We start from the raw sequence: 57,671 nt of genomic DNA, 5'->3' as shown, positions 1-57,671 counted from the left end.
ATTCTCCTCGCCGGGCGGTCGCCCGGGGTGCGGCTCTACTTCACCGGGCCGGCGAAGAAGATGATGCTGTCAGTGCGATGACCACCTTATTCGCAGGGAAGTCCTTTTTGTCCAACCGTCCGGTCTCGCGGATCTTGAACGTGGCTGCGGGCCCGCGCGACCTGCCTGTTCGGTCCGGGCCGGTCCGTGCCGGGACCGGCCCCCCGACCCTCGTCAGGACTGGTACGGCTGCTGGCCGGGCTGCTGCTGCGGCTGCCCGTACCCCTGCCCCTGCCCCTGGGCCTGACCGCCCGTGCCCTGGGCCTGCAGCTGCTCCGCCTGCTCCTTGGTCACCCGCTGCTCCGCGCCGCAGAAGGTGCACTGCGTCGCATAGCTCGACGAGATCGGGAACAGCGGGATGAAGAAGAGTGTGAACTTGGTGACGCGCCGCCTGAGCGTGTGCGCGGCGGGGTTGCCGCAGTGCCCGCACACCAGCGTGAGTATCGCCAGCTGGTAGAGGTAGCCCCGGGTGCCAAAGACGATCATGCTGTTGGTCTCTCCCTCGTCAGTGCCTGCCGGCACAGGGCCAGCAGCTTCTCGTCCGTAAAGATGTCATGGCTGCCGTAGCCGCCGTCGATCGCGTTGTGACGTCGTACCGAGTTGAGCTCTTCGCGCAGAATGCGCTCGGCTCCGTCCGCCGTCGGCCGTGTCCGTTCCGTCAGGCACTGGGCGATCACGACCCGGGTGTTGGGCAGTTGCTCCCATGCCTTGAGCAGCACCGGCCATGCCCGCCCGGCATCGCCCGTCACCCGCCACAGCGCGATCGCCGCGTCCACCCGGGTCCACGGTTCCGCCGCGCGCAGCAGGTCACCCAGGGCCGGAGCGGCCTCCGCGCCCGCCGGGCCGAGCGCTCCGAGCGCCGTCGCCGCCGAGCGCCGTCCGCCGGAGTCCGTCTCGGACAGCGCGGCACACAGCACGGGCAGTACGGCCCCGGCGTCACCCTCGATCGCCCACAGCGCGCCCGCCGTTCTCGCCGCGAGTGACGCCGAGAAGCCGGAGCCGACGCCGACCGAGCGCAGCAGCGCCCGCAGGTCCGGTATCGCATCGGCGGCCTCGGGGCCGAACGCGGTCAGCGCCCGCAGTGCCGACTCGGCGACCCACTCCCTGCGGTAGTCGGGCGCGCCCCGCAGGACCCGCAGCACCTCGGGCGCCGCCTCGGCGGCCCGCAGTGCCGCCAGTCCGTACAGCAGCGGTCCGGCCCGGTCGTAGAGCCGCTCGTCCAGTTCGATCCCGCCGAGCCTGCGCCGCAGCGCCGGTGCCAGCGGTGCCGCGGCCGCGCCCAGATGGTCCAGGGCATGGCCCAGGTCGTGCGGCGGCTCGGGAAGATCCAGCGTCCGCGCCAGCACCGGCACCGAACGCCGGTCGCCCGCCCGGGCCAGCGCCACCAGCGCACTGCCGAGCGTGGGCGGCCCGCCCTGCCATTCGCGCACCCAGGCCCCGGGGTCGGCGGCCACCCGGTCGGCCAGCGCGTCGGCGGCAGGGGCGGCCAGGCAGAACAGCTCCCCGAGCGTGTCGGCGGCCGCGTCGGCCAGCCGTTTCTCCGGGTCGGCGAGCTGTTCCCCGATCAGGCCTACCAGCTCCCCGTACGCACCGCGCCAGGTCCGCAGCAGCCCGCTGCTCATCCGTACGGCATCGATCCGCTGCCCCCAGTCGGGGCTGCACAACTGGTCGGCGAGCAGCGCGATCCGGTCGTCCACGCGATCGCCGAGACCGGAGTGCAGCGTGCGCAGCAGATCAGCCGTCCAGGGGGCGCCGCGGCCCACCGTGTCCGCCTCGTGCGCCTCGCGCAGCCGCCCGAGCAGGGTGGGCGCGGGCGGCCGCTCGGGAACGGGCTCCGCGACAAAGGACGCGGCCACCGGCTCGGCGCGCAGCTCACGCAGCAGGCCCGTCACCCCCGGCACGACATCGGCGGGCAGCGCGTCCGGCGCGCAGCGGGCGAGCTGTGCGAGCGCGGCCAGCCGCAGCCCCGGGCCGCGCGGCACCCGGGTCAGGCCCAGGAGCCACTGCACCACTTCGGGCGCGAGCCGCCGGTGCCGCAGCGCTATCCGGCCTCCGGCCTCGACACAGGCGAAGCGCACCTCCGCGTCCGGCTCGGCGCCGAGGCGCTCCCGCAGCAGGGACAGCACCAGTTCGGGATCGCTGTGCAGGGTCGCGAGGGCGAGCGGCGCCGTGAGCCGCACCCCGCGGTCGTCGGCGTCGAGCAGCGCGAGGAAGACGTCAGCTCCGGCCGTCACGGCGGATGCGGCCATCGCGTAGTTCGCGGCGTACTCGAACTCCTCGTCCTCCGGGTCCAGTTCGTCGTCGTCCAGATCGATGCCGCCGATGCTGGTCAGCAACTCGACGATGCCGCCGCGGTCCTGGACCGCCGGATTCGCCACGAGTTCGAGGAGGAAGGGAATGCAGGCGAGCGTCGAGTCGTACACATCGCCCTGGTGATGCACCGCTCCGTACATCCCGTCGAGTGCTGTCTCACGGTCCTCCGGGTCCGCCGATGCAAGTCCGTACAGCATCTCCGGCACATCGTCCGCCGGACCGTAGGCGTGCCCCAGTGCTGCCCAGTCGACCTCGTGGATCCCCCCGAACACGCTTGCCCCCTCCCAAGAACCTTGCGCTCGGGAAGAGTGTGCACCACCGCTCCGGCATCGCGTGCTTATTGCCCCGAAGGCCCCGGGGCTGTTCCCATGGTCGGGGGGTGGTGGCATGACGGGACTTCGCGTCACACCGGCACGCAGGCAGGGCCGGGACCGGCTGTACGTCAGCCTCCCGGACGGCCGCAACGTCGCCTGGTACGACAGGGACAGCGGCCGGGTCAGCCTGGTCTCCGAGCGCCACCGTGCCGATGTGCTGGCGGCCCTGGCCCCCTATCTGACCGGCGATGTCAGCGTCGGACCGCCGCCCGTACCCACCTCCGCCGATCTCGCCAGGCTCTCCCTGCACCCGGACGACGACCTGGCCCCCAACCGCCCCGGCGAAGGACTCCTGGTGGAGCTCGACTCGCTCCCGGCGGGCGGCCGCCACTTCCGGCAGGACCCGCGCCGCGTCGAACTCGCCGCCCAGCAGCTGCTCGGCGATGCGCTCGACCAGCTGGAGGGCGCGGGCTGGCGGATCCTGCACTCGGTACCGCTGCCGGGTGCCGACCGCATCGACCATCTGGCCGTCGGTCCCGCCGGACTGCTCGCCGTGCACACCCTGGCGGCCCGACGGCAGCGGGTGCGCATCGCCGACCCGATGGTGCGGGCCGGGCGCGGCGGGCCGAGCCCGCTGCTGCGGCTGACCCGCCGCCGGGCCGAGCGCGCGACCCTCGCGCTGGCGGCGGCGGTACGCCCGGTCCTCGCCGTGGTCGGGGCGGCGCGGCTCGATGTGCTGCCCGTGCCGCCCGACATACGGATCATCCGCGACGACGAAGTCCCCGCGCTGGCCAGGCTCGGCGGCGTACTGAAGCCCGCGGACATCGAGGCGCTGTACGCGACGGCACGGGACCGCCGTACCTGGCTGCGCGCGTAACCGGGGCGGATCAGCTGAGGTTGTCGCCCCAGCCGCTCTGGATCATGGTCTGGAACGCCCACGCGCCGTCGCGCTTGATCAGGATGTCGGCGTACCGCAGCTGCTGCGTCTGCCCCTCCATCGTCATGGCCGAGTCCGTGAAGACGACGGCCATGGCGGGGGAGAGGAAGACCGGCGTACGCGTCGACTCGAAGGTGATGTCGTCGCTGCCGTCCCCCATCACCTGGCTCATCGTCTCGATGAACTGCCGCCGGTCCCACTGGGCCGACGCGCCGTTGCCCGCCGAGTCGTCGCTGACCAGGTTGAGCGGGAAGACGGCGAGGTCCGCCATGCGCTCGACTTCGCGCTTGGCACTGTGGGCGTCGTACGCGGCGAACCAGGCCTCGATGCTCGCGAGCTCTTCGGGGGTCGGGGTGTATCCGGTGCCGGGCAGAAAGGTCACACTGTCTCCTCAAACTTGACTACGTGAGGAGTTGTATCCCCTGTGGATGCACTGGTCAAACTTGATTAATCGTGGTCCTCGGGGAGCCGCAGCCGCAGCACGGTGGTCACCGTGTGCCGTGTCGTGCCTTGCTCCACCTCCGCCGTCAGGCCTGGCGCCACGGTTCTGTACTCGACCTCGCCCACGCCGACCGCCGTCGCGGTACCCGTGTTCGCGCTGGTCACCGTGGTGAGCACGGCCGCCGCCTGCGCCCGCAGCGCCGGGGCCAGCGGGCTGGACACGACGGGGGTGTCGTCGTCGGGCAGTACGAGGACGAGTGCGGCGGGTCGCGCCGTCGGCCCGGTGAAGCCGACGACCGCCGCGTCGCGCGCGTACGTGTGCCGAAGCTTCCACCACGCGCGCGTGCCGCTCCGGTACGTCTGGTCCAGCCGCTTGACCACCAGACCCTCGACACCGATCGCGGGCAGCGACTCGAACCAGGTCGCCGCCTCGTCCGCGTCCAGTGTCATCGGCACGGGCTGCAGCGGCGGCCCGAGCGGGCCGAGCAGCGCGACCAGCCGCGCGCGCCTCTTCTCGTACGCCGACAGCCGCAGATCCTCGCCGCCCTCCGCCAGCAGATCGAAGGCGGCGTACGAGGCGGGCAGCCGGCGCGCGAGGACGGGGGCGCGCCCCGCGGTGGCGGCGGCGCGCTTCTGTACGGAGGCGAAGTCGGTACGGCCCTCCGTCCACACGACCACCTCGCCGTCCAGCACCGTGCCGTCCGGCAACTGCTCTGCCGCGTCCGCGAGATCAGGAAATGCTGCCGTGATGATCCGCCCCGAACGTGCCTGCAGCAGCACCTTGCCGCCGACCCGGAAGATCACCATCCGGTGGCCGTCGAACTTCGGCTCGTACGCCAGGCCGTGCCCGCGCGGCAGCACGCTCACCGATTCGGCGAGTGCGACCTTCAGGGGTGGGCGCGGCACGCTCATGGCAGCGGCCTCGCGCGGTTGAGATTGATGAGCGGGCCGAGCAGGTCCCCGTACCGCTCCAGCCGTGGCGCGATGTCGCCGATCCGGAAGACGAGGTTCTGGTGCGCCTCGATCTCCTCCCAGGTGATGGGCGTGGACACGGTCGGCTCGGTGCGGGCGCGCAACGTGTAAGGGGTCGCGGTGGTCTTCTTGGCGGAGTTCTGGCTGTGGTCGACGAAGACCTTGCCGGGCCGCAGGGAGCGCGTCATCCGGTGCAGGATCAGCCCCGGCTGCTCGGCCTCGCCCTCGACGGCCAGGCTCTTCGCGTACGCCGAGACCTTCTCCGACGGGGTCGGCTCCAGCGGTACGAGGACGTGCAGGCCCTTGGAGCCCGAGGTCTTGGCGTACGCGTTCAGGCCGTCGGCCGCCAGCCGCTCACGCAGCCAGAGCGCCACGGCGCAGCACTCGACGATCGTCGCCGGGGCGCCCGGATCGAGGTCGAAGACCATACGGTCGGCGATCCCCGGCTCGTCCGCCTGCCACTGCGGCGTATGGAACTCGACCACCAGGTTCGCCGCCCACATCAGCGACGCCAGATCCTGGACGACGACCTGGTGCGCGTGCTTGTCCTCGGAGCGCGGCACCTCGACGGTCCGTACCCAGGACGGCGTACCGGGCGGCGGATTCTTGGTGAAGAACAGCTGCCCGTCCGGGCCGTCCGGATATCTGAGGAAGGACAGCGGCCGGTTGTGGAGATGGGCGAGGATCGCACCGGCCGTGGTGGCGTAGTAGTGCAGGATCTCGCCCTTGGTGGTCCCGGTGGCGGGGTGGAGGACCTTCTCCAGGTTGGTGAGCGACAGGCGCCGCCCCTCCACCTCCGTGATCGGCGTCATACGATGAGAATCCCACGAATCCTGGAATTTCGGATGAAAGGGATCAAACGTGCGATCCATATGGAACGGTGCGATCTCCTTCGGCCTGGTCAGCATCCCGATCAAGCTGGTCAACGCCACGGAGAACCACTCCATCTCCTTCCGCCAGATCCACACCACCGACGGCGGCCGGATCCGCTACCGCAAGGTCTGCGAGCTGGAGGAGAAGGAAGTGCCGGCCTCGGAGATCGGCAAGGGGTACGAGGACGCGGACGGATCGATCATCCCGATCACGGACGAGGACCTGGCGGCCCTCCCGCTCCCGACGGCGAAGACGATCGAGATCGTCGCGTTCGTGCCCGCGTCGTCGATCGACCCGCTCCAGATGGACGCGGCGTACTACCTGTCGGCGAACGGCGTCCCCGCCGTCAAGCCGTACACCCTGCTGCGCGAGGCGCTCAAGCGCAGCCAGAAGGTCGCCGTCGCGAAGTTCGCCCTGCGCGGGCGGGAGCGGCTCGGCATGCTGCGCGTCGTCGACGACGTGATCGCCATGCACGGACTGCTCTGGCCGGACGAGATCCGTATGCCGCAGGACGTGGCCCCGGAGGCCGATGTGACGGTCCGGGAGGCCGAACTCGACCTGGCCGACGCGTTGATGGACACGCTCGGCGAAGTCGACCTGGACTCGCTGCACGACGACTACCGGGCTGCGGTGGAGCAGCTGATCGCCGCGAAGGTGGAGGGCGGCGGCGTGCTCCCCGAGGCGGCCCCCGAGGAGCGCGGCGGCCAGGTCATCGACCTGATGGCGGCGCTGGAGGGCAGCGTACGAGCGGCGAAGGAGGCGAGGGGCGACGAAGTCGCCGAGGTGACGCCGATCAAGGGCCGCAAGCGGGCGACGGCGAGGACGTCGAGCGCGCCGAAGGCGTCGGGTGGGAAGAAGTCGACGTCGACGGCGGCGAAGAAGAAGACCGCCGCCGCGAAGTCGACGACAACCAAGTCGACGACTACGAAGTCGACAGCGGCGAAGAAGACGGCGTCGGCCAAGTCCACGGCCAAGAAGGCGTCCCCGAGGAAGCGGTCTTCGGCATGACCGCCGGGGCTCCGCCCCGGACCCCGCGCCTCAATCGCCGGCGGAGCTCAGTTGCCCCGGCGTCCTTCCGGGTCACCCCTCGGCGGTTCGCCCGCGAGACCACCCACCGGAGAGCTACCACCAACGCCCCCTGGCCCACGCTCACCCCGGCCCCCCACACAGCAGCATGTCCATCACCGACTCCAAGTACGCCCCCCGCTCCACCCCCACCGGCAATGCCTGCGGCACCGCATGGCTCAGTTGCGTGTGGCCCAGATAGCTCGTGTACGCGAGCAGCCCGCGCCGCCGCGCCTCCTCGGCCCCGAAGCCCAACTCCTCGAAGAGGTCCGCCACATAGCCGATCCGGCGCACCGTCACCCGCTCAAGCACGACAGCGACCTGCGGATGGCCGGCCGTGGCGAGCAGTGACACCTCAAGGGGATCCTCCGCGGCCGACGCCGTCACCGTCGCGAAGAGCCTGCGCAGCCGCCGCTCCGGGTCCGGCTCGGACTCCATCGCGGTAATGATCTGCTCGGTGCAGATCTCTTCCCACCGCCCGAGCGCGGCCTCGATCAGCGCGTCCCGGTTGGTGAAGTGCCAGTAGAAGCTGCCCTTGGTCGTCCCGAGCCGTGCGGCGAGCGGCTCCACGGCGACGCCGGCGAGCCCGCGCTCCCCGATGGCGGCGAGCGCCGCGTCGGCCCAGTCGCGTGCCGTGAGTCTCTTGCGTGCCTGCCCGGACTGCCCTGCCCGGCGGGCCCGTTCTGCTTGCGCCATGTCCATACGCTACCGTACGGTAAAACATACGCCACCGTATGGAGGTGCGTGATGCGCACAGTGCGGAACGTCCACGAACGACCGGTCGCAGCCCCGGCGGAGGTGGTCGGCGCCCTGCTCGACCGCGTCTCATCGCCCGACGACCCACTCAGCCCGAGCCCCGTCTGGCCCCCGATCCGCTTCGACCGGCCCCTCGGCGTGGGTGCGGACGGCGGTCACGGTTTCGTCCGCTACTCGGTCGGCGCATACGACCCCGGCCGCAGCATCCGCTTCGACTTCAGCCCGCCCTCCAACGGCTTTCACACCCTCGAGACAGAACCGACGGGCGCGGGCAGCTGCCGGGTCCGTCATGTCCTCGAACAAGAACAGGACCTCAAGTCCTGGCTGCTGTGGACCCTGGTGATCCGCCCGATGCACGACACGATGGTCGAAGAGATCCTCGACAACATCGAGCGCGCCGCGACCCCGGGCACCCTGACCAAGCCGCACCGGTGGTCGCGCCGGGCGCGGCTGATGCACCGCCTGGTCCGCGACCGGCCGAAGGCGGCACCCGTCCCGCCGGAGGCCGAACTCGCCCACCAGGCGTTCGCCGCCCCGGACTTCGCGGACGCCTGCGTCCTTCCCCTGGATCCGGGAATGCCCCGCGACCCCCATGCCTGGCGCGACGTCCTCCCGTTCGAGATACAGGCGACAGCCCCCAACGAGCTGCTGCTCGGTGAGGACGCCGGACACCTCGACTTCCGCGCCTCGGTCCTCATCGCCGACGACAAGGTCACGCTCACCAGCGTCGTCAAGATCCACAACTGGCGCGGCAGGCTCTACTTCGCCGTGATCCGCCACCTCCATCCGCCGGTGGCACGCAGGATGCTCCGCCGCGCTCACCGGCGCCTGGCCTTCGCGGCCCCTCCGGCCGCTCTACGTGCGGAAACGGCCGCCCAGTAGAGTGCGCCTTCGAGCTCTCCCCGTACCCGAGGTGTCCGTCCGTGAGTCCCGCTTCCCCCACCGCACCGGCAGTCACCGTCGTCGGGATCGGAGCCGATGGCTGGGACGGACTCCCCGCCACCTCGCAACGCGCCCTCCTGGACGCCGAGGTCGTCATCGGGGGCCCGCGCCAGCTTGAGCTCCTGCCACCCGCCTGCGCGGCCGAGCGGGTGGCCTGGCCGTCGCCGCTGCGGCCCGCCGTGCCCGGGCTGCTCGCGGCCCACGCCGGGCGCCGGGTCGCGGTGCTCGCGAGCGGCGATCCCATGTTCTACGGCATCGGCCGGACGCTCACCGAAGTGCTCGGCCCCGGCGTCCCGCACGTACTGCCGCACCCCTCCTCCATGTCGTACGCCTGCGCGCGCCTCGGCTGGCCGCTGGAGGACACCGAGGTCGTGACGCTCGTCGGCAGGCCCACCGCGCAGCTCTGCGCGGCCCTGTACGACGGGCGGCGGCTGCTCGTCCTCAGCGCCGGAGCCGCGACCCCCGCCGAGGTCGCGGCCCTCCTGCGCGAGCAGGGGTTCGGGCCCAGCCGGATGCGGGTGCTCGAACAGCTCGGCGGGGAACGCGAAGAGCAGACGGAGGGTACGGCGGAGAAGTGGGACCGCCCGTCCGGCGATCCGCTGAACGTCATCGCCGTCGACTGCCGGCGCGCGCCCGGGAGCCTGCGTCTCGGCGCCGTACCGGGGCTGCCGGACGATGCGTACGAACACGACGGCCAGCTCACCAAACGCCATGTCCGGGCCGCCACGCTCGGCGCGCTCGCGCCCGCCCCCGGCGAGCTGCTGTGGGACATCGGCGGCGGCTCCGGCTCCATCGCGGTCGAGTGGATGCGTACGCACCGCTCCTGCAGGGCCGTCACCGTCGAGCGGGACGCGGTACGGGCCGAGCGCATCGCCCGCAACGCCGACCGGCTCGGTGTGCCGGGGCTGCGCGTCATCACCGGCGCAGCACCCGAGGCGCTCGCCCAGCTCCCCACGCCGGACGCGGTGTTCGTCGGAGGGGGGCTGACCGTGCCGGGGCTGCTGGACGCGTGCTGGGAGGCGTTGCCAGCGGGCGGGCGTCTTGTCGCCAACACCGTGACCCTGGAGTCCGAAGCACTGCTGGCCGACCGGTACCGGCGGCACGGCGGCGAGCTCGTACGCCTCGCCGTGGCGCACGCCGTCCCCGTGGGCGGCTTCACCGGCTGGCGGCAGGCGATGCCGGTCACCCAGTGGTCCGTCACCAAATCAGGAGATCAACGATGACCGTGTACTTCATCGGCGCCGGCCCCGGCGCCGCCGACCTGATCACGGTGCGCGGCGCCCGTACGCTCGCCTCCTGCCAGGTCTGCCTGTACGCGGGCAGCCTCGTCCCCCGTGAACTGCTCGCCGAATGCCCGCCGGACGCCCGCCTGGTGGACACCGCCCAGCTCAACCTGGACGAGATCACTGCCGAACTGATCCGCGCGCACGAAGCGGGCCTGGACGTGGCCCGGCTGCACTCGGGCGACCCGTCCGTCTTCAGCGCGGTCGCCGAACAGATGCGGCGCCTGGACGCGGCGGCTGTGCCGTACGAGGTCGTGCCCGGCGTCCCGGCCTTCGCGGCCGCGGCCGCCGCGCTCAAGCGGGAGCTGACGGTGCCGACCGTCGGCCAGACGGTCATCCTGACGCGGATCGCCAACCGCGCCACCGCGATGCCGGAGGGCGAGGATCTGGCGACGCTCGGCCGCAGCGGCGCGCTGATCGTGCTGCACCTCGCGACGCGGTACGTGGACCGCGTGGTCGAGGAGTTGGAACCGCACTACGGCTCCGACTGCCCGGCGGCGGTGGTCGCGATGGCGAGCCGCCCCGACGAACTGATCCTGCGCGGCACGCTCGCGGACATCGCGGACCAGGTGAGGTCGGCGGGTGTCCTGCGGACGGCGGTGATCATGGTGGGGCGGACGCTTGGGGCTTCGCAGTTCCGGGACAGCCACTTGTACTCGGAGGGGCGCGAGCGCCACGAGCCTTGCGCGCCGGTGCCGGGTGCGCCGGTGGCTTGAACGGGGGAGTGTTCCCCCACCCCGCCCCTGCCCGACACTGGGGGCTTCGCCCCCAGCCCCCGGGAGGGGGAGGGTTGGTGGGGGCTGACGCCCCACACCCCCGGGGCGGCGCGGCAGCTTCGCGCCGACGGGGGGAGCTTCCGCCCGGCGCGGCGGCTTCGCGCCGCGGTCGGGGACGGAGCGTGCCCGCCACTCGGCGTCTCAACGCCGCGGTCGGGGAGCGCTGCTTCCGCCCCTTGCGCGGCAGCTTCGCGCGCGGAGGGGTGGGGTCGCTTCTGCTCAGCGCGGGGGCCTCGCGCCGATGGTCGGGGAGCGCCGCTTCCGGCCCTGCGCGGCGTCTTCGTGCCCCGGAGGGGGACGTCGCTTCCGCCGGGGACGGCAGCTTCGCGCCGCGGCCCGGCTGCGGGGTGTCACCCCGCCGGGGGCGCCATTCCAGCCCGTCCGGCGTTTGAGGACGGACACACCGGCCCACCGTGCGGTCCGCGGCAACACCCATAGCCCGTCCGGCGTTTGAGGACCGACCCGGGTCCGGGGCGGAGCCCCGGTTCGGGAAGGGGCGGGGTGGGGGAACGGCCCCGCAGGGACCGACGGGCCTAGGGCCTGTCGTTCGGATCTTGCCGGGCTCGCGTGCCCTGGCACGCACGCTCGCCGCGTTGTCGTCAGTCGCCGACGCTCCGCGTCGGCTCCTTCCTCCGCCTTGCGATCGCACGCACCAGACCCCGCTCCCTGATCCGGCCTGATCCAAACGACAGGGCCTAGCTCAGCCCGCTTCGACCGACCACAACCCCCGCCCTGTCGATGCAGATCACGTCCACCACCACCGGCGCACCCCGCAGTACCCCCACCGCCTGGTCCCGTGCCGCAACCGCCACCAGGTCTCCCAGGGGGACGGCCGCCGACGCGCACAGCTGGAGTGCCGCCAGGCCCGTGTTCGCCGTGGAGACTGATGCCGCGAGGGACTCGTCCGCGCCGCCCGCCCGGGCCAGGTCCGCCAGGAACGCCTTGTCCACCTGGGACCGACCGGAGTGCAGATCCAGATGCCCGGCCGCCAGCTTGGACAGCTTGGCGAACCCGCCGCAGATGGTGAGCCGGTCGACCGGGTGCCGCCGCACATACTTCAGCACCGCGCCCGCGAAGTCCCCCATGTCCAGCAGCGCGTCCTCCGGCAGGCCGTACTCCGCGACGACCGTCTTCTCGGACGTCGACCCCGTGCAGCCCGCCACATGCGTACGCCCCGCCGCCCGCGCCACGTCGACGCCGCGCCGGATCGAGTCGATCCACGCCGAGCAGGAGTACGGCACGACGATGCCGGTCGTCCCGAGGATCGAGAGGCCGCCCAGAATCCCGAGCCGGGGATTCCAGGTCGAGCGGGCGATCTCCTCGCCGTGGTCGACGGAGACGGTGATCTCGACGTCGCCGGTCCCGCCGTACCGCCCGGCGACCAGCGCGACATGCTCGCGCATCATCTGACGCGGCACGGGATTGACGGCGGGTTCGCCGACGTCGAGCGGCAGCCCGGGGCGGGTGATCGTCCCGACGCCCGGCCCGGCCGCGAACACCACCCCCGAGCCACGCGGCAGCACCCGTACCGTCGCGCGGATGAGCGCGCCGTGCGTGACGTCCGGGTCGTCGCCCGCGTCTTTCACGATGCCCGCCATCGCCCGCCCGTCCGCCAGCGACTCCGCGGCCAGCGCGAACGACGGCGTCTGCCCCTTCGGCAGCGTGATCGTCACCGGATCGGGAAAGTCGCCGGTCAGGAGTGCCGTGTACGCAGCGGTGGTGGCAGCGGTCGCACACGCACCGGTGGTCCAGCCGTGCCGCAGCCCGGTGTGCTTCAGTTGGGCGCTGCGCCCGCCCTTCGCCTCACCCATGAACGGACCACGACCCGATGCACGTACTGATCCTCGGCGGGACGACCGAGGCACGGCGGCTCGCGGAACAGCTCCACGGCACCGTACGGATCACCACCTCGCTCGCCGGCCGCGTCGCCGCCCCCCGGCTCCCCGCGGGCGACGTCCGCATCGGCGGGTTCGGCGGAGCCGAGGGCCTGGCCCAGTGGCTGCGCGAGCACGACGTGGACGCGCTCATCGACGCCACCCATCCTTTCGCCGGGACAATCAGTTTCAACGCGGCGTCCGCCGCCGCCGAGGCTCATGTTCCCCTGCTGGCCCTGCGCAGGCCCGGCTGGGTCGCGGCCGAGGGCGACGACTGGTACCCGGCCGCGTCCCTGGAGGAGGCGGCCGCGCTGCTTCCCGCGCTCGGCCGCAGGGTGTTTCTCACGACCGGCCGGATGGGCCTCGCGGCCTTCGCCCACCTGGACAACCTGTGGTTCCTCATGCGGTCGGTGGACGCCCCGGAGCCTCCGTACCCGCCCCGCATGGAGGTGCTGCTCGACCGCGGCCCCTTCACCCTCGACGGTGAGCGCGAGCTGCTGCGCAGGCACCGCATCGACGTCGTGGTCACCAAGGACAGCGGAGGTGCTGCCACGGCACCCAAGCTCACGGCCGCCCGCGAGGCCGGACTCCCGGTCGTGGTCGTCCAGCGGCCCCCGGTCCCGGACGGCGTCCCGGTGGCGGCCTCACCGGACGAGGCCGCCGCCTGGCTGCGTCGACTGACAGGTCACTTCTCCGGATAGCGGCGCGGCGTCCAGACGATCTCCTGGCCGTCCCCGCGCCGTACGACCTGCGTCTGCGAGGAGCCGACGATCAGGATCGTCCGCATGTCGACCTCGGCCGGATCGAGATCGCCGAGCCGGACGATCCGTACGCTCTCCTCCGCACCGCCGACATCCCGGCCGAGCACCACCGGGGTGTCCGCGGACCGGTGTTCGAGCAGCAGGTCACGTGCCTTGCCGACCTGCCAGGTCCGGCTGCGTGAACCGGGGTTGTAGAGCGCGAGCACCAGATCGGCCGACGCGGCCGCGTGCAGGCGTTCCGCGATGACCTCCCACGGCTTGAGCCGGTCGGAGAGCGAGAGTGTCGCGTAGTCGTGGCCGAGAGGGGCACCCGCGCGGGCCGCGGCCGCGTTGGCGGCGGTCAGTCCCGGAAGCACCCGCACCCGCACGTCCTTGTACGCGTCCTGCGACGCCGCCTCCAGCACGGCGGTGGCCATGGCGAAGACGCCCGGGTCGCCGCCGGACACCACCGCGACCCGCCTGCCCCGCAGGGCCAGGTCGAGGGCGAACTCGGCGCGTTCGGCCTCCACCTTGTTGTCGGAGCCGTGCCGCAGCTGGCCCGGGCGCACCGGAACCCGGTCCAGATAGGTGGTGTAGCCGACGAGATCGTCCGCGGCGGCCAGCGCGCCACGCGTCTCGGGCGTGAGCCACAGCGGCCCCGCAGGACCGGTGCCGAGGACGACGACCTCGCCCCGCTCCCGTACCACCGCGGGCGCGTCGATACGGCTCGGCAGCACCGCCACCGAGAAGTACGGCACCGACTCCGGGTCCACGTCGGCCAGTTCGCCCGTGCGCTCCCCGGCCATCGTGGCGCGCTCGACGTAGCGGGCCTCGTCCAGCCGCCCGGAGCGCTCGATCGCCCGCCGCACCTTGGTGAACGTGCGGCCCAGCTTCATCACCACCGCGGAGTCCGTCGAGGCGAGCCGCGCGGTCAGCTCCTCCTCGGGCAGCGTGCCGGGCAGGATCGTCAGCACCTCCTCGCCCTCGGCCAGCGGCGTACCGAGCCGTGCGGCCGCGGCGCTCACCGAGGTCACCCCGGGGATCACCTCGGTCGGGTAGCGGTCCGCGAGGCGCTTGTGCATGTGCATGTACGAGCCGTAGAAGAGCGGGTCGCCCTCCGCGAGCACGGCGACGGTGCGGCCGGCGTCGAGATGCACGGCGAGCCGGGCCGCGGCCTCGGTGTAGAACTCCTCCATCGCGCCCCGGTAGCCGCCGGGATGGTCGGTGGTCTCCGTGGTGACGGGGTAGACCAGCGGCTCCTCGATGTGGTCGGCGCGCAGATGCTTCGCGGCGATGGAACGCGCGATGGAACGGCCGTGCCGGGCGCTGTGGTACGCGACCACATCGGCCCCGGCGATGACTTCGACGGCACGTACGGTCATCAGCGACGGATCGCCGGGCCCGAGCCCGACTCCGTACAGCCGACCGGTGCCGAGGGGAGTGCTCGCGCTCATTCTTCCTCGCTCGCGATCGCGTTGAGCGCGGCCGCCGCGATGGCGCTGCCGCCGCGGCGTCCGCGTACCACCAGGTGCTCAAGACCCGAGAGGTGTTCGGCGAGCGCCTCCTTGGACTCGGCGGCTCCGACGAAACCGACTGGCACCCCGATGACCGCCGCCGGGCGCGGGGCGCCCTCCTCGATCATCTCCAGCAGCCGGAAGAGAGCGGTCGGCGCATTGCCGACGGCCACGACCGCGCCCTCCATGCGGTCGCGCCACAGTTCAAGTGCCGCGGCGCTGCGGGTGGTTCCGAGTTTCGCCGCAAGGTCGGGGACCGAGGGGTCGGACAAGGTGCACACCACGTCGTTGTCGGCGGGCAGCCGCTTACGGGTCACCCCGCTGGCGACCATGGCGACATCGCACAGGATGGGCGCCCCGGCCCGCAGGGCCTCGCGTGCGCGGGCCACCACGTCCGGTGTGAACGAGAGGTCGCGTACCAGGTCGACCATGCCGCAGGCGTGGATCATCCGGACCGCGACCTGGCTGACATCGGCGGGCAGCCCCGCGAGATCCGCTTCCGCGCGGATGGTGGCAAAGGACTGGCGGTAGATCGCCGGGCCGTCCTTCTCGTAGTCGAACACTGTGCTCTCGCTCATTTCGTCAACGCGTCACGGCTGTCGTGCGCGCAGCCGCCACAAGGGCGGCGAGTTCGGAAGGGGGCATGCCGGTGCGCGGCATCTCCCCGCGTATTTCCCCGTGCATCTCCCGGTGCATCTCTCCGCGTACGGAGATGTCGTAGCCGTCGGCGGTCGCGACGACATCCACCCAGTCGCCGTGCGGATGGCCGCAACGGCGTTCGCAGCCGGACCAGTACACAGGCAGGCCCGAGGGACCCGGGCCGAGGGCTGCCGCGGCGTCCGCCCTCACGTCGGCGAGGGACTTGGCGCAGCCGGGCCGTCCGATGCACGCGCCGACGCCGAGCCACGGGGAGACGGGGGAGGTGACGATCCCGGCCGAGGCGAGGGCGGTGCCCGGTGCGCCGACCCCGGGGAGGATCACGCCCCGCCAGGGGGTGAGCCGCAGTTCGCCGTTGCCGTTCTGCTCGGCCACGGCGACGAGTTGGCGCCACTGGGCGGCGGTGAGCACGCCGAGCGGCGCGAGGACGGACAGGGCTGCGGGCCCCTCCGGACCGGCGACGACGCCCGGCAGGGGCGGGTCGCCGACCGTCCAAGCAGGCGCCGGTACCAGCTCGCTGTGGATCCCGTCCGCCCTCAGACGTGAGGCGACCTCTACCGTCAACTCGCGGGAACCGCCTGGCAGTTCACTCATGCGCCAGCAGCGGGCTTCGATGTCCCGCGCCGCATCCAGAAAAGCCTCGGCGGCGAGCAGGGCCGCACGCGGCGCGTCTTCACCACGTACCGACAACGCCGTGCCGCCCGGACCCAGGCGCAGCACCGCGCCCACGCGACCGGTCGCCCGCACGGTCACATCCGCGCCCAGCGCGACCATGTCCCCGCGCCCGTCGTCGAACGCGAACAGAAAACGCCCCGACAGGCCGGTGGCCGCGTCGCTCGCGCACAGCAGCCGGTCCAACTCCCGTGCCCAGGGCTGCACATCGGCCTCGCCACGCCCGTCGAGCCCGGACAGCGGGGATGCGACGATGTTGCGGACCCGCTCGTGCCGGGGCGAGGGCAGCAGCCCCGCAGCGCCGAGTACATCGGCCAGTTCCCGGTCGCAGCCCTCGCCCAGTCCGCGCAGCTGCACATTGCCGCGCGATGTGAGATGCAGCGAGCCGTCGCCGAGCCGCTGTGCCGCATCCCACAGAGCCAGCGCCTGGCCCGCGGTCAGTACGCCCGCCGGAATCCGGACCCGGGCGAGCGCGCCGTCGTCCGCCGCGTGGAGGCGGAGCGTGCCGGGGCAGGAGTCACCACGGTCCCGGGTCGCGGGTATCGCCCCGGCGTCGCGGGGGCCTGGGGCGGTCGGCATGGCGGCGAGCATACCCACCACGGCAGCGGCCGTACCGCCCTCCACCTGCGCCGACCATCACACCGGCCGCACGCCCCAAGCCGACCCGGCGAGCCTTACTATGCTCAGGCGACGGGCCGGCCGGCCCGTCATCGCCTGCGACGGCGACATGGAGGAAGCCCGGTGCGAATCCGGCGCGGTCCCGCCACTGTGAGCCCGGTCAACACCGGGTGAGCCAGGAACTCCTGCCGTCCACACCGCCCGGGGCGCGGACACCCCGAGGAAGGCCTGCGCACGCATGCTTCTGCTGCTGTCGACCTCCGACACCGACCTGCTCAGCGCCCGCGCGGCCGGGGGGCCGGTCACGTACCGGTTCGCCAACCCCGCACGGCTCGAGCTCACCGAGCTGCCCGCCCTGCTGGACGGCGCCGACCTGGTCGTCGTGCGTCTCCTCGGCGGCGTACGCGCGTGGCAGGACGGACTCGACCTGCTGCACGAGGCGGGACTGCCGGTCGTCGTCCTCACCGGTGAACAGGCCCCCGACGCCCAGCTGATGGAGGCCTCCACCGTCCCGGTCGGCATCGCCGCCGAGGCGCACGCCTACCTCGCCCACGGCGGCCCCGCCAACCTGGAGCAGCTGGCCCGCTTCCTGTCCGACACGGTGCTGCTCACCGGCCACGGCTTCGAGCCGCCCGCCCCCGCGCCGGCGTGGGGCCCGCTGGAGCGCACCGCGCGGGAGGTCAGCGGTCCGAGCGTGGCCGTGCTCTACTACCGCGCCCACCACATGAGCGGCAACACCGCCTTCATCGACGCCCTGTGCGGTGCGATCGAGGACGCGGGAGGCCGCCCCCTGCCGCTGTATGTCGCCTCTCTGCGCGCCCCCGAACCTGAGCTGATCGAGGCGCTCGGTGCCGCCGACGCCATCGTCACCACCGTCCTCGCGGCGGGCGGCACCCGGCCCGCCGAGGCCTCTGCCGGCGGTGACGACGAGTCGTGGGACGCGGGCGCCCTGACCGGTCTGGACGTGCCGATCCTCCAGGCCCTCTGCCTGACAGGTTCGCGCAGCGCCTGGGAGGAGAGCGACGAGGGTGTCTCGCCGCTGGACGCGGCCAGCCAGATCGCCGTTCCGGAGTTCGACGGCCGCCTGATCACGGTGCCGTTCTCCTTCAAGGAGATCGATAAGGACGGCCTTCCGGCGTACGTCGCCGACCCCGAGCGGGCCGCACGGGTCGCCGGAATCGCCGTACGCCATGCGCGCCTCAAGCACATCCCGGCCGCCGACAAGCGCATCGCGCTCGTGCTCTCCGCGTACCCCACGAAGCACTCGCGCATCGGCAATGCGGTCGGCCTGGACACCCCCGCGTCAGCGGTCGCCCTCCTGCGCCGGCTCCGGGCGGAGGGCTACGACTTCGGTACGGAGCCGGTGCCCGGTCTGGAGTCCGGCGACGGTGACGAACTGATCTACGCCCTCATCGAGGCGGGCGGCCACGACCAGGACTGGCTGACCGAGGAGCAGCTGGCTCGCAACCCGGTCCGTATCCCTGCGGCGGACTACAAGCGCTGGTACGCGACGCTGCCCGAGGAACTGCGCTCGGCGGTCGAGGAGCACTGGGGCCCGCCGCCCGGGGAGATGTTCCTGGACCGCAGCCGCAATCCGGAGGGCGACATCGTCCTCGCGGCCCTGCGCCACCAGAACCTGCTCATCCTCATCCAGCCGCCGCGGGGCTTCGGCGAGAACCCGATCGCGATCTATCACGACCCGGATCTGCCGCCCTCGCACCACTACTTGGCGGCGTACCGCTGGATCGCCGCCTCCGCGGACGACGGCGGCTTCGGCGCCGACGCGATGATCCACCTCGGCAAGCACGGCAACCTGGAGTGGCTGCCCGGCAAGAACGCGGGCCTGTCCGCCGCCTGCGGCCCCGACGCAGCGCTGGGCGACCTGCCGCTGATCTACCCGTTCCTGGTCAACGACCCGGGCGAGGGCACCCAGGCCAAGCGCCGCGTCCACGCCACGCTCGTCGACCACCTGGTCCCGCCGATGGCACGCGCCGACTCGTACGGCGACATCGCGCGCCTGGAACAGCTCCTCGACGAGTACGCCGCGATCTCCTCCATGGACCCGGCCAAACTCCCCGCCATCCGGGCCCAGATCTGGACCCTCATCCAGGCCGCCAAGCTCGACCACGACCTGGGCCTCGAAGACCGCCCGGACGACGACGGATTCGACGACTTCCTGCTCCATGTCGACGGCTGGCTCTGCGAGGTCAAGGACGCGCAGATCCGCGACGGACTCCATGTCCTCGGTTCCCCGCCCGCCGGTGCCGACCGCGTCAACCTGGTCCTCGCGATCCTGCGGGCACGCCAGATCTGGGGCGGTACGTCATCGCTGCCCGGCCTGCGGGAGGCGCTCGGCCTGGACGAGTCGGCGGCGACACGGACGACGGCGGACGCGGCGGAGGAGAAGGCCCGCGCCCTGGTCGAGGCGATGGAGGAGGCGTCCTGGAACCCGGGGGCGGTCCCCGCCGAGCACGGCCCCGAGGTCGCCGCCATCCTGGACTTCGCATCCCGCGAGGTAGTCCCGCGCCTCGCTGCCACCACCGCCGAACTCGACCATGCCGTCCACGCGTTGAACGGCGGCTTCGTCCCGGCGGGCCCGTCCGGCTCCCCGCTCCGCGGCCTGGTCAACGTCCTCCCGACGGGCCGCAACTTCTACTCGGTCGACCCCAAGGCGGTCCCGTCCCGCCTCGCCTGGGAGACGGGCCAGGCGCTGGCCGACTCCCTGCTGGAGCGCTACCGCACCGACAACGCCGAATGGCCGCCCTCGGTCGGCCTCTCCCTGTGGGGTACGAGTGCGATGCGCACGAGCGGCGACGATGTCGCCGAGGCCCTCGCCCTGCTCGGCATCCGCCCGGTCTGGGACGACGCGTCCCGCCGCGTCACGGGCCTTGACCCCATCCCGCTCGCGGAGCTCGGCCGCCCCCGCGTCGACGTCACTCTGCGCATTTCCGGCTTCTTCCGGGACGCCTTCCCGCACACGATCGGCCTGCTGGACGACGCGATCCGGCTTGCGGCATCCCTCGACGAGCCCGACGATATGAACTTCGTCCGGGCCCACACCCAGGCGGACCTGGCGGCCCACGGCGACGAACGCCGCGCCACGACCCGTATCTTCGGCTCCCGCCCGGGCACATACGGCGCCGGCCTGCTCCAGCTGATCGACTCCCGGGACTGGCGCACCGACGCCGACCTCGCGGAGGTCTACACGGTCTGGGGCGGCTACGCCTACGGCCGCGAACTCGACGGCCGCCCCGCACGCGCCGAGATGGAAACGGCGTACAAGCGCATCACGGTCGCGGCGAAGAACACGGACACCCGCGAGCACGACATCGCGGACTCCGACGACTACTTCCAGTACCACGGCGGCATGGTCGCCACCGTGCGAGCTCTGCGCGGCACGGCCCCCGAGGCGTACATCGGCGACTCCACCCGCCCCGAAACGGTCCGCACCCGCACCCTGGTCGAGGAGACCTCCCGCGTCTTCCGCGCCCGTGTGGTCAACCCCAAGTGGATCGAGGCGATGCGCCGCCACGGCTACAAGGGTGCCTTCGAACTCGCGGCGACGGTGGACTACTTGTTCGGCTACGACGCCACCACGGGCGTGGTCGCCGACTGGATGTACGACAAGCTCACCGAGACGTACGTCCTGGACCCGACGAACCGCGAATTCCTCCAGCAGGCCAACCCCTGGGCCCTGCACGGCATTGCGGAACGCCTCCTGGAGGCCGAGTCGCGCGGCATGTGGGCCAAGCCCGACCCGTCGGTGCTCGCCGCCCTGCGCCAGGTGTTCCTGGAGACGGAGGGCGACTTGGAGGGTGAGGACTGAGCGGGTCGTGGCGCGAGCGCCTCACCCCATCTCGACAGGGGCGCGGACCAGCGAGCCGTACTCGGTCCAGGAGCCGTCGTAGTTCTTGACGTCCGGGTAGCCGAGCAGTTCGTGGAGCGCGAACCAGGTGTGCGAGGAGCGCTCTCCGATACGGCAGTAGGCGATGATCTCGCGGTCCGGCGTGATGCCATTCCGCGCGTAGAGCTCCTTCAGTTCGTCGGCCGATTTGAAGGTCCCGTCGTCGTTGGCCGCCTGCGCCCAGGGGACGTTGGCGGCGCCGGGGATGTGGCCGGGGACCTGCGCCTGCTCCTGCGGCAGGTGCGGGGGCGCCAGCTTCTCGCCCCGGTACTCCTCCGGGGACCGTACGTCGACCGTGCGGGCGGAGGACCCCAGGCTTTCCAGCACTTCGCCGCGCAGTGCGCGGAACTGCGGGTTCTCCTGGCCGGTCACCGTGAAGCCGGTGCGCTGGCGGTCCATGACCTCCTGCGTCGTCTCGCGTCCTTCCAGCTCCCACTTCTTGCGCCCGCCGTCGAGCAGTTTCACCTTGTTGAAGCCGCGCAGCCGCAGGATCCAGTAGGCGTACGCCGCGAACCAGTTGTTGTTGCCCCCGTACAGCACCACGGTGGTGTCGTACTCCACGCCGGCCGTGGCCAGGAGCTGCCCGAGCGCTTCCTGGTCCAGGTAGTCCCGGCCCACGGCGGTGTGCAGGTCCTTGGCCCAGTTCCAGCCGACGGCGCCCGGAATGTGGCCCTTCTCGTATGCGCTGGTGTCCTCGTCCACGTCGATGACGCGCACCGTTCCGTCGTCGAGGTGTGCGGCCAGCCACTCGGTGTCCACGAGCGTGTCGGGATGTGCGTAGCCGTTGGTTGCCATGTTCGTCTCCTCTCTCGCAGGGGTCTCACAGGTGAGTTCCGAGGTCATCCACACCACCGCTGACCACTGCCGTCACGGGGATGCCGAGCCGGTCCAGCAGACTCGCCGCGATGACCGCACGGCGGCCGCTCCCGCAGACCGTCCAGATCTCGCGGTCCCTGGGCATCTCGCCGAGCCGCCTGGGCAGTTCGGCGAGCGGCACGGCGATCGTGCCCGGGATTCCGCCGCCCTCGGGGTGCTCCGGCCTTACATCGAGCACCCGCCGTTCGGTGATGTGCCCGACCAGTTCGGCCGCGTCCGCGGTACGGAAGGAACGCAGCGGCCGACCGGCCGCCTGCCAGGCGTCGACGCCACCGGCCAGATATCCCGCGACGTTCTCGTATCCGATCCGCAGCAGCTGCATCATCGCCTCGTCGGCCGCTTCCTCCTCCGGCTCCGGCAGCACCAGCACCAGCCGCGCGCCGAACGGCACGACCTCGCCGACCAGGCTCGCGAACCGGTCGTCCAGCTCGTCGCAGAGCGACCCGGGCAGATGGGCCGCGGCGAAGGTTCGCCGGTCGTGGCCGTCGACGAGCTGCGCACCGCCCCCGACAAGCCCCTCCACCACGCTCGGCGTGAGCGGCCGCAGCTCGGGCCGGCCACCGAGAACCTTCGGTCCTGACCGGTTGATCGGTGCCATGTAGCGGTAGTACGCGGGGTACGGCGGCAGGCCCGAAAGCCGCCGGCTGACGAACTTCTCCTCGTCCTGGACCGTCAGCGTGGGGTTGGTACGCCGTTCGGCGCCCATCGTGGTGGTCCTGTCCCCGGAGACCGGTCCGGCCGCGCAGGAGCTGCCCGCCCCGTGCGTCGGCAGCACCCGGGTGGCGTCCGGCAGCAGCGAAAGCCGCCTCAGCGAACGGAACTGCGCCCTGGCAAGCTCCTCCGTACGGTCCTCACCGGACAGGTCGGTACGGCCCGCCGCGCCGACGAGCAGACTGCCTCCGGTGAAGACGGCCGTGGCCGCAAGCTGTGTGTCGTCGAAAACGAGGTACGAGGTGTGCTCCACCGTGTGCCCGGGCGTCTCCATCGCCCGCACGGTCACGTCACCGACGACGATCTCGTCGTCCTCCGCCAGCGCCAGATGATCGAAGGCGTACGGCGCACGAGCCGGACCGGCCACGGTGGCGCCGGTTGCCGCGCGGACCTCCAGCGCACCGGAGACGTAGTCGTTGTGTATATGCGTCTCCAGGACGTAGCGGATCCGCACCCCCCTGGACGCACAGGACTCCATCAGCCCCCAGCTGTCCCGCTGCGGGTCGACCAGCGCGGCCTCGTCGCCGCTGACGAGGAGATAGCTGGTGTCACCGAGCGATGGGGTGGTCATGATCTCGATCACGCTCATTCCGTCACCTCTGCTCCCTGGGCCGGGCTTATACGACGACCAGCTCGACGGATGCGACGGGGTTGCAGCCGTAGCCGTGGGCGTTCCAGGGCGCCCGTGGCGGCTGGATGTGGCCGTGCTCGTCGGTCGCGCGGGCGAGCAGCCGGTAGCGCCCGGGCCGCTCGGGCGTCCATCGGTACGACCAGCTGTTCCAGGCGTACGGCCCTGTCGCTGCTCCGAGCACGGCGTCATGCCAGCCCGCATCCCCGCCCCCCTCTTCCTCCCCGTACTCGGCCCGCACCTCGACCCGGCGCACCGGCACCCCGGAGCCCGACCAGGCCCGGCCGCGTACGGGGGTCTCGCGACCGCGGCGTACAGCCGAGTCCGGCTCGGGTGCGGTGATGAGCGACTTGACCCGGACGGTCGTCACGGGCCCGTCGGGGGTGCCTCGCGACGCCACGTATACGTACTCCTCGGCCTGAAAGAAGCCGGTGAACGGCTGGGTGACGGCCAGCGCCCCGACGAGCCACTTCACATCGGCGACCGCGTACCGCCCGGGGACGACAAGGCGGACCGGCGCCCCGTGCTCCGGTGCCAGCGGCTCGCCGTTCATGTGCGTGGCGACGAGCGTGTCCGGGTGCAGGGCCACGGCGAGCGGGAGGCTGCGCTCGAAGGCCGCCGGCCGGCCGTGCACGGTCCCTGAGTCGGCCCCGGCGAAGACGAACTCCACGGCCTCCGGCTCGACCCGCGCCCGGCCGGCCAGCAAACGGAACGGCACGCCCGCGAAATGCGCGCACCCCACGGCCCGTTGCTCCCACGGAAGACCCGGCGGCCGGGGTGTCATCAGGCTGCGCCCATTGCCCGCGCATTCCAGCACGACGTCGAGTTCCCGGCGCGGCATCGCGAGCAGTTCGTCATAGCCGATGCCGTACGGCGCGGCGACGGCACCGCCGATCCGCAGCCGCCACCGCCGGGGGGTCGTCTGCGGCACCCCGAAGTGGTCCCGTACGAAGAAAGCCCCCACGGGTGTGACCGACTCGGCCAGCGCGGCCGACGGAGTCTGGGCGTTGTACGGATCAGCCACAACCGTCTCGGGCGCCCAGGCCGTGGCACCTGACCCTCGCGGAATTGCCGATGCGGTCATCGCCAGTACCTTCCGTCGGGCTCACGGCGAGCGCGACGAGGGTTGCTTCCAGCGTACGTCCGGGGGCGGGCCCGGCCTGCCCGAATCCCACTCCCCGGAAACGGTCCAAAAGTATTGACTCGTGTCAAATAGGGAGGAAACTCGTGAATACACCGGACAACCGGAGAGAGCCGCACCGCCTATGGAGACGTCCAAAGGCCCGAGTGACCCTTGTCCCGGCTCTGGCCAGGCCCCCGGCAGATTCTGTCGGTGACGGAGCCGTCAGCGACGACTGAGACTCTCCTCATCGACGTGGATCGCCGGGGACTGTCTTGTCTGCCGCCCTTGTCTGCTGCCTGGCCTCGGACGTGTCGGCCTAGGAGACCGGAGCATGCACGGCGATGACGTTCCCTTGCGCATCCACCGTGAGCGCGACCCGCTCGACTCTGTTCGTCGCGACGAGAACGATCCAGACGACGGCCCACAGAAAGCACGTGACGAGGCTGAGGATGGCGTGCAGCACATGGTTCACGGGCTCACCGCGAACCAGGACTGCCTGGGTGTCCGAGCGGGATTCCACACGCCATCCGCTCGCGATCCGCTGATTCACGGCCCAGTCGAGGACGAGACGCCGCTGCGCCTCATCGGGCACGCTGCCCTCGGCCCCGAAGTAGCCGGGTGGCGGCTGGAGGGGTTCCCCCCACCCGGGTGGCACCTTGCGGAGCTTCATGAACTCACCTCCGGATGCGCGGCCATGTGTCCAGGACCATGTGTCCAGAGTGCGTCGCATGGCCGATGACAGCACGCCGAGAAGGCGCGGTGGGTCTCACACCGCTGATGCGGACCCCGTCGGCCGAATCTAGACTGGCGAAGGCATGGAAAATCCTGACTTAGGGAGATACGTACGATGGCCAAGCGAGGCAACAAGCGACGCGCCCGTAAGAAGAAGAAGGCCAACCACGGGAAGCGCCCCAACGCTTGAGCTGCCGGACCTGCGGGCATCGGCGGCACCTGGCCGGTACGCCCACCCGGAGGCGCATCGCGTGGGTGAGCACAATCGGGACGCGGCGATCGTGAACCACTACAGGCCGACGTCGGTTCCTCCCGGGAACTCGCTCCCTGCGGGCACGTTCTTCAACTGACGCGACCAGTCCACGCTGTAGGCCCGCAGCTACGCCGACGACGGGCGCCTGCGCCGCAACTACCCCCATTCCGTCGAGAGTCCGTCCAATCACATCGTGATCGCTGGCGCGCGATACCGACCAGGGCGTCCGCCGCTGAGCGTTAGGTCGGCGGCATGCCCTTCGTGCGCCGGTCTCAGATCTTGATGACGGTGACGCGTCCGCCGCACAGGGCTGCGAGGTCCTCCGGGGCGGAGGTGAGCGCCGTTACGGGGCCCGGCGCAGCGAGGGCGGTGGCGTAGAGCATGGCGTCGATGGCGTACTTGTGCCCGTGCAGACCGGCGTCGGCCAGGAGGGCGGCGGCGTGGCGGGCAATGGACTCTGTGATCGGTTCGACGACGATGCGGGACAGGGTCCATTCGAGGGCCGGGCGATTGATCCTGGGGTGGACGAATTCGACCAGTGTGGCCGCGCTGGTGATCACCCGCATGTCATCGGCTCGCGCCAGGGCGAGCCACTTGGTCACTTCGCGTTCGCGGGACACGGCCTTGGCCAGCCCGTCGCTGTCGAGGACCAGGGTGCCGCCGGGTACGGCGGAGGAGCGTGTCACGCGGCGTCCGCTTTGCCGGGCCGCTGCTGATGACGAGCGTGCTGGAGCTGGTCACGCAGGGCCTGGATCTCCTCATCGGTGACCGGTCCGTGCTCGGCCTCGGCAACCGAGATGAGTTCGTTGAGGTTGTCGCGCTCGATCTGGCGAGCGACAGCTGCCGCGACATACGCGGACAGGCCGGAGGGGCCGCTGCGGGCGCGGGCGGCTTCCGCGATATCGCGAGGCATTGTGATCGAGTACTTCTGGGTAGGCTCGCTCATGCCCTCTATGCTACCTTGAATGCCCCCGCCGTGGAGCGTCGGCCGAGAGGCAATGCCGCGGCAGCCCAATCGGTGGAGGGTGCGCCCGTAGCGCACCCACGTGCCCCAGAAGAGCATGCGTCGGAGATGCAGACGAGAACGAGCCGGTGGAGAACCGTCCCGCGAAGGACGGTGGGCGACGGCAATAGCTTCGAATCTGCAGCTGAGAACGCACCGAGGACGGCGGCGGCCCGGCCCCGTCGCGACGTATGCGGTCACTGTGGCTCAAGTTGCCGTTTCCGGGTGACGTGATTTGTCCCCCTGCCCACAGGGCTGTCGATAACGTGACCCGCCCTGAAGGTCCAGGTACATCTGACAAGGGGGATGTAGGGACGTGGATATTTCTCCACACGTGGCATGGGCGCGGACAGCATTTCCGTACCCGGAGGGGCTGACGTACCCCGATCCGCGGCAGTCTCCGGCGGGTGTCGTTCAGGCGGCGGCGAATCTGGCCCGCGCGTACGACCATCATCGGCGCGGCACCGAGGCCGACCAGATCCCGTTCTGGCTGGGGGTCGGCCTCAACGGGCTGGCGACGGAACTCGTGCAGCAGGGCAAGGCAAAAGAGGCCGCGCTCGCCTTCCAGGTGGCCTACCAGGTCCTCATCGGCGACCCGGACGCGGGTGCGCCCCCGCAGCACGTCGACAGGGCCGCGTTCTTCAGCCGCCGTAACCTCCAGTCGCTCGGCGCATCCGCAACGACGTCGCTGCCCGAGCCCTTAGGCGCGCCGATCCTCGTGCTGATCGAGATCATCGGTGAGGGGGATACCGCCCAGCTCCCCGCCACCGAGCATGCGCCGCGGACCGGCCGGGCGGCGGAGGCTCCGCGGCAGTCCGGCACCGACCACGAGCCCGCCACCGCCCAGGAGTTGATCACCAGGCTGTCCCGCGGCTGGGCACCCGGCCGGACGCCGGTCGATGAGCCGAGCGAGGCGCTGCTCGCCCATTTCTCCGGGATAAGCGGCCAGCTCGGCGCCTTCGACCGCGACCTCGGTGGCGAGTACCGCAGGGATGTCGAAACGGTCGCAACGCTGTTCCCGGAGGGGATGCCGCAGGAACGCCAGGACCTGGAGTCGCTCGCTCAGCGGATGCGGCGTTTCGCGTTCGACGGGAAGGCGCCGGAGGAGCGCCTCGAACGCCGCGTCCGCTGGCTGATCTCCGCCACCACCAACTACCGCGTGTGGAAGATGCCGGGCGGCATCCCCACCAATGGTCCCCAGGTGCTTATCGACCTCATGGGCTATATCGGTGCCATCCTCAGCAGCGAGAAGCGTTACCAGGACTCGGCGCGGGACCTGCTGCTCGATTGCACGGAAGCCCAAGTCTGCATTGCGCACAGCCTGCCCGCGGTGGTTCTCGGCCGGTTCCCCTATCTGCGGAGCTGGCTGCTGGCGTCGGTCGGCACCTATCTGATGCTGTCCGGACCCAACCCCTCGCGACCGCAGGACAGTTACTACGACGAGCGGGTCTACAGCAACCAGGCCACCAACCGCGGTCTGCACCGGGCGCAGCGCGAGGAATGGCCGGAGATCCTGCTCCGCCAGTGGCGCGACAGAGAGAGCCTAAAGGGCGCCTGCTTCGCCGTCGCGTCCGTCTCCGGATGGGACGCCATGCGCGCCCAGTGGCTCGTGGAGTGCATCTTCGACGCCTCGGACGACGACCGCAGGGAGCTCGATAAGAGCTTCTGGAGGCAAGCCGTCGACGAGTTGATGAGCGCTGCCGGTAAAGTCCGTGTGGCGACCAACCCATGGTCCCACGAGGAGGCTGGGCTCTCCCGCGGCAGCGTCATCACCAGCGACGACGCAGGCCGGCTGCGTATCCCATCGCCTGTGCTCCAAGCGGCCGTGGCGCAGGGGCTGTCACCCGGCGACGTGATCACCGTGCACGGCAACTTGTTCAAGGGACGCCGGATGCCCACGTTCCTGCTCACCAATCGCTATGGCCCGCTCTCCGTGCTCAAGGTCGACCACCGCGACAAGGTGGTGCGCGAGGTTGGCAACTTCAAGCGGTACGCGAAACGGCTCCACCAGAGCAACCGTCCCAGCGAGTGCGCCTCTCACGCCATGGAGATGTACCTCGGTGAGAACGGCGACCCGCTGCGCGCGATCGAGACTGCCTACGCCTTCGAAGAGGGCGAGCAACCGCTCACCCTGAGTTCCTGGATCAAGAAGGCCGACGCACACGACGCCACGGCTGTCGTCGACAGGCTGCTGCTGAACACCATGCGGCCGTGGCTCGCTCACGTCCGGCGCGACCGGGTCGATCTGCGGTCCGAGTACTCGGTGTTCCGCCCCGCCCCTGCTTCGGACAAGCAGTTCCCCGACACCTGGGCCGCGGTCGAACTGTCCCGGATCACCAACGACCGTGTGCTGTCCGAGCTCGGCGCACGGCTTACCATCAGCGAGAAGGCCGTCGGCCACTGGGCGGCGGACGCGCCCGGCCTGCGGGAGGCCATGGCGCACATGGGCGACAGTGTCGAGTGGGTGAACCCCCTGTGGTTCGCGGCGGAACTGGCCGAGGTCGGCAGCGGGGCACTGACCTCTGTGATCGACTCGTTCCAGATCGGGCTGCGCGACTTCGACACCCTCCTCGCCTTGTCCCACGGCGACCTGCACCTCGACAACGTGCTGTGCACCTCCGGCGGCGATGTGCCCAAGACCGTGCTCATCGACTTCGAGAGCGCGCACTACGGCCATGTGTGCAAGGACCTCGCCCGGCTCGAGGCGAGCATCCTGTGCCAGGTGTTCACCTGGGACGAGGAGGCGGCCGCACGCATCGCCACCCGGGTCGCCGACGGCTGCTTCCGACCGGAGGCGAGTTTGCTACTGGCCGCGGACGAGGAGGACGCACTCACCGACGAGGAGCGGGTCGCCCTCACCGTCACCCGGCGGATCAGGGAGATCGCCGAAGGCTGCGGACAGGGGCACTGGCCGATCCGCACGGAGGAGTACCAACTGGCGCTGGCCGGCGCGCTGATCCCAATGGCGCGCTACACCACGATGTCGGTCCCGCAGCGCTGGTTTGCGATCACCCTGAGCACCATCCTCACCTCGGCTCTCCGGCACCGCTGGAAAGCCGCTGAGACCGGGGGCGGGGACGCGTGAGCGAGTGGATAGGAACGGTGATCGCCGTGTGTGCCCTGGCGCTCTCGGCGGTCACCGCGTACACACAGCACCGCAGCCGCAAGAACGAGATCCTTGCGGCCCGGGTGACGGTGTACTTTCACCGCACCTCCGACTTCGCCAAGGTCAAGCTCCCCGACGGCACGCTGCGTCAGGCGGGCTACCACCTCGTGATCTGGAACCACGGGCCCGCGTCCGCGGAGGACGTGGAGTTCGAGGTCCACGACATAGAGGGCGGCACGGTGGCGCTGGCGGACTGTCTGGACAACGAGTTCCCGCTGAAACGGCTTGATGTGGCAGGCCGTTACCCGATCCCATGGCTCCCTGTGGCAGACGCGCACCGGGGCGCCCGCCGGTTCACTGTCCGGCTGCGCTGGCGGGACGGGAACGGCGGGCAGGAGCGCGTGCTGCCGGTCCGGCGCGGCGAGACGAACGTTTGACTCTGTGGTGAGTCTGCCGGGCTCCGGCCGGCAATTCATCGCAACACCGCGAAAAGCGGCCCGCCGGTGAGAACCGGTGGGCTGCTCAAGTCCCTGCCCAATCGGACAAGGAGCTTGGCTACAGGGGCTTCCCGGCATCACATTGACCGAGGCCGACACACCACGGAGCCGCACTACTCGATCAATTGCCTGACAACCGTGCTTCATAATCCGGGCGTGGACTTATCCGATGACGGCCAACAGCTCGACCCCCAGTGGGCTGAGATCGACAACAACGTGTGCGGCATCCTGCGTGGTTGTCGTGAGGCGGCGTCTGTGGCCGAGCGCTTCGTGCGCGCCGGCTGGATGTCCCGGTCGTCCTCGTGGGACGCATACGAGCTCGAAACCAGTTGGTGCCAGGTGGAGATCGAACCGATCAAGGGCTCGGACACGCTACTGAATGGCGTCCTCGACCCACAGCGTCTCGACGAGCTGGCAGCGTTGCTGAGCCGCTTCGGATTGCAGTACGGCCTGGAGCTCTACGATGACAGTGGGACCCTGATCCGTGCGATCGGCGCCTGAGGGAGGGCTCCCCACAAGGCCACTGGACGCATGCGGGGGCCTTCGTCATTTCGGGGGACTGACCTGGGCGAATGGCACCAAGATCCTGCCCACGCATAGTCCACAGACTCCGACATACGGCCGCTTCGACTGGCATAGGGCTGCACACACGCGAAGACCCGTCCTCAGCTAAAGCGAGTTTCGGCCCGCTGGCCGAGAAACGCCGCCGCATATGATCAGCTCGTGAACTCCGCCGTCACACTGCATGCGGGCCCGACACCGTCCGCTCCCGCTCTCGTTCTTCGGCCCTGGTGCGCGGAGGACGTTGATGCACTGGTCGAGGCGCTCCAGGACTCCGCTTTGCGCCACTGGACGAGCACGCCCGTGGAGAACGATGCTGACGGGGCACGGTGGGTGCGGGCCCAGGAGCGTGGTTGGGCAGCAGGGGACCGGTTCGGCTTTGCCGTCCTTGAGGCACAACCCGATGTGGTTCACGGACAGTTGGTGGGCAACGTGGTCCTCAAGGAGGTCGTGTCCGGCAAACCCTCTGCTGAGGTGGGATATTGGACAGCAGCCCATGCGCGGGGGCGGAGTGTGGCCCCGCGCGCTCTTGAGGTTCTCACCGACTGGGCCTTCGACACCTTCGGCGCGGACGGGCTGGAACGTTTCGAACTCCTTCACCAGGAAGACAATCTGGCATCGTGCCGCGTTGCGCAGAAGAGCGGTTACGAGTTCGACAGAGTCCTGCCCGCAGCGCCACCCTCCTTCCCTCTCGATGGCCATCTGCACATACGGCGCACGGATTCCTGAGATCCACTCGCCCTCTGTGGACAGGATGAAGCTGTCAGGCCGCTAGGGTCTCGGGGCGTTCGACGAGGTGGCCGCGTTCGAGGCGGGCGCCGGCGCGGACGAGGGCGACGAGGTGGGGTGCGTTCACTGCTCGCCGGCGGGCCTGGGCGAACTCGACGAGCTTGAAGCGTGCGGGCACTGCTGCGTCAAGAGGTTCTCGAAGGAGATGTGGCAGAGGATGTCGAGAACGGCCTGGCGGCTCCGTCTCAGGGGCGGATGCGGCCACCGTCGCCGTACCACATCAAGGAGAACCAGCATGACGATCCAGCGGATGGACAACGTCCTCATCGTTGTCGACGACCTTGACGCTGTTATTGCGTTCTTCGTCGAACTTGGCATGGAGCTGGAGGGCAAGATGCCAATCGAGGGACGTTGGGTGGAGCGTGTCATCGGGCTCGACGGCGTCCGACAGGACATCGCAATGCTGCGGACCCCGGACGGCCACGGCCGAATCGAGCTGGCGATGTTCCACAAGCCGAAGGCGGTCAGCGCCGAGCCGAAAGACGCGCCGGCGAACACGCTGGGAATTCGTCGCATCATGTTCGCCGTCGACGACATCGAGGACGTCGTTGCCCGCCTGCGCACCCACGGCGCCGAACTCGTCGGCGAGCTGGCGCAGTACGAGGACATCTATCGGCTCTGCTACGTCCGCGGCCCGGAGGGCATCATCGTCGGACTGGCCGAGCAGCTCAGCTGAAGGCTGCCGAAGGGACCGAGCACCCAAAGAGCCATCCGGGCACCCGCGCCCGGGAGGTGCGCCGGACCGCCGGTCGCGTACGCAACCGGTGGCGCCCCACGTTTGGGACCCGAGATCGAGATCTCGGGTCCCACACCCTGGAGTTCAACTCGGCTCAGCCGCGTCAGAGTCAGCCGGCCCGGGGGCCTCTGGCCGAGCATGGTGAGCGGGAGGAGGACGCGAGCGGGGGCGGTGGAGGTTGCCGAAAGGCTGTTGACCGTGTCGATCAAGCGCTGGAACGGTCGTCCCCGACCATGATCCATAGGGGAACAGGAGCACCACCCTTGAGGACGAAACTAATCGCGCTCGGCGGCGCCGCGCTCATCGCGACGCTGCCGTTCGCCACCGAAACCGCCTCTGCCGCTGCGCCCGCCTGCCGGGCCGGTTCGGTGTGCACGTGGTCTCAGAATGACTTCCACGGCACGAAGCGCACCAGCGGCCTGAACCCCTCGCCGGGCTGCTACCCCTGGGGCGGCAAGACCGTTTCCAACCAGACTAAGAGGACGATCCGGGTGTACAGCGACGTCTCGTGCTACGGCAAGCACGTCGACATCAAGTCCAAGCACTGGGGGCAAACCAAGCCGGGGGCGACGATTAAGTCCATCGCGGTCCTGGGGCCGTGATCTCCGACTAGAAATTGCTCAGGACCCGCAGAAACGGGACACGGTCCCGGCCCTCGCAGAACGGCCCGGGGCCGTGTACCCGGCACGTCAGGGGCCTGAGCGGGCTCACGACTTCGACCCCTAAGTCATCTCGGCTCGGGGGGTGCCGGACATTGGGGATCTTGTTCGAACTGTGGCACCCACTCCGAGCGGCGCGCAGGCTGTCGGCCCACACGCCACTCACACGCGATCAGTGACGGGCAACGACAAAGAGCCGGACCCAGTGGGACTGGGTCCGGCTCTCGAAGTCTGGCACTTCCGCAGGTCAGCGGGATGATCACGCTGTTCCGGATGAAGTGCCCCCGGCAGGATTCGAACCTGCGCACACGGCTCCGGAGGCCGTTGCTCTATCCCCTGAGCTACGGGGGCGTTCCACCGCGTTTCGGCGGCGACGGGTAGAACCCTACCAGCTCCCACGCGGTCCCCGTGAACAGGTATTTCCACCCTCCCCGAGCCGCCCCCGGGGCCGCCCCGCGACCCCGGTCACGTCGCCCGCACGGGGTGGAAGTGGGCAAAACCCGGACGCGGCGCCGCCCCCCGACCTACTCTCAAGTTGTGTCAGGCGCGTCCGGCCGTGTGCTCGTTGTCGACGACAATCGGGTCATCCGGCAGTTGATCAGGGTCAACCTCGAGCTGGAGGGCTTCGAGGTCGTGACCGCCGCCGATGGTGCCGAGTGCCTGGAGGTCGTGCATCGCGTTTGTCCCGATGTCGTCACCCTTGATGTCGTCATGCCCCGCCTCGACGGGCTGCGCACCGCCGCGCTGCTGCGGGATGATCCGCGGACCAGTCATCTGCCCGTCGCGATCATCAGTGCGTGCACGCAGTACGAGGTGGAGAGCGGCCTCGCCGCCGGTGTGGATGCCTTTCTTGCCAAGCCCTTCGAGCCCTCCGAGCTGGTGCGGCTCGTACGGCAGTTGATGCACAAGGAGGGCCCGCCGTCCGTCGACGGCAGGCATGGTGCCGGGCGGGCGGAAAGCGCACGGGGCTGACCGCATCGCGAAACCGGTTCGCGAAGGGCCCCCCTCCCTCCCATACGCTTGTCCCGTGACCCCCGCCGAGCTCTCTCGTACCGTGCTGCACGCCGTGTGCCGCGCGGTGGAGGACGGCGTGCTGCATGCGCCCGTGCCCGAGAGCGTCAGCGTCGAGCGGCCCCGGCCCGGCGGCAGTGGGGACTACGCCACCAATGTCGCCCTGCGCCTTGCCGGGCCTGCCGGGCTGCCGCCCCGTGAGGTTGCGGAGATCCTGCGGCCGAGGGTTGACGGCGCTCCGGGCATCCGCCGCGTCGAGATCACCGGGCCCGGGTTCCTCAACATCACCTTGAGGGAGGGGGCACAGCAGGAGCTCGTACGGCATGTGCTGGAGCAGGGTCGGCTCTACGGGCACGGGGACTCCCTCGCCGGGACCTCCGTACGCTTGCGACCCGCCGAAGAGCTCCGCTCGCGCATCTGGGCGCAGACCGTCCGCAAGATCCTCCGCACCCAAGGCGCCGACGTCCAGAGCGGCACCCCCGAAGACCTGCACGTCGTCCCGGCGCAGGCGCAGGATCTCGTCGAGCGGCTCGGCCCCGACGCCGCCCGCTGGGCGCTCCTGCGGCCCGCCGCCCACGACCACCCGCACGCCGGGGACGAGCTGCTCACGCAGCACGAGGCCAATCCCCTCTTCCGGGTGCGCTACGCCTACTCCCGTACGCGGGCTCTCACACGGAATGCCGAGCAGCTCGGGTTCGCCGGAGACTCCCAGTCGCACGTCGACGCCCCCGCCCTCACCACCGCCATCGGCGACTACCCCGCCGTCCTCGCCTCCGCCGCCCGCCTGCGCGCGCCCGATCGGCTCGCCCGGCATCTGGAGAGCACCGCCGACGCCCTCCTCGCCTTCCAGCACACCGTGCTGCCCCACGGTGACGAGATCGACGACAAGATCGACGACGAGATGGACGACGAGAAACCCATGGCCGCCCACCGTTCCCGGCTCGCGCTCGCCGAAGCCGCCGGGGTGGTGCTTGCCGGTGGCCTGTCCCTGCTCGGCATCAGCGCCCCTGACTACCTGTGAGAGAAGAATGAGCCGTTCCGCACACCCCGCCGGGCCCCGCCACGCAGACGTCCTGCCCGAAGGCCACTACACGGCCCCGCCCACCGATCTGAACGTCCTCGACGAGAAGGTCTGGGCCCGTACGGTCACCCGAAACGATGACGGTGTCGTCACCGTCGGCGGGATCGAAGTCACCCGGCTCGCCGAGGAGTTCGGCACCCCCGCCTACTTCCTCGACGAGGCCGACTTCCGCGCCCGCTGCCGCGCCTGGGCCGACGCCTTCGGCAAGGATGCCGATGTGTTCTATGCGGGGAAGGCCTTCCTGTCACGGGCCGTCGTGCGGTGGCTCAAGGAAGAGGGGCTCAACCTGGATGTGTGTTCCGGGGGCGAGCTCACCACCGCCCTCGACGCCGGCATGCCCGCCGACCGCATCGCCTTCCACGGCAACAACAAGTCCCAGGAAGAGATCGAGCGAGCCGTCGAGGCCGGCGTCGGGCGCATCGTCGTCGACTCCTTCCAGGAGCTCGTCCGCGTAGCCCACACCGCCCAGCGCCTCGGCACGCGCCAGCGCGTACAGATCCGGGTGACCGTGGGGGTCGAAGCGCACACCCACGAATTCATCGCCACCGCTCACGAAGACCAGAAGTTCGGCATCCCGCTCGCGGGCGGGCAGGCAGCCGAAGCCGTACGGCGCGCCCTCAAGCTCGATGGCATCGAGCTCATCGGCATCCACTCCCACATCGGCTCGCAGATCTTCGACACCTCGGGCTTCGAGGTGGCCGCCCACCGCGTCGTCCGCCTTCTCGCCGAGATCCGCGACGAGCACGGCATCGAGCTGCCCGAGATCGACCTCGGCGGCGGCCTCGGTATCGCGTACACCTCCGACGACGACCCCCGCGAGCCGCACGACATCGCCAAGGCCCTCAACGAGATCGTCACTCGTGAGTGTGAGGCCGCCAGGCTGCGTACGCCCCGGATCTCCGTCGAGCCCGGCCGCGCGATCGTCGGGCCCACCGCCTTCACCCTCTACGAGGTCGGCACCATCAAGCCGCTCGAGGGCCTGCGTACCTACGTCAGTGTCGACGGCGGCATGTCCGACAACATCCGCACCGCGCTCTACGACGCCGAGTACAGCGTCGCCCTGGTGTCGCGGACGTCCACCGCCGCGCCGATGCTCGCCCGCGTCGTCGGCAAGCACTGCGAGAGCGGTGACATCGTGGTCAAGGACGCGTTCCTGCCCGCCGACCTGGCGCCGGGCGATCTGATCGCCGTGCCCGCCACCGGTGCGTACTGCCGCTCCATGGCCAGCAACTACAACCACGCACTGCGCCCGCCCGTCGTCGCCGTCAAGGACGGCGAGGCGCGGGTGATCGTCCGGCGTGAGACGGAGGAAGATCTCCTGCGTCTTGACGTCGGATAGTTGAGATAGATGTCTCGCATGCCGGACGGGGGATAGAAACTTCCGTCCGGTGAGTGAGACTGGTCCACACCGTAGAAGTAATGAGAAGCGAGGTCGGATGATGCGTACGCGTCCGCTGAAGGTGGCGCTGCTGGGCTGTGGAGTGGTCGGCTCAGAGGTGGCGCGCATCATGACGACGCACGCCGAAGACCTCGCGGCCCGTATCGGCGCCCCCGTCGAGCTCGCCGGCGTCGCCGTCCGTCGCCCCTCCAAGGTCCGGGAAGGGATCGACCCGAGCCTCATCACCACGGATGCGACGGCTCTGGTCAAACGCGGCGACATCGACGTCGTCATCGAGGTCATCGGCGGCATCGAGCCCGCCCGTACCCTCATCACCACCGCTTTCGAGCACGGCGCTTCCGTCGTCTCCGCCAACAAGGCGCTGCTCGCCGAGGACGGCGCGACCCTCTACGCCGCCGCCGAGGAGCACGGCAGGGATCTCTACTTCGAGGCCGCAGTCGCCGGCGCGATTCCGCTGATCAGGCCGCTGCGCGAGTCCCTCGCGGGCGACAAGGTCAACCGGGTCCTGGGAATCGTCAACGGCACGACGAACTTCATCCTCGACAAGATGGATACCTCCGGGGCGGGGTATTCCGAAGCGCTCGACGAGGCCACTGCACTCGGATACGCCGAGGCCGATCCGACCGCCGACGTCGAGGGCTTCGACGCCGCCGCCAAGGCCGCCATCCTCGCCGGGATCGCCTTCCACACGCGCGTACGCCTCGACGACGTCTACCGCGAGGGCCTGACCGACGTCAGCGCCGCCGACATCGCCTCCGCCAAGCGCATGGGCTGCACCGTCAAACTCCTCGCCATCTGCGAGCGCGCGGCCGACGGGAAGTCCGTCACCGCCCGCGTGCACCCCGCGATGATCCCGCTCAGCCACCCGCTCGCCTCCGTCCGCGAGGCGTACAACGCCGTCTTCGTCGAGGCCGAGGCCGCCGGGCAGCTGATGTTCTACGGTCCCGGCGCGGGCGGCTCGCCCACCGCGTCCGCGGTACTCGGCGACCTCGTCGCCGTATGCCGCAACAGGCTTGCCGAGTCCACCGGACCGGGCGAGTCCGCGTACACCCAGCTGCCCGTGAGCCCCATGGGCGACGTGGTGACGCGGTATCACATCAGTCTCGACGTGGCCGACAAGCCGGGCGTACTCGCCCAGGTCGCGACGGTCTTCGCCGAGCACGGCGTGTCCATCGACACGGTCCGCCAGCAGGGCAAGGACGGCGAGGCCTCCCTCGTCGTCGTCACCCACCGCGCGCCCGACGCCGCCCTTTCCGGGACCGTCGAGGCGCTGCGCAAGCTCGACACCGTGCGCGGTGTCGCCAGCATCATGCGTGTTGAAGGGGAGTAAGGGACCCATGACGACCAACGGCACCCACCAGTGGCGCGGCATCATCGAGGAGTACCGGGAGCGACTCCCGGTGACGGACACGACGCCGGTCGTCACGCTCGGCGAGGGTGGTACGCCGCTCGTCCCGGCGAATGTCCTCTCCGAGCGCACGGGCTGCGAGGTGTACCTCAAGGTCGAGGGCGCCAACCCCACCGGGTCCTTCAAGGACCGCGGCATGACCATGGCCATCACGCGGGCCAAGGAGGAGGGCGCGCAGGCGGTCATCTGTGCCTCCACCGGAAATACGTCCGCCTCGGCCGCCGCCTATGCCGTACGGGCCGGAATGGTCTGCGCCGTCCTGGTGCCGCAGGGCAAGATCGCGCTGGGCAAGATGGGCCAGGCGCTGGTGTACGGCTCGCGCATCCTTCAGGTCGACGGGAACTTCGACGACTGCTTGAACCTCGCTCGCGGTCTGTCGGACAACTACCCGGTGGCGCTGGTCAATTCGGTCAATCCGTACCGCATCGAGGGCCAGAAGACCGCTTCGTTCGAAATCGTCGACGCGCTCGGTGACGCCCCCGACATCCATGTGCTGCCCGTCGGCAACGCCGGCAACATCACGGCGTACTGGAAGGGGTACAAGGAGTACGCGGCGGACAAGATGTCGACGCACACTCCCCGAATGTGGGGCTTCCAGGCATCGGGTTCGGCCCCGATCGTACGCGGCGAGGTGGTCAAGGATCCCTCGACGATCGCTACAGCGATCCGGATCGGCAACCCCGCCTCGTGGCAGCAGGCGCTCGCCGCGCGCGACGAGTCGGGCGGTTTCATCGACGAGGTGACGGACCGTGAGATCCTGCGCGCCTACCGGCTGTTGGCCTCGCAGGAGGGCGTCTTCGTCGAGCCTGCGTCGGCCTCGTCCGTCGCCGGTCTGCTGAAGGCCGCCGAGCAGGGCAAGGTCGACCCGGGCCAGAGAATCGTCTGCACCGTCACCGGCAACGGCCTGAAGGACCCGGACTGGGCCGTCGCCGGAGCGCCCCAGCCGGTCACCGTGCCGGTGGATGCGGCCGCGGCCGCCGAGCGGCTGGGTCTGGCGTAAACCCGCACCACTTTGGTGTGGCGTAAACCCGCCGTCTTTGCAGCCCCCGAACCCCTCGGGGAAAGCAAGGCAAGCCGGACAACGGCGTACGTAGGGGCACAGGAGGCGTGCGACACGCATCGTGCGCCTCCTGTGCGCCCTATGTCGCCACTGAACCTTCCTTCGATAAGCTGTACTGAACCCGCCCCGCCGCATATGCCGCGGTGTTGTTGCCAATGAGGCCCTCGGGTGTTCGTACGTCTTGTTCGAAGCTCCCGAAAAATCTCGTAGAACACATCTCGCAGAACATCTCGCAGTCAGAACCAAGGAGTGTCATCGAGCGATGGCCGGTCCAGCGTTCCGCGCCGCCGCCGTCCGAGTGCGCGTCCCCGCCACCAGCGCCAATCTCGGCCCGGGCTTCGACGCCCTCGGCCTGTCCCTGGCGCTCTACGACGACGTCGTCGTCCGGGTCGCGGACTCCGGTCTGCACATCGACATCGCGGGCGAGGGCGCATCGACGCTGCCCCGCGATGAGAGTCATCTGCTCGTACGGTCCCTGCGTACGGCCTTCGACCTGCTCGGCGGGCAGCCGCGGGGCCTCGAGGTCGTCTGCGCCAACCGCATCCCGCACGGTCGCGGTCTGGGTTCGTCGTCGGCAGCCATCTGCGCCGGCATCGTCGCCGCCCGCGCGGTGACCATAGGGGGCGACGCCAAGCTCGACGACGCGGCGCTCCTTGAGCTCGCCACCGAGATCGAGGGACACCCCGACAATGTCGCCGCCTGTCTGCTCGGCGGCTTCACGCTCGCCTGGACCGACGGGGGAGCGGCTCGCGCCATCAGGATGGATCCCTCGGATTCCGTCGTTCCGGTGGTTTTCGTGCCCAGCAAGCCGGTGCTGACCGAGACGGCACGCGGGCTGCTCCCGCGCAGCGTCCCCCATGTGGACGCGGCCGCCAACGCGGGTCGCGCCGCCCTGCTCGTCGAGGCGCTGACCAGGCGTCCCGAGCTGCTGCTGCCCGCCACGGAGGACCGGCTCCACCAGGAGTACCGGGCCCCGGCGATGCCGCAGAGCGTCGACCTTGTCAACCGACTGCGCGCGGACGGCGTCCCAGCAGTCATCTCCGGCGCGGGCCCCACGGTCCTCGCGCTGACCGAGGACGGTGTGGCCGACAAGGTCGCACGGCTGGCGGGCGAGGGATGGGCGGCCAACCGGCTCACCTTCGACGCCGCGGGAGCGAGTGTTCTGCCGCTCGCCCCGTAGCGACACCAGATTGCCGGTGATGGAGAGGGGGAATGTTTGTTGGAGCCGGTAGTGTTAACCTCAAGTCTGCAACCGACGTCTTTGTGGCGCGGTGCTTCGTGTCCCCATTAGGGACCAACATTCTTCCGGGAGCCTCCCCAACTGCCTGAGCAGCCTGCCTGAGCAGTTTCGAGCACGCTCCGGAACCGGCGCGACACCCCTCGCTTTTCCAGGAGTGGGCCGAGCAGGGGGACCTCGAGCCGGACCTTGCACTGAATCTCTTTCCGCCGTTCTACCCGGCGGGACCACCGCCCCGGCACGGTCCGTACACCCAAGGACCGCAGTCGGACAGCACAACCGGTCGCCGAGCCAGAAGGCCGACGTCCGCTCCAGGGAAGGACCCTTCGTGAGCGACACCACCGATCTGATGGGCGTGACTGCCGACAACAACGTCGACACCACCGCGCCCGCCGCAGGTGCTGCCTCTGGCACCACCTCACGGCGCCGCCGCTCCGGCACCGGCCTCGAGGGCATGGTCCTGGCCGAGCTGCAGCAGGTCGCGTCCGGCCTCGGCATCAGGGGCACCGCGCGGATGCGCAAGAGCCAGCTGATCGAGGTCATCAAGGAGGCGCAGGATGGGGGCACCTCCCAGGCCGTAGGCTCTGAGGGAGGGTCCGCGCCGAAGAGCGCCGATGCGGGCACCGGCGCCGCCGAGACCAAGCCGAAGCGCCGCGCCACCTCCAAGGCGCGCACGGGCGACGACGCCGCCGCGGACAAGGCCGAGAAGGCCGTGGCCCAGCAGCAGATCGACATTCCGGGCCAGCCGGCCAGCGACGACCAGCCGGCCGGGGAGCGCCGCCGTCGTCGGGCCACCGCGCAGGCGGGCAGCCCTGAGACCAAGGCCGAGGCGAAGGCCGACACGGCCGTCGACGTCAAGGACGTACGGACCGAGGCGGAGCCCGAGGCTGCCACCGCCGTGTCCGCACAGGACGGCGCCGAGGGCCGCCGCGACCGCCAGGAGCGCGGCCAGCGCGGCGAGCGTGGTGAGCGCGGAGGCGAGCGCGGCGACCGCCGTGACCGTCAGCGCGACCGTGGCCGCGGCAAGGGCGACGAGCAGCAGGGCGGCCAGCGCCAGCAGCGTCAGGGCGGCCAGCAGGGCGGCCAGGGCGCAGGCCCGCGCGCCGACGAGAACGACGACGACTTCGAGGGCGGACGGCGCGGACGCCGTGGCCGCTACCGCGACCGTCGTGGGCGTCGTGGCCGCGACGACTTCGCCGGCGGCGAGGTGCAGGTCTCCGAGGACGACGTCCTGATCCCCGTCGCGGGCATCCTGGACATCCTCGACAACTACGCGTTCATTCGTACCTCGGGCTACCTGCCCGGACCGAACGACGTGTACGTCTCGCTCGCCCAGGTCCGCAAGAACGGTCTGCGCAAGGGTGACCACGTCACCGGTGCCGTCCGTCAGCCCAAGGAAGGCGAGCGCCGCGAGAAGTTCAACGCGCTGGTCCGCCTCGACTCCGTCAACGGCATGGCACCCGAATCGGGCCGCGGCCGCCCGGAGTTCCAGAAGCTGACTCCGCTCTACCCGCAGGACCGGCTCCGTCTGGAGAGTGACCCGGGTGTGCTGACGACCCGGATCATCGACCTTGTCGCGCCCATCGGAAAGGGCCAGCGAGGCCTGATCGTGGCCCCGCCGAAGACCGGCAAGACCATGATCCTGCAGGCGATCGCCAACGCGATCACGGTCAACAGTCCCGAGTGCCACCTGATGGTCGTCCTCGTCGACGAGCGTCCGGAAGAGGTCACCGACATGCAGCGGTCGGTGAAGGGCGAGGTCATCTCCTCGACCTTCGACCGCCCGGCCGAGGACCACACCACCGTCGCCGAGCTGGCCATCGAGCGCGCCAAGCGTCTCGTGGAGCTGGGCCACGACGTGGTCGTCCTGCTCGACTCGATCACCCGTCTGGGCCGTGCGTACAACCTCGCGGCCCCCGCCTCCGGACGCATCCTGTCCGGTGGTGTCGACTCGACCGCGCTCTACCCGCCGAAGCGCTTCTTCGGTGCCGCGCGCAACATCGAGGACGGCGGCTCGCTGACCATCCTGGCCACCGCGCTGGTCGACACCGGCTCGCGCATGGACGAGGTGATCTTCGAGGAGTTCAAGGGCACCGGCAACATGGAGCTCAAGCTCGACCGGAAGCTCGCCGACAAGCGAATCTTCCCCGCGGTGGACGTCGACCCGTCCAGCACCCGGAAGGAAGAAATCCTCCTCAACGCGGAGGAACTGGCGATCGTCTGGAAGCTCCGCCGGGTGCTGCACGCGCTCGACTCGCAGCAGGCGATCGAGTTGCTCCTGGACAAGATGAAGCAGACCAAGAGCAACGCCGAGTTCCTGATGCAGATCGCGAAGACGACGCCCGGTACGGGCAACGGCAACGACTGACGCTCTTCGCAGCTGAACGAGACCGCCCCGGCACGGAAGTGACGGGGCGGTCTCGTTTTCTCCTGTGCCCCATCAGCCGCTGGTCAACGCCCAGTTGACGTGCGTATCATGCGCTGGTTATCCGGTGGGGGGAAATCCACCGCAGCACCGAGAGGCCGGGGGGCCTCGGGTCCGGGCTGCCCTGTTGTTCGTATGCCCCACCACACCTGTTTGTCTTCCGGTGGGGCCGTGTGCGCCCTGCCGGTTCAACCCGAGGGGTTACCGAGTGCAGATACGCACCCGTGGTGGTCGCCACAAGCGCCGTATGAGAATCGCGGTACCGGTTGCTGCCGCAGTGATTGCGCTGGTCGGCACTGGCATTGCGATGTCCGGGTCGCAGGCCGCGGAGGCCGATGGCCCGCAGCTGGGCTCCCGGCAGCAGGTCGACCAGCTGTCGCAGCACGAACTGCGCAGCCGCACGATCGAGGCGATGAAGGCCGACAAGGCCAGCAAGCGCACCCTGGTCCAGGAGCCCTCCTCCTCGTCGTCGTCCGACACGAGGTCGGCGCCGAGTGCCCGGATCATCGGGGGCCAGGAGACGACCATCTCGGCGGCGCCGTGGATGGCTCAGCTCCACTTCGCGGACGCTGCGGGCAACGGTTACTTCTGCGGCGGCGTCGTCGTCGCCCCGACGAAGGTCGCGACCGCCGCGCACTGCGTCAAGGGCATCAAGTGGTACGAGACCGGCACGGTCATTACCGGTACCGGCCAGCTGCCCACCCAGCTGTCGGACGGCAGCTGGGACTTCCACGGCGGTGTGCTCCGCGGTGCCTACCGCCAGTGGAACCACCCGCAGTACAGCCCGGTCACCGTCGACAACGACGTGGCTGTGCTCACGCTGACCGCGCCGGTCACCGTAAAGCCGCTGCCGATCATGCAGAACACGGACACCGCGCTGTACACGCCGGGCACGGACGCCAAGGTGTACGGCTGGGGCCGCACCAGCTCCACCGAGCCCAACAGCGCCTCGCAGACGCTGAAGGTCGCCGACGCGGACATCAACTCCAACTCCGCCTGCCAGACTGCGTACGGCTCGTCCTACATCGTCGGCCACATGGTCTGCGCCGGAGCCGCGCCGACCGGCGACGACAGCACCACCGAGACCACCTGCAACGGCGACTCCGGCGGCCCGCTTGTGGCCGGCGGCAAGCTCGTCGGCCTCGTCTCCTGGGGTGACGCGAACTGCTCGGCCCAGGGAAAGTACGGCGTCTACGCCAAGGTGAGCACGTACTCGGCCCCGATCCGGGCCCGGGTCAACGATGCCAACTGGAGCTTCGACCACGCCGCGGACCTGCTGGCTCGCCGCGCTTCGGACAACACGCTGTTCGGCTGGACCTCGAAGATCACCAGCCTCACCCGCCAGTTCAACGAGGGCGCCAAGCCCGGTTACAAGCTGATGGTCCAGGCCGACCTGAACCGCGACGATTGGCAGGACCTGCTCTACCGGGAGTCGAACGGTGACGTGAAGTGGGATTACGACCCCGACGTGGCGCCGAAGCTCATCGCCAAGGGCTGGGGCGCCCACAAGCAGATCCTGGTCCCCGGTGACCTGACCGGCGACGATCTGCCGGACATGATGGCCGTCAACTCCTCCGGCAACGCGTACCTCTACCCGGGCAAGGGCACCGGCGCCTTCGCCGCGCCGATCCTGATCGGCGCCGGCTGGGGGCAGTACAGCATGGTCCGTGGCCACGGTGACTTCACCGGCGACGGCCGGGCCGACATCCTGGCCCGCGGCGCCGGTGGCGCCACCTACCTGTACGCGGGCACCGGCAAGGCCACCGGCGCGTTCGCGGCCCGGCGTCTCGTCGGTACCTTCGGCAGCTCCTTCAACGCGCTGGTCACCACCGGTGACGTGAACAGCGACGGAAACGCCGACCTGTTCGTGCGTGACACCACCGGAAAGCTTTGGCTCTACCCGGGCAACGGCAAGTCCACCGGCGGGATCTTCGCCACACGTGTAGCCTTCGGCACCGGCTGGCAGGCATACAACCTTTTCGGCTGACGCCCGGCTTGAAGTAACTGTGTGCCCACCGTGCTCGCACGGTGGGCACAGAGCATTCAGAACCGGTTGGGGCGTGTGGTGCAGAAGTCGCTGTTTCCCGGAGGCGTTTCAGTAATGGCAAAGCCGAACGGCGGGTGGCCGGTGCCCGCCGCCAGTTGCCTCGTCTGTCGGGCCATCGCGCCGAGGAGAGTGTGCTGCTGCCGGCTGAGCTCGCGCACCGGCTCGCCGTCGAGATCGCGCTGGGTCTGGCGCAGACTTTCGCCAAGGGCCCTCAGTGGTCCGTCAGTCGATGGACGGGCTGTACATACGGCTGATCCGGTGGATCTCCTCCAGCGGGTACGGGGTCTCTCTGCTCTCGTGCTGGAGCTTGCGAAAGCAGTCCGCCATCACTGCGGTGAGCGGCGCATGGCGGGCGAGGATTGCTGCGGCCGCCTCTGGGATTTCCGTGGGGCGCTCGCCTTGGGCATACGCGCACCTGCGCCTCGCGGTCGTCCTCCCGTGCAGGAGCCCGCGGGCGTTCATGAACGAGGTTCCAACTTCCAGGCCCCGCTCCACCATGGCGCAGGCCCGGCGCGCGACGTCCATCTGCTCGCCGAGCCGCTCGTGGACGTTGCATGGGATGTACTCCGAACAGCGTGACGCTTGCTGAGGACTGCTGGAGCCCCTCGATGCGGCGGCGCACCTGCGATCCGCCGTCCCAGTAGGCGACGGCCCGTTCGACGTCGGCCAGTTCCTCGGGCAGGGGCGTCGAGTCCGGCGGCACACGCCAGTGGTACATGAGGGGGAAGCCCTCGTATTCCCCCGCGAGCACCCAGTTCGTCGTCTTGGTGTGCAGGGCGAGCTCTCTCCAGGCCCCGAAGCTCGGCCCGCCGATGCCGTACTGGCAGAAGACCAGCAGCGCGAACAAGTTCGCCGTGGACCGGATGTTCTCCGAGTGCCGCTCCGGATCGGTGAGGGGGCACCCGCTTCACGAAGACCGGGGTTCCGGCGACCTCTAGCAGAGCCGACTTCCCGCCTATGCCGGAACCGATCGGCACGGCCGTGTCCACGAACTCGTGCAGCGAGCGATCACTGCGCAGGCCAGGGAGGTGGAGACGGCACTGTGGGCGGTAAGACGCGCACCGCGCGACATGCCAGGGCGCTTCACTGCTATCTCGACCTGGGTACCGATCTCGATCCTGCAGTGGCGACGTGCCCCCGACGAGCGCGGCCACGCTCGACACGTAGCTCGGTTTGACCTCCGGAGCGAGTAAAGGCGTCCAGAACCGTGTCATGACAGACCTGGCCACCCTCCTGACCGCACTTTACGTGAAGATCGACGACAGGATCGAGGGAAGGCGATGCCTTGACCACCTCTGCTCAGCGGCTCTGCTCCCCTCGTCTGCCTGGCTGGCACTTCTCGGCTACTGCGACTTCACAAGGTCGGAGCACCGATCACCCGCTCGTTGATCGCCTACGACCACTAATCACTTCGGATCAACTCATCTAAAGTCACGCGCCAGCAGGCGTCTGGTCAGGGAGAGACTTCGGGGCGGGGCAAAGGCACACCTGTGCGCCCGCGTCCCGCCCTGTCCTGTCCTGTCCGGGCGGCGTTCTCCAAGGCCAGGAGGTTGATGGCTGCGGCGTAGGTCTGGAGGCGTTCCTCCAGTTCGGCGCAGTGCTTGATCGGCTTGGTGTGCCTGTCCTTGAGCTGCTCGTATTCGGTGAGGCTCTTGGCGAATGCCTTCGGAGTGGTTGCGGCGCCCTTCACTCGGGCTTCGAAGAGCACTTGGAGATTGAGGTGCTGGTGGGTGAGGTGCCAGCGCTTGATGCCTGCCTCCACTGCGAGTTGGGAGACGCTGAGGCGTCCGCTGGACCGTAAGGGAGTTGCGGCGAGAAGACGCTCCATGGCGGCGAGACTCGCGGCGCGGACTTGGTTGCCGACGGCAGGGCGGTCGATGGTCGTCATTCCCAGCGCCCTTGCTTGTGGTCGCGGAGGATGCCGTGCAGCTGCTATAGCTCATGTTTGTCGCGGGCCAGGCGGATGGGTGGAGCGAGCGGGTCAGCCGTGATCTCGGTGAGTTCTTGGTGCCGTGCCTGGATCTGACCGCTGGCCATGGCGTATACCGAGTTCGCCGGCCCACGGGGTCCGGTCCCGGCCGTAGCCCAACTGATCAGGAAGGACTTCGCGAGGCTTCCAGGTCGTATCGATGGACCTGCCAACGCCCGGCTGCACTCGTCACCGTCACCATGCGCTGACCAACTGAGGTGAGCAACAACAAGTCACTCGATAAAGAACCGCGGCGTTCCCGGAGATCGCTGACGCCGCTGCAGCGCTCGGTGAGGACGTCGTCATCGACGGCGAGGCCGTGATCTACACAAGTGGCCGACTGGGCTTCTCGGCTCTGCAGCAGCGCATCAACCGACGGCCGACGAGCGGTCGCCCTACTGGCTCCTGAGCTGCCAGCCCATCTGGTCGCGTTGATCATCCAGCTACTGATGTGGTTCAACCGCGTCCTTGGATTCGATTCCCAAACGGCAGGACGCGAGCAGCGCAGACGAGCGCGATCACGCGTTGGAGGACCGTCGCATCTTGCTGTTGTGGCTTGCCGAGCACGGCAGCTCCGCGCTGTCTTGATCACACCAGTAATGGGCACCGATCCACCGCCCCTCACCAACAACGGCATAGGACCCCGCCGTATCGGGTGGGGTCCTATGCGGCACTGAGTCACTTGCAAAGATCAATGCCAAGGACTGCGGGCGAGCGGGCACGATCCTGGAGGGACCGCGCCCGCAATATCACTTCTTCACACGCAATTCGAGTTCACAGCCGAGAGTTTGGGTATACGCCACCCCACCCTGCCGGTATTCGAACCTACATTCGGTTGCATTCTCCTGGATATCACCGGCGACTCGCAGGTGTGCAACATAGAAGATGTCGCTCAGCGCCTTTGCCTTCACCGTGAATCCACCCTTGGAATAATCCCTGAGCTCGCGGTACTTCGGAGTGAATCGATCGTTATCTCTGCCCAGCAGGAGCAGACCGTCGGCGTCTTCTAGGCTGTACGCACCGTATCCGATGACTTCGAGGCCCGACGGTATGTCCAATATTTTTGCGTTCGCTATTTCGATTTCCCGGTTTGATCTGTTTGTGGGGACCGGCAAAGCGAACCAGAATTCCTGACCTATCGCGGCGTAAGCATATCCGACAACTCCTGCCGATTGATTGCCCCCATTGAGGGCCGTACCCGCCCTCGCCTTTTCCGCGGGGCTCGAACTCGAACAGCCTGAAGTCGCAAGGCACATTAGAGCCAACGCGACGACAAGGCTAGTACGAATACAGCATGCCCATTTCGCCGTCCAGATTGGCACGGAGACCCCAAACGTCGTGGCGATACGTGGTCCTGCCGCCAGCCCTATAGTTCTGCCTGTGGCTCGAGTCATAGGAGGTGGAGCCACCGAGAGAGACCCCGAACACTACAGCGGCACCCGACCATTTGACGCTCTTTCCTACCTTGACCGCGAACGTACCCATTGGCATGAGGTGGCTCCGGTATGCGGGGTTCGAAGCATTGAAACGACTCTGTCCGTCCAGCTGGCGGGCATCCTTACCGTAGACGCCGGGCGCCCCACCGGCTGGGAGCTTGAATCTCCCGGCGCGAATCTCGTAGTGCGATTTGATCGCGACGCCGCCGCAGCTATAGGTCTTCTTATTCTTGGTGTATTCGAGCGGTATCTTCCACTGCTTCGCCCAGTATGGGCCTCGCCAGCTGAATCCAACCACGGCGGAGTTGGAGGTGCCGACGGAGGCCGATCCGCTAACGGACCAAAGATCTCCCTTGATGCTGTATCCGACATCAAGAGTACTCGCGACGTTCGATTCGTACTCTACATTGCCAGCAGCATCCCAATAACCGTGTGATTCACCGACGACGGTATAGGCAATCTGGCGAGCAATGACCGACGTTTCCCAGTAGCAGGTGTCGGCGTATGGCGTCACCGACTGAGTGCTGATGTCGGTACCGTCAATCAGGTATGGATTGTAGCTCTGCGGCGCGGGGCCGCGGTCACTCTGCCACATCGGTGTCTGCAGCTCGGGGTCATACGTGGGCTGGGCATCTACCGCACTTGCAAAGGTGGTGCTCCGCTGCTCGGAGGTAGGCTCGGCGAGGTCGGTCTCAGGGTCAGCAAGCGCCGGGAGAAGTTTGACTGTGTGGGCGCCCTGCTCGCTGACACTCGCTGCGAACGTTGTGCGTGTACCGGTAGCAGGATTTTTAGGTGCTGCTGTCAGGCTGTCGCTACCCACGAGCATGACGCCGGATTCCGTGCGACCCACCGTGGTGGCTGTGACGTTAAGCGCGCCGCCATTATCAGTGACTGCTGTTTGTACTGCGGCAGGCAGGGAGTCCGGGATCGTCAGGGACCATGTGCCGTCGGCAGCGGTCGTCACCGTTCCAAGATCGGGGAGATCGACCGCGCTGTTGTCATCCGGCAGCAGGTCAGAGGCTTCTACTACAACCTGCATCCCAGCAGCCGGCCTGCCGTCACCCAGCAGAAATTTGCCAGAGACCACGGCGGGCCCGGAAGGGGGAGCAGTCGGCGAAGGCTCCGGAGGGGCCAGCGGGACGTTGGAATCATTCGGCCTCTGGCCGAAGTAAGGCTTCTCGTCAGCTCCGTCGGACAGACACGAGGCTGCGTTGGCAAAGACCTTTCCGGGAATGCCCAGCGCGACGTCGTCCTTGACGAGCTGAAGGGGTGTCCCCGTCTGGCTCTTGACCGTGCCGCTCTGCGTCTTTGTGTAGACGATGCCGGGTGCCGGGCTCCAGGCGGTGTCGGCGTCCGCCAATCCGCTGGCCTGGACCGTGCCTTCAGCAGAAGGCCCAAGGGTGATGCTGTTGAGTGCGGCCGAGTAGTCCCAGGCTCTGATCACGTCGCCGCTTTGGCCGTAGATCATGTTGCCAGCTGACCAGATACGGGTCGACTTCCGGAGCTCGACAACTGCAGGTGACGAGGCCGCCAACTGCGCCAGGCGCGACATCCTGACGGATGCCGGAGTCCCGTCGGGCATCTGTATGACATAAACGTTCAGGTTTCCAGCGTCATCGAGATTGACAACCCTGCCATCTGCGTCTGTCCAGATCTTCGAGTACAGGTGCCAGTCCTGGCCGGCGCGCTCGGCGAAGGTGTATTCGAGCGACAGAAGGTTGCCGCCGGTTGCGGTCTGGTCTTGATACGACTTCAGGGTTCCCGAAAGCAGACCACCGCTTTCATAGATCCGCTGATTGCCGCCGGCGAAATACCGGGGTGCAGCGGATCCCGTTGGTAGCGCCTTGGAGTAGCCCGTGTCGAGGAAGGTTCCACCGCCGTTCTTCGGGTTCCAGGCTACGTACTTCCTGAGCGTCCTCGATATGCCCACCTTCTCCTCCGCGTACGTCGCGACACTGTACGGGCATTCGTCGGTTGCTGCCGCTATGGAGCGCGTCGTAGTCGGTGTCTGCGCCGCTGCCGACGGCGCGTTGAACAGGCCCGCCAATAGTGCAGTTGCGCACAAGCCGCTCACCAAGCTTGTGCCTGGCCGTTTAGGTACGCGAAATGTCATTGATTCCCCCCACGGAAATCATGCGAGCTCTGCCGTAGGGCGCTCACGGTGGCGCTCATCCAACCACGGAGTTTCCAAACATGTGCATGACATGGGGGGGGGTATCGCGCCTGGGTGAGTAGATTCTGTGTCGGTTTTGAGGGTGAAGATATCGACTCGGGGCATGTGGATCTGAGGTCTACCCGAGGTTGCTTTGCCAATGCTTGGGTTAAGTGTGATCACTTCGTGGCTTGGGGTATGCGCGGGATAGTCGGTGACAACCCATTGACCTGCGGTTAAGAGGTTGAACGCGAGCTTGGCTGGGCCCGGGCAGCGTGCTCCCCAAGAGGCTGACCCTCACTCTTCGTTCAGGGTGTGGTCGCAGCTAGAGGGGACGTGGTGGAAGCCACGAGGTTTAGGGGCCGGCGGACGACCGGTCGGGTCATGAGTACGTGTACGCGACGGCCTCGTAGGTGAGCTTGATTTCAGCGGTAAGCGGCCGACTCGTGAGGCCGTCGGGGCAGAGATGGCGGGGCTCAGTGCCTTCTGCGCTTCGCGTCGCGTTCGAACCAGACCGTCTTGCCCTGGCTTGCCGCCGGGTGCCGGCAGCGTGCCCCAGCGGTCGGTGACCGCCTCGACCAGGAGCAGCCCGCGCCCGCCCTCGTCCAGTTCGTCGCCTCTGCACTCGGGGCGTACCGGGCCGGGGCAGTGGGGGTGCGCGTCCGCGACCTCGACCCGCAGTCCGTCCGGCCGCCGCAGGATGAGCAGCGTGCAGCGCCTGCCGGGCACATGCCGGACGACATTCGCGACCAGCTCGGTCAGCGCCAGCTCGGCGGCGTCGGTGAGCCCGGGCATGTCCCAGCGGGTCAGAAACGTCCGCAGGATGCGGCGCAGGTGGCGGGCGGAGTGGGTGCCCACCGTGAAGCCCATGCGGTAGCAGTCGTCCATTGCCGCAATTGCCGCTGGTGGGCAGTCGGTTACGTGATTCATGTCACCAGCGTGGAGTGGTGCGATTACGCTCGGCTACGAACGGAAACGAACGCCGCGAGGCGTGAGCTTGGGGGTGACCGCCGCGTGGTCAATATCCGCGACCTCGATCCCAGCGCATCGCCGCTGGACTACTACGGCTCCGAACTGCGCCGCCTGAGAGAGGACGCCGGGCTGAAGCAGGGCGAGCTGGGCGGCTGTGTCTTCTGTACGGCGTCACTGATCGGCCAGATCGAGACGGCGAGGAAGGTGCCGACGAGGGATTTCTCGGAACGGGTGGACGCGGCGCTGGGGACGGGCGGGGTGTTCTCGCGGCTGGTGGGGCTGGTGTTACGGAGCCAGCTGCCGAGCTGGTTCCAGGCGTACGCGGAGATGGAGGCGCGGGCGGCGTATATCTCCACGTTCCAGGCGCAGTTGGTCTACGGCCTGTTGCAGACGCCTGACTACGCCCGTGCGGTGCTCCAGGCTGGGTGGTCGGACAGGCTCGACGAGGCGGTTGCAGCGCGCATGGAGCGCCAGCGCATCCTGAGCCGGGAACGCCCGCCTCTGGTCTGGGTGGTGCTGGACGAAGCGGTGTTGCACCGGCCGTTCGGCGGCAGCGACATCATGCGGAATCAACTCCTTCACTTGTTGAGTTTCCGGGACCGGCGCGAGGTGCGGATCCAGGTGCTCCCTTTCGATGCCGGTCAACACCCCGCGACAGTGGGGCCATTTACCGTGCTGAGGTTCGACGGAGACCCGGATGTCGTCTACGCCGAGAGCTATGGCTCTGCTCACGTGACCGCCAACCCGGAGACTGCCAGGGACTGTGCGCACCGTTACGATCACTTGCAGGCCGCGGCCCTCTCCGTGGAGGACTCGGCGGCACTGATCGCCCGCGTACGGGAGGAACGTTATGGGGACCAGCCAGGACCTGACGGGCGTGCTGTGGCGTAAGTCGAGCTATAGCGGAGGTACCGGCGGTGAGTGCATCGAGTGTGCCCCGCTCGGCGCCGCCGCCTGGCGTAAGTCCAGCTATAGCGGCACCAGCGGTGGCGAGTGCATCAAGGTCGCCGCCCAGCCCTGCCGAATCGCCGTCCGCGACTCCAAGAACCCCGACGGCCCCACCTTCGCCGTCGCGCCCTCTGTTTTCGCGGCGTTTGTCACGGCCGCCGCCGAGGGCGGTTTCTGAGGCTCGCCGGGGTGGGCTAGGTCCGTGGGCTTCTGGTACAGGCCGCCTTCCGAGTCGCCGCCTCCAATCGAGTGAAGACTCTCGGGGGGCGGCCCGGAGGTGGGGGGAGACCTGTCCAACTGCGCGCCGTGGGCGGCCGCCGGGCCGGGTGGTCGGTGCGCGGGAGTGGAGTGGGGTGGTGGCGGGCCGCACGGCGAGTATGTCCGGTGTCACTGGCTGGGGCTGGTGGGGTAAGGAATCGGGGGTGCCTGACGGAACGTCAGCCGCTTCGGACCGGAGGGATCCCCGCGCACGGCGGGAGGTGTCCACAAGTGCAGACAATAAAGTCGTGGGCGCCAAATCGGCCCTTGCGCACCACTCGTCACACCGATCAGGTGTGAGCGGGTCGGGCTTCCGGAGGGACAGGAGCGCCGCCGCATTCCGACCGCCACCGAAGCGAGGGCCTGAACCTCAACTGGCGGTCCAGTGAGAGCCGCCGAGCCGAGCCCCCGCCGCCCCACTCCCCGACGCCCCCACCAACCACCCGCAGACGGGCGGGGTGGGTGCCACCCACTCACCGACCCCGGGACCCGTTCCCCGGGGCGGCCCGGACCAGAGGCCCACGGACTCGGCCCACCCCGGTGAACCTCAGACGGCGCCCCCGACTGGCTGGATGCCGCCAGCGGGACTGGAGGCGCCTAGCCGCGTAACTGACTGGGATCTTCGCCACACGTGTCGCCTTCGGTACAGGCTGGCAGGCGTACAACCTCTTCGGCTAAAGCCCCAGCGCACACGCCGTTTGGTGCCCACCGCGCAGTGCGCGGTGGGCACCAGGCGTTTCTCAGGGTGCTCTCAGGCTCCTGTGCAACCCTTCTTGGTGCTTCACCGTCTGAACCAGTACCGACACACCGCGCCTGAAACACCACGGCAGGGGGTAGCGGGACCACGAGAGCCGAGGAGAACATGGCCGACCAGAGCAGCAGCGGCAGCCGAATACGCAGCCGCGGCAAGCGCCGTAAACAGCCCTCCGGGCGCCACAGGGCGCTTACCGTCGCCGGGTGGTCCGTCGCCGGACTGGTGCTGGTCGGCGGGTCCGGACTCGGTTACGTCTACTTCAAGCTCAACGGCAATCTCCAGGGCGTCGACATCAACGCCGCACTCGGCACCGACCGCCCCAAGAACCTCGACGACGGCTCCATGGACATTCTGGTCCTGGGCTCCGACTCCCGCTCCGGTGCCAACGCCGAGTACGGCGTGGACGAAGGCGCCGCCCGCTCGGACACCGCTATGGTCGTGCACGTCTACCAGGGCCACAAGAAGGCCAGCGTCGTCTCCATCCCCCGTGACACCCTCGTCGACCGGCCCCAGTGCACGGACGACAAGGGGCAGCCGGCCGCCGGTGAGAAGCGCGCGATGTTCAACACCGCGTACGAGGTCGGTGGCCCTGCGTGTGCGGTCAAGACCGTCGAGAAGATGTCCGGCATCCGCATGGACCACTACATCGAGGTCGACTTCACCGGCTTCAAGAAGCTCATCGACAAGCTGGGCGGGGTGGAGATCACCACCACCCAGCCGATCAACGACTCCAAGAGCCATCTCGACCTCGGGCCGGGCACGCACAAGCTCAACGGGGAGCAGTCGCTCGGTCTCGTACGCACCCGCAAGAGCGTCGGCGACGGCAGCGACCTCGGCCGAATACAGCTGCAGCAGGCCTTCATGAAGGCGTTCATCGACCAGGTCAAGCACGTCGGCGTGTTCAGCAACCCGAAGAAGCTCTTCGATGTCGCCGACGCCGCCACCAAGGCGATCACGCCCGACTCCGAGCTCAACTCGGTCAATGAACTGATGGACTTCGCGCGGGGGCTGAGCGGCCTCGGCGCCAAGGACGTACACATGATCACGATGCCGGTGCAGTACGACCCGGCGGACCCCAACCGCGTGGTCCCGATCAAGGCCGCGGCCCAGCAGGTCTGGACGGCGATCAAGCAGGACAAGCCGATTCCCGCCTCCGCGGTCAAGGACTCGGCGGGCGACAAGGGCGACGCGGGCACCCTCGTCAGGGGCCACTAGGGGGCCCCGTCCCTTGGGGGAATAGTTCCGGCAGCACCCCGGTTTTGGGAGATACGGCCGGTCCTGGCAGACTGGTACGTCGGCCCCGGTTCACGTACGAGCAATCCGCGCGTGCGACCCGGTGCCCTCCCGAAACTAGGAGACACCTTGAAGCGCGACATCCACCCCGAGTACGTCGAGACCCAGGTCAGCTGTACCTGTGGCGCGTCGTTCACCACTCGCAGCACCATCGACAGCGGCACCATCCGTGCCGAGGTCTGCTCCGAGTGCCACCCGTTCTACACGGGCAAGCAGAAGATCCTCGACACCGGTGGCCGTGTGGCCCGCTTCGAGGCCCGCTTCGGCAAGGCTGCCGGCTCCGCCAAGAAGTAGCGAGCCACTGCGCCGGCCCTCGGCCGCCCCTGACCGGGGTGGCCGAGGCCGGCGCTTTGTCCGTTCTGAGCAGCCCCCTTCGCGTACGAAAACCAGGAGCCCCCGATGTTCGAGGCGGTCGAGGAACTGATCGGCGAACACGCCGATCTCGAGAAGAAGCTCGCCGACCCTTCGGTCCACGCGGACCAGGCGAACGCGCGCAAGCTGGGCAAGCGCTACGCCGAGCTGACCCCGATCGTGGGCACGTACCGCTCCTGGAAGCAGACCGGGGACGACATCGCGACCGCGCGTGAACTCGGCGCCGACGACCCGGACTTCGCCGCCGAGGTCAAGGTGCTCGAGAAGCAGCGCGAGGAGCTCACCGAGAAGCTGCGGCTGCTGCTCGTACCGCGCGACCCCAGCGACGACAAGGACGTCATCCTGGAGGTCAAGGCGGGCGCGGGCGGCGACGAGTCCGCGCTGTTCGCCGGTGATCTCCTGCGGATGTATCTGCGCTACGCCGAGCGCGTCGGCTGGAAGACCGAGATCATCGACGCGACCGAGTCCGAGCTCGGCGGCTACAAGGATGTCCAGGTCGCGGTGAAGACCAAGGGCGGCAACGGCGCGACCGAGCCCGGGCAGGGCGTCTGGGCGCGGCTGAAGTACGAGGGCGGAGTGCACCGCGTGCAGCGTGTGCCCTCCACCGAGTCCCAGGGCCGTATCCACACCTCCGCGGCCGGCGTGCTGGTCACGCCCGAGGCGGAGGAGATCGAGGTCGAGATCCACGCCAACGATCTCCGTATCGATGTCTACCGGTCCTCCGGGCCCGGCGGGCAGTCCGTCAACACCACCGACTCCGCGGTGCGCATCACGCATCTGCCCACCGGTGTCGTCGCGTCCTGCCAGAACGAGAAGAGCCAGCTCCAGAACAAGGAGCAAGCCATGCGTATCCTGCGCTCGCGGCTGCTGGCCGCGGCCCAGGAGGCGGCCGAGCAGGAAGCCTCGGACGTCCGCCGCAGCCAGGTCCGCACAGTTGACCGCTCCGAGAAGATCCGTACGTACAACTTCCCGGAAAACCGGATCTCGGACCACCGAGTCGGCTTCAAGGCGTACAACTTGGACCAGGTGCTCGACGGGGATCTCGACGCGGTGATCCAGGCCTGCGTCGACGCCGACTCCGCCGCCAAGCTCGCCGCCGCCCAGTAATCACCCAGCACACAGCACCAGCCCGGAGGACCAGCGTGCAGCAAAATTTTGGGGGGCGACCCCCAAGCCCCCGAAGTGTGCTGCTTGCCGAGGTGGCCCAGGCCACCCAGCGGCTGGCCGACGCAGGCGTACCCTCACCGCGCTTCGACGCGGAGGAGCTCGCCGCTTTCGTGCACAGTGTGAAGCGGGGAGAGCTGCACAACGTCCCGGACGGCGACTTCGACGCCCGCTACTGGGAGGCCGTCGCCCGCCGCGAGGCCCGCGAGCCGCTCCAGCACATCACCGGACGTGCCTTCTTCCGCTATCTGGAACTTCAGGTCGGGCCAGGCGTGTTCGTACCGCGCCCGGAGACCGAGTCGGTCGTCGGCTGGGCCATAGACGCCGTACGGGCCATGGACGTCGTCGAGCCGCTGATCGTCGATCTGTGTACGGGATCGGGCGCCATCGCGCTGGCCATGGCGCAGGAGGTGCCGCGCTCGCGGGTGCACGGCGTGGAGCTCTCCGAGGACGCGCTGCGGTGGACCCGTAAGAACGCAGAGGGCACGCGCGTCACCATCCACCAGGGCGACGCGCTCAGTGCCCTGCCGGAGCTTGACGGGCAGGTCGACCTGGTCATCTCCAATCCGCCGTACATCCCGCTCACGGAGTGGGAGTATGTCGCCCCCGAGGCCCGCGATCACGATCCGGACATGGCCCTGTTCTCCGGCGAGGACGGCCTGGACACCATTCGCGGCATCGAGCGCACCGCGCACCGGCTGCTGCGGCCCGGCGGCCTCGTCGTCGTCGAGCACGCGGACACGCAGGGCGGCCAGGTGCCGTGGATCTTCAGTGAAGAGGCCGGCTGGGCGGACGCCGCCGACCACCCTGATCTGAACAAGCGGCCGCGCTTCGCGACCGCGCGCAAGGCAACGCCATGACCAAGCACGTGACCATGCATGTGTACGAGGAGGCCCGCTGATGGCTCGGCGATACGACTGCAACGACGCGACGGATCGCATCACCGGTCTGCGTGAAGCCGCATCGGCCGTCCGCCGCGGCGAGCTGGTCGTGCTGCCCACCGACACCGTGTACGGGATCGGTGCGGACGCCTTCAGCTCGGAGGCCGTCGCCGACCTGCTCGAGGCCAAGGGGCGTGGCCGCAATATGCCCACCCCTGTCCTCATCGGCTCCCCGAACACCCTGCACGGCCTGGTCACCGACTTCTCCGAGCAGGCCTGGGAGCTCGTCGACGCCTTCTGGCCGGGCGCCCTGACGCTCGTTGCCAAGCACCAGCCGTCGCTCCAGTGGGACCTGGGCGACACCCGGGGCACCGTCGCGATCCGTATGCCGCTGCACCCCGTCGCCATCGAACTGCTCACCGAGGTCGGCCCGATGGCCGTCTCCAGCGCCAACCTGACCGGGCACCCCTCGCCTGAGGACTGTGACGCCGCGCAGGAGATGCTCGGCGACTCGGTCTCGGTGTATCTCGACGGTGGCCCGACCCCGGGCATCGTTCCGTCCTCGATCATCGATGTCACGGGCAAGGTCCCGGTGCTGCTGCGTGAGGGAGCGCTCTCGCCGGACGAGCTGCGCAAAGTCGTACCCGACCTCGAGGTGGCCAGTTGACCGCCCCTGAGGGGCGTGGCATAGCGGAATCCGTCAGCACCAACTCCACCTTCCGCATCCTCCACGTCAGCACCGGCAACGTCTGCCGCTCGCCGATCACCGAGCGGCTGACCCGCCATGCCCTGAGCGACCGCCTCGGCGATCCCCTCACGGGCGGCCTGATCGTGGAGAGCGCAGGCACCTGGGGGCACGAGGGCGCCCCGATGGAGGCCAACGCCGAGATCGTCCTCGCCGACTTCGGCGCCGACGCGAGCGGCTTCGTGGGCCGCGAGCTGCTCGACGAGCATGTGATCCGCGCGGACCTGGTCCTCACGGCGACCCGGGACCACCGGGCGCAGGTCATCTCGATGGGCCACTCGGCGGGCCTGCGCACGTTCACGCTCAAGGAGTTCACGCGCCTCGTGCGCGCGATAGACCCGACAACGCTGCCGGAACCGCACGAGGGAGTCGTGGCGCGCGCCCGCGCCCTGGTGAGGGCGGCGGCGGCGCTGCGCGGCTGGCTGCTGGCGCCGAGCCCGGACGCGGACGAGGTGTACGACCCGTACGGTGCGCCGATCACGTTCTTCCGCTCGATCGGCGACGAGATCCACCAGGCGCTGGATCCGGTGGTGACGGCGCTGACCGGGGTCCCGGCGCGGCGCTAGGTCCTGTGCGGCCGGTCAGGCCGGATCAGTGAGCGGGTCTGGCGATGGGGGCACCTCCCGTGCCCGAAGGGCTACGGGGGAGCATCGCAAGGCGTGAGGATGGGGGTCCCCCCGCCGAAGGCAGGGGGA

Annotated in this window: 49 protein-coding genes, 1 tRNA gene, 2 pseudogenes and 1 riboswitch; of the genes and pseudogenes, 29 read left to right on the top strand and 23 right to left on the bottom strand. The window is 69.4% G+C overall.

Annotation, left to right across the window (positions count from 1 at the left end; all coding sequences use genetic code 11):
• Window positions 1-213: 213 nt before the first annotated feature.
• Both ABZS64_RS24390 and ABZS64_RS24385 read right to left on the bottom strand, forming a co-directional pair.
• Window positions 214-525, bottom strand: coding sequence for a zinc-ribbon domain-containing protein (locus tag ABZS64_RS24390; RefSeq protein WP_355833379.1), 312 nt, complete (start codon window positions 523-525; stop codon window positions 214-216).
• Complete coding sequence (locus ABZS64_RS24385; protein ID WP_355833376.1) at window positions 522-2,624, bottom strand: PBS lyase; 2,103 nt, start codon at window positions 2,622-2,624, stop codon at window positions 522-524. Before ABZS64_RS24385 ends, ABZS64_RS24390 begins: the two co-directional genes overlap by 4 nt.
• Before the next feature lie 115 nt (window positions 2,625-2,739).
• Here ABZS64_RS24385 and ABZS64_RS24380 point away from each other — a divergent pair, with 115 nt between their 5' ends.
• Entirely contained in the window at window positions 2,740-3,543 is an 804-nt protein-coding gene (locus ABZS64_RS24380; RefSeq protein ID WP_355833374.1) for a nuclease-related domain-containing protein, read from the top strand.
• 10 nt (window positions 3,544-3,553) lie between these two features.
• On the opposite strand, the gene ABZS64_RS24375 is transcribed toward ABZS64_RS24380, so the two are convergent.
• The 3 genes from ABZS64_RS24375 to ligD form a co-directional block, all read right to left on the bottom strand.
• The gene (locus ABZS64_RS24375; protein WP_355833371.1) at window positions 3,554-3,985 is read right to left on the bottom strand and encodes a nuclear transport factor 2 family protein; all 432 of its coding nucleotides are present in this window, start codon (window positions 3,983-3,985) and stop codon (window positions 3,554-3,556) included.
• Between the two features lie 65 nt (window positions 3,986-4,050).
• Window positions 4,051-4,956, bottom strand: coding sequence for an ATP-dependent DNA ligase (locus ABZS64_RS24370; RefSeq protein ID WP_355833368.1), 906 nt, complete (start codon window positions 4,954-4,956; stop codon window positions 4,051-4,053).
• The gene (gene ligD, locus ABZS64_RS24365) at window positions 4,953-5,828 is read right to left on the bottom strand and encodes a non-homologous end-joining DNA ligase (protein ID WP_355833365.1); all 876 of its coding nucleotides are present in this window, start codon (window positions 5,826-5,828) and stop codon (window positions 4,953-4,955) included. Before ligD ends, ABZS64_RS24370 begins: the two co-directional genes overlap by 4 nt.
• Before the next feature lie 49 nt (window positions 5,829-5,877).
• Between ligD and ABZS64_RS24360 the strand changes: the two genes are divergently transcribed.
• Entirely contained in the window at window positions 5,878-6,897 is a 1,020-nt protein-coding gene (locus ABZS64_RS24360) for a Ku protein (RefSeq protein ID WP_355833362.1), read from the top strand.
• A gap of 141 nt (window positions 6,898-7,038) precedes the next feature.
• Here the strand turns inward: ABZS64_RS24360 and ABZS64_RS24355 are convergent, their stop codons facing one another.
• Window positions 7,039-7,656 carry a TetR/AcrR family transcriptional regulator gene (locus tag ABZS64_RS24355; RefSeq protein ID WP_355833359.1) on the bottom strand — a complete coding sequence of 206 codons (618 nt, stop codon included), beginning with the start codon at window positions 7,654-7,656 and terminating at the stop codon, window positions 7,039-7,041.
• Window positions 7,657-7,701: 45 nt separating this feature from the next.
• Between ABZS64_RS24355 and ABZS64_RS24350 the strand changes: the two genes are divergently transcribed.
• The 3 genes from ABZS64_RS24350 to cobM are packed head-to-tail and all read left to right on the top strand — an operon-like array spanning window position 7,702 to window position 10,651.
• Entirely contained in the window at window positions 7,702-8,592 is an 891-nt protein-coding gene (locus ABZS64_RS24350) for a DUF2867 domain-containing protein (protein ID WP_355833356.1), read from the top strand.
• A 41-nt stretch (window positions 8,593-8,633) separates the two neighbouring features.
• Window positions 8,634-9,875 (top strand): precorrin-6y C5,15-methyltransferase (decarboxylating) subunit CbiE, encoded by a 1,242-nt coding sequence (gene cbiE / locus ABZS64_RS24345; protein WP_355833353.1) that lies wholly within the window; start codon window positions 8,634-8,636, stop codon window positions 9,873-9,875.
• Window positions 9,872-10,651, top strand: a complete 780-nt coding sequence (gene cobM / locus ABZS64_RS24340; RefSeq protein WP_355833350.1) for a precorrin-4 C(11)-methyltransferase — start codon at window positions 9,872-9,874, stop codon at window positions 10,649-10,651. Before cbiE ends, cobM begins: the two co-directional genes overlap by 4 nt.
• Before the next feature lie 755 nt (window positions 10,652-11,406).
• On the opposite strand, the gene ABZS64_RS24335 is transcribed toward cobM, so the two are convergent.
• Complete coding sequence (locus ABZS64_RS24335) at window positions 11,407-12,522, bottom strand: cobalt-precorrin-5B (C(1))-methyltransferase (RefSeq protein WP_355833348.1); 1,116 nt, start codon at window positions 12,520-12,522, stop codon at window positions 11,407-11,409.
• A gap of 17 nt (window positions 12,523-12,539) precedes the next feature.
• On the opposite strand from ABZS64_RS24335, the gene ABZS64_RS24330 reads away from it, so the two are divergent.
• Entirely contained in the window at window positions 12,540-13,286 is a 747-nt protein-coding gene (locus ABZS64_RS24330) for a cobalt-precorrin-6A reductase (protein ID WP_355833345.1), read from the top strand.
• On the opposite strand, the gene ABZS64_RS24325 is transcribed toward ABZS64_RS24330, so the two are convergent.
• Genes ABZS64_RS24325 through cobG form a run of 3 tightly spaced genes read right to left on the bottom strand, consistent with a single transcriptional unit; the run spans window position 13,271 to window position 16,747 of the window.
• Window positions 13,271-14,779, bottom strand: coding sequence for a precorrin-2 C(20)-methyltransferase (locus ABZS64_RS24325; RefSeq protein WP_355833343.1), 1,509 nt, complete (start codon window positions 14,777-14,779; stop codon window positions 13,271-13,273). The two genes, ABZS64_RS24330 and ABZS64_RS24325, sit on opposite strands and share 16 nt — an antisense overlap.
• Complete coding sequence (locus ABZS64_RS24320; protein ID WP_355833482.1) at window positions 14,776-15,402, bottom strand: precorrin-8X methylmutase; 627 nt, start codon at window positions 15,400-15,402, stop codon at window positions 14,776-14,778. The genes ABZS64_RS24325 and ABZS64_RS24320 overlap by 4 nt, the downstream gene beginning before the upstream one ends.
• A 19-nt stretch (window positions 15,403-15,421) precedes the next feature.
• A complete protein-coding gene (gene cobG, locus ABZS64_RS24315) occupies window positions 15,422-16,747 on the bottom strand; it encodes a precorrin-3B synthase (RefSeq protein ID WP_355833340.1) in 1,326 nt (441 codons plus the stop codon).
• Window positions 16,748-16,878: 131 nt separating this feature from the next.
• A riboswitch (cobalamin riboswitch) is annotated at window positions 16,879-16,971 on the top strand.
• Between the two features lie 53 nt (window positions 16,972-17,024).
• On the opposite strand from cobG, the gene cobN reads away from it, so the two are divergent.
• On the top strand, window positions 17,025-20,612 hold the full coding sequence (cobN, locus tag ABZS64_RS24310) for a cobaltochelatase subunit CobN (RefSeq protein WP_355833337.1): 3,588 nt from the start codon (window positions 17,025-17,027) through the stop codon (window positions 20,610-20,612).
• Window positions 20,613-20,633: 21 nt separating this feature from the next.
• On the opposite strand, the gene ABZS64_RS24305 is transcribed toward cobN, so the two are convergent.
• From ABZS64_RS24305 to ABZS64_RS24280, 6 genes are all read right to left on the bottom strand, one after another.
• On the bottom strand, window positions 20,634-21,485 hold the full coding sequence (locus ABZS64_RS24305) for a sulfurtransferase (RefSeq protein WP_355833334.1): 852 nt from the start codon (window positions 21,483-21,485) through the stop codon (window positions 20,634-20,636).
• 25 nt (window positions 21,486-21,510) lie between these two features.
• Window positions 21,511-22,866, bottom strand: a complete 1,356-nt coding sequence (locus ABZS64_RS24300) for an MBL fold metallo-hydrolase (RefSeq protein WP_355833331.1) — start codon at window positions 22,864-22,866, stop codon at window positions 21,511-21,513.
• Between the two features lie 28 nt (window positions 22,867-22,894).
• Window positions 22,895-23,989 carry a molybdopterin-dependent oxidoreductase gene (locus ABZS64_RS24295; RefSeq protein WP_355833328.1) on the bottom strand — a complete coding sequence of 365 codons (1,095 nt, stop codon included), beginning with the start codon at window positions 23,987-23,989 and terminating at the stop codon, window positions 22,895-22,897.
• Window positions 23,990-24,344: 355 nt separating this feature from the next.
• Window positions 24,345-24,698, bottom strand: a complete 354-nt coding sequence (locus ABZS64_RS24290; protein ID WP_355833325.1) for a hypothetical protein — start codon at window positions 24,696-24,698, stop codon at window positions 24,345-24,347.
• A gap of 587 nt (window positions 24,699-25,285) precedes the next feature.
• Complete coding sequence (locus tag ABZS64_RS24285; RefSeq protein ID WP_355833322.1) at window positions 25,286-25,699, bottom strand: PIN domain-containing protein; 414 nt, start codon at window positions 25,697-25,699, stop codon at window positions 25,286-25,288.
• Window positions 25,696-25,959, bottom strand: coding sequence for a CopG family transcriptional regulator (locus tag ABZS64_RS24280; RefSeq protein ID WP_355833320.1), 264 nt, complete (start codon window positions 25,957-25,959; stop codon window positions 25,696-25,698). The genes ABZS64_RS24285 and ABZS64_RS24280 overlap by 4 nt, the downstream gene beginning before the upstream one ends.
• 373 nt (window positions 25,960-26,332) lie before the next feature.
• Here ABZS64_RS24280 and ABZS64_RS24275 point away from each other — a divergent pair, with 373 nt between their 5' ends.
• The 4 genes from ABZS64_RS24275 to ABZS64_RS24260 all read left to right on the top strand — a co-directional run bounded on the left by ABZS64_RS24275 (window position 26,333) and on the right by ABZS64_RS24260 (window position 30,909).
• Window positions 26,333-29,101: a phosphotransferase gene (locus ABZS64_RS24275; RefSeq protein WP_355833317.1), complete on the top strand. Its 2,769-nt coding sequence runs from the start codon at window positions 26,333-26,335 to the stop codon at window positions 29,099-29,101.
• Entirely contained in the window at window positions 29,098-29,559 is a 462-nt protein-coding gene (locus tag ABZS64_RS24270) for a hypothetical protein (RefSeq protein WP_355833314.1), read from the top strand. Before ABZS64_RS24275 ends, ABZS64_RS24270 begins: the two co-directional genes overlap by 4 nt.
• A gap of 216 nt (window positions 29,560-29,775) precedes the next feature.
• Entirely contained in the window at window positions 29,776-30,120 is a 345-nt protein-coding gene (locus tag ABZS64_RS24265) for a hypothetical protein (protein WP_355833312.1), read from the top strand.
• Window positions 30,121-30,342: 222 nt separating this feature from the next.
• Complete coding sequence (locus tag ABZS64_RS24260; RefSeq protein WP_355833309.1) at window positions 30,343-30,909, top strand: GNAT family N-acetyltransferase; 567 nt, start codon at window positions 30,343-30,345, stop codon at window positions 30,907-30,909.
• 34 nt (window positions 30,910-30,943) lie between these two features.
• On the opposite strand, the pseudogene ABZS64_RS24255 reads toward ABZS64_RS24260, so the two are convergent.
• Window positions 30,944-31,075, bottom strand: a pseudogene (locus ABZS64_RS24255) (IS256 family transposase); the annotation flags it as partial.
• A 129-nt stretch (window positions 31,076-31,204) separates the two neighbouring features.
• Between ABZS64_RS24255 and ABZS64_RS24250 the strand changes: the two are divergent.
• Both ABZS64_RS24250 and ABZS64_RS24245 read left to right on the top strand, forming a co-directional pair.
• Window positions 31,205-31,645, top strand: a complete 441-nt coding sequence (locus ABZS64_RS24250; RefSeq protein WP_355833306.1) for a VOC family protein — start codon at window positions 31,205-31,207, stop codon at window positions 31,643-31,645.
• A gap of 323 nt (window positions 31,646-31,968) precedes the next feature.
• Window positions 31,969-32,307, top strand: coding sequence for a peptidase inhibitor family I36 protein (locus tag ABZS64_RS24245; protein ID WP_355833303.1), 339 nt, complete (start codon window positions 31,969-31,971; stop codon window positions 32,305-32,307).
• Between the two features lie 336 nt (window positions 32,308-32,643).
• On the opposite strand, the gene ABZS64_RS24240 is transcribed toward ABZS64_RS24245, so the two are convergent.
• Window positions 32,644-32,715, bottom strand: a tRNA-Arg gene (locus tag ABZS64_RS24240).
• Window positions 32,716-32,853: 138 nt separating this feature from the next.
• Here ABZS64_RS24240 and ABZS64_RS24235 point away from each other — a divergent pair.
• The 8 genes from ABZS64_RS24235 (at window position 32,854) to ABZS64_RS24200 (ending at window position 43,972) form a co-directional block, all read left to right on the top strand.
• Window positions 32,854-33,336 (top strand): response regulator, encoded by a 483-nt coding sequence (locus ABZS64_RS24235; RefSeq protein WP_355833300.1) that lies wholly within the window; start codon window positions 32,854-32,856, stop codon window positions 33,334-33,336.
• Between the two features lie 55 nt (window positions 33,337-33,391).
• Complete coding sequence (gene nrtL, locus ABZS64_RS24230; protein ID WP_355833297.1) at window positions 33,392-34,396, top strand: ArgS-related anticodon-binding protein NrtL; 1,005 nt, start codon at window positions 33,392-33,394, stop codon at window positions 34,394-34,396.
• Between the two features lie 7 nt (window positions 34,397-34,403).
• Entirely contained in the window at window positions 34,404-35,795 is a 1,392-nt protein-coding gene (gene lysA / locus ABZS64_RS24225; RefSeq protein ID WP_355833295.1) for a diaminopimelate decarboxylase, read from the top strand.
• A gap of 100 nt (window positions 35,796-35,895) precedes the next feature.
• Complete coding sequence (locus ABZS64_RS24220; protein ID WP_355833479.1) at window positions 35,896-37,185, top strand: homoserine dehydrogenase; 1,290 nt, start codon at window positions 35,896-35,898, stop codon at window positions 37,183-37,185.
• Window positions 37,186-37,192: 7 nt separating this feature from the next.
• The gene (thrC, locus tag ABZS64_RS24215; protein ID WP_355833292.1) at window positions 37,193-38,263 is read left to right on the top strand and encodes a threonine synthase; all 1,071 of its coding nucleotides are present in this window, start codon (window positions 37,193-37,195) and stop codon (window positions 38,261-38,263) included.
• A gap of 322 nt (window positions 38,264-38,585) precedes the next feature.
• Complete coding sequence (gene thrB / locus ABZS64_RS24210) at window positions 38,586-39,503, top strand: homoserine kinase (RefSeq protein ID WP_355833289.1); 918 nt, start codon at window positions 38,586-38,588, stop codon at window positions 39,501-39,503.
• A gap of 385 nt (window positions 39,504-39,888) precedes the next feature.
• Window positions 39,889-41,928, top strand: coding sequence for a transcription termination factor Rho (gene rho, locus ABZS64_RS24205; protein WP_355833286.1), 2,040 nt, complete (start codon window positions 39,889-39,891; stop codon window positions 41,926-41,928).
• Window positions 41,929-42,232: 304 nt separating this feature from the next.
• Window positions 42,233-43,972 carry a trypsin-like serine protease gene (locus ABZS64_RS24200; protein ID WP_355833283.1) on the top strand — a complete coding sequence of 580 codons (1,740 nt, stop codon included), beginning with the start codon at window positions 42,233-42,235 and terminating at the stop codon, window positions 43,970-43,972.
• Between the two features lie 282 nt (window positions 43,973-44,254).
• Here the strand turns inward: ABZS64_RS24200 and ABZS64_RS24195 are convergent.
• From ABZS64_RS24195 to ABZS64_RS24175, 5 genes and pseudogenes are all read right to left on the bottom strand, one after another.
• A pseudogene (locus ABZS64_RS24195) lies at window positions 44,255-45,104 on the bottom strand (protein kinase family protein).
• A 381-nt stretch (window positions 45,105-45,485) separates the two neighbouring features.
• Window positions 45,486-45,920, bottom strand: a complete 435-nt coding sequence (locus ABZS64_RS24190) for a hypothetical protein (RefSeq protein WP_355833280.1) — start codon at window positions 45,918-45,920, stop codon at window positions 45,486-45,488.
• 830 nt (window positions 45,921-46,750) lie between these two features.
• On the bottom strand, window positions 46,751-47,116 hold the full coding sequence (locus tag ABZS64_RS24185; protein WP_355833277.1) for a hypothetical protein: 366 nt from the start codon (window positions 47,114-47,116) through the stop codon (window positions 46,751-46,753).
• Window positions 47,117-47,279: 163 nt separating this feature from the next.
• Window positions 47,280-49,502, bottom strand: a complete 2,223-nt coding sequence (locus ABZS64_RS24180) for a hypothetical protein (protein WP_355833274.1) — start codon at window positions 49,500-49,502, stop codon at window positions 47,280-47,282.
• 384 nt (window positions 49,503-49,886) lie between these two features.
• On the bottom strand, window positions 49,887-50,519 hold the full coding sequence (locus ABZS64_RS24175; protein ID WP_355833271.1) for an ATP-binding protein: 633 nt from the start codon (window positions 50,517-50,519) through the stop codon (window positions 49,887-49,889).
• An 84-nt stretch (window positions 50,520-50,603) separates the two neighbouring features.
• On the opposite strand from ABZS64_RS24175, the gene ABZS64_RS24170 reads away from it, so the two are divergent.
• The 8 genes from ABZS64_RS24170 (at window position 50,604) to ABZS64_RS24135 (ending at window position 57,542) form a co-directional block, all read left to right on the top strand.
• A complete protein-coding gene (locus ABZS64_RS24170; RefSeq protein ID WP_355833269.1) occupies window positions 50,604-51,452 on the top strand; it encodes a helix-turn-helix transcriptional regulator in 849 nt (282 codons plus the stop codon).
• Entirely contained in the window at window positions 51,412-51,687 is a 276-nt protein-coding gene (locus ABZS64_RS24165; RefSeq protein WP_355833266.1) for a DUF397 domain-containing protein, read from the top strand. Before ABZS64_RS24170 ends, ABZS64_RS24165 begins: the two co-directional genes overlap by 41 nt.
• Before the next feature lie 942 nt (window positions 51,688-52,629).
• Complete coding sequence (locus tag ABZS64_RS24160; RefSeq protein ID WP_355833263.1) at window positions 52,630-53,736, top strand: LCP family protein; 1,107 nt, start codon at window positions 52,630-52,632, stop codon at window positions 53,734-53,736.
• 147 nt (window positions 53,737-53,883) lie between these two features.
• Complete coding sequence (rpmE, locus tag ABZS64_RS24155; protein ID WP_355833260.1) at window positions 53,884-54,108, top strand: 50S ribosomal protein L31; 225 nt, start codon at window positions 53,884-53,886, stop codon at window positions 54,106-54,108.
• Between the two features lie 105 nt (window positions 54,109-54,213).
• Complete coding sequence (gene prfA / locus ABZS64_RS24150; protein WP_355833257.1) at window positions 54,214-55,293, top strand: peptide chain release factor 1; 1,080 nt, start codon at window positions 54,214-54,216, stop codon at window positions 55,291-55,293.
• A 35-nt stretch (window positions 55,294-55,328) separates the two neighbouring features.
• A complete protein-coding gene (prmC, locus tag ABZS64_RS24145) occupies window positions 55,329-56,210 on the top strand; it encodes a peptide chain release factor N(5)-glutamine methyltransferase (RefSeq protein WP_355833254.1) in 882 nt (293 codons plus the stop codon).
• 40 nt (window positions 56,211-56,250) lie between these two features.
• Window positions 56,251-56,898 carry an L-threonylcarbamoyladenylate synthase gene (locus ABZS64_RS24140; RefSeq protein WP_355833251.1) on the top strand — a complete coding sequence of 216 codons (648 nt, stop codon included), beginning with the start codon at window positions 56,251-56,253 and terminating at the stop codon, window positions 56,896-56,898.
• Window positions 56,895-57,542 carry a protein-tyrosine-phosphatase gene (locus ABZS64_RS24135; RefSeq protein WP_355833248.1) on the top strand — a complete coding sequence of 216 codons (648 nt, stop codon included), beginning with the start codon at window positions 56,895-56,897 and terminating at the stop codon, window positions 57,540-57,542. The genes ABZS64_RS24140 and ABZS64_RS24135 overlap by 4 nt, the downstream gene beginning before the upstream one ends.
• The last annotated feature ends 129 nt before the right edge of the window (window positions 57,543-57,671 follow it).

The organism is Streptomyces sp. NPDC005408, assembly GCF_040606445.1.
GTDB lineage: Bacteria > Actinomycetota > Actinomycetes > Streptomycetales > Streptomycetaceae > Streptomyces.
This window is presented reverse-complemented; position numbering and strand designations above follow the sequence as displayed.

Excerpts from the sequence above, each read along its gene's own strand:
- ABZS64_RS24390 (WP_355833379.1), bottom strand. The coding sequence starts at position 525 with ATGATCGTCTTTGGCACCCGGGGCTACCTCTACCAGCTGGCGATACTC.
- ABZS64_RS24380 (WP_355833374.1), top strand. The coding sequence starts at position 2,740 with ATGACGGGACTTCGCGTCACACCGGCACGCAGGCAGGGCCGGGACCGG.
- ABZS64_RS24370 (WP_355833368.1), bottom strand. The coding sequence starts at position 4,956 with ATGAGCGTGCCGCGCCCACCCCTGAAGGTCGCACTCGCCGAATCGGTG.
- ligD (WP_355833365.1), bottom strand. The coding sequence starts at position 5,828 with ATGACGCCGATCACGGAGGTGGAGGGGCGGCGCCTGTCGCTCACCAAC.
- ABZS64_RS24355 (WP_355833359.1), bottom strand. The coding sequence starts at position 7,656 with ATGGACATGGCGCAAGCAGAACGGGCCCGCCGGGCAGGGCAGTCCGGG.
- ABZS64_RS24350 (WP_355833356.1), top strand. The coding sequence starts at position 7,702 with ATGCGCACAGTGCGGAACGTCCACGAACGACCGGTCGCAGCCCCGGCG.
- cobM (WP_355833350.1), top strand. The coding sequence starts at position 9,872 with ATGACCGTGTACTTCATCGGCGCCGGCCCCGGCGCCGCCGACCTGATC.
- ABZS64_RS24335 (WP_355833348.1), bottom strand. The coding sequence starts at position 12,522 with ATGGGTGAGGCGAAGGGCGGGCGCAGCGCCCAACTGAAGCACACCGGG.
- ABZS64_RS24330 (WP_355833345.1), top strand. The coding sequence starts at position 12,540 with ATGCACGTACTGATCCTCGGCGGGACGACCGAGGCACGGCGGCTCGCG.
- ABZS64_RS24325 (WP_355833343.1), bottom strand. The coding sequence starts at position 14,779 with ATGAGCGCGAGCACTCCCCTCGGCACCGGTCGGCTGTACGGAGTCGGG.
- cobG (WP_355833340.1), bottom strand. The coding sequence starts at position 16,747 with ATGCCGACCGCCCCAGGCCCCCGCGACGCCGGGGCGATACCCGCGACC.
- cobN (WP_355833337.1), top strand. The coding sequence starts at position 17,025 with ATGCTTCTGCTGCTGTCGACCTCCGACACCGACCTGCTCAGCGCCCGC.
- ABZS64_RS24305 (WP_355833334.1), bottom strand. The coding sequence starts at position 21,485 with ATGGCAACCAACGGCTACGCACATCCCGACACGCTCGTGGACACCGAG.
- ABZS64_RS24300 (WP_355833331.1), bottom strand. The coding sequence starts at position 22,866 with ATGAGCGTGATCGAGATCATGACCACCCCATCGCTCGGTGACACCAGC.
- ABZS64_RS24295 (WP_355833328.1), bottom strand. The coding sequence starts at position 23,989 with ATGACCGCATCGGCAATTCCGCGAGGGTCAGGTGCCACGGCCTGGGCG.
- ABZS64_RS24290 (WP_355833325.1), bottom strand. The coding sequence starts at position 24,698 with ATGAAGCTCCGCAAGGTGCCACCCGGGTGGGGGGAACCCCTCCAGCCG.
- ABZS64_RS24280 (WP_355833320.1), bottom strand. The coding sequence starts at position 25,959 with ATGAGCGAGCCTACCCAGAAGTACTCGATCACAATGCCTCGCGATATC.
- ABZS64_RS24250 (WP_355833306.1), top strand. The coding sequence starts at position 31,205 with ATGACGATCCAGCGGATGGACAACGTCCTCATCGTTGTCGACGACCTT.
- lysA (WP_355833295.1), top strand. The coding sequence starts at position 34,404 with ATGAGCCGTTCCGCACACCCCGCCGGGCCCCGCCACGCAGACGTCCTG.
- ABZS64_RS24220 (WP_355833479.1), top strand. The coding sequence starts at position 35,896 with ATGCGTACGCGTCCGCTGAAGGTGGCGCTGCTGGGCTGTGGAGTGGTC.
- thrC (WP_355833292.1), top strand. The coding sequence starts at position 37,193 with ATGACGACCAACGGCACCCACCAGTGGCGCGGCATCATCGAGGAGTAC.
- thrB (WP_355833289.1), top strand. The coding sequence starts at position 38,586 with ATGGCCGGTCCAGCGTTCCGCGCCGCCGCCGTCCGAGTGCGCGTCCCC.
- ABZS64_RS24200 (WP_355833283.1), top strand. The coding sequence starts at position 42,233 with ATGAGAATCGCGGTACCGGTTGCTGCCGCAGTGATTGCGCTGGTCGGC.
- ABZS64_RS24190 (WP_355833280.1), bottom strand. The coding sequence starts at position 45,920 with ATGACGACCATCGACCGCCCTGCCGTCGGCAACCAAGTCCGCGCCGCG.
- ABZS64_RS24175 (WP_355833271.1), bottom strand. The coding sequence starts at position 50,519 with ATGAATCACGTAACCGACTGCCCACCAGCGGCAATTGCGGCAATGGAC.
- ABZS64_RS24165 (WP_355833266.1), top strand. The coding sequence starts at position 51,412 with ATGGGGACCAGCCAGGACCTGACGGGCGTGCTGTGGCGTAAGTCGAGC.
- ABZS64_RS24160 (WP_355833263.1), top strand. The coding sequence starts at position 52,630 with ATGGCCGACCAGAGCAGCAGCGGCAGCCGAATACGCAGCCGCGGCAAG.
- prfA (WP_355833257.1), top strand. The coding sequence starts at position 54,214 with ATGTTCGAGGCGGTCGAGGAACTGATCGGCGAACACGCCGATCTCGAG.
- ABZS64_RS24140 (WP_355833251.1), top strand. The coding sequence starts at position 56,251 with ATGGCTCGGCGATACGACTGCAACGACGCGACGGATCGCATCACCGGT.